The sequence below is a fragment of the Pseudomonas sp. JV241A genome, assembly GCF_900275665.1.
GTDB classification, from domain to species: Bacteria; Pseudomonadota; Gammaproteobacteria; order Pseudomonadales; family Pseudomonadaceae; genus Aquipseudomonas; species Aquipseudomonas wadenswilerensis.
The window spans coordinates 115343-169741 of sequence record NZ_OPYO01000025.1 but is presented as its reverse complement, the minus strand read 5'-3'; the positions used below and the strand labels follow the sequence as shown (position 1 = coordinate 169741).

The window sequence follows — 54399 nt, the reverse complement described above, 5'->3', positions numbered from 1 at the left end:
GGTGTTCGGCGTGCTGCGTCCGGTCCTCAACAACATCACCGGCAATGGCAAGCAAGGCGCCGGTGCCGATGGCGACATGGAACTGGGCGGCATGCTTGGTCTGGATGGCGAACTGGCCAACGACCGCGTCAGCCTGGGTGGTCCGCAAAGCATTCTGCTGCCAAGCCCGAGCGAGGGTTATGACGCACAGCTCAATGCAATCAAGAGCCTGGTGGCCGAAGACCCGGGTCGTGTGGCCCAGGTCGTGAAAGAGTGGATCAACGCCGATGAGTGATAACCGAGCCCTTACCGCCAAACTGACCCGTGTCGACAAGGCAGCGATCTTGCTGCTGTCACTGGGTGAAACCGATGCCGCGCAGGTACTGCGGCACATGGGGCCCAAGGAAGTGCAGCGGGTCGGCGTGGCCATGGCGCAGATGGGCAACGTCCATCGCGAGCAGGTCGAGCAGGTGATGAGCGAGTTCGTCGAGATCGTCGGCGACCAGACCAGCCTGGGTGTCGGCTCCGACGGCTATATCCGCAAGATGCTTACCCAGGCCCTGGGCGAGGACAAGGCCAACGGCCTGATCGACCGCATCCTGCTCGGTGGCAACACCAGCGGCCTGGACAGCCTCAAGTGGATGGAGCCGCGCGCGGTGGCCGACGTCATCCGCTACGAGCACCCGCAGATCCAGGCCATCGTCGTGGCTTACCTGGACCCGGACCAGGCCGGTGAAGTACTGGGCAACTTCGACCACAAGGTGCGCCTGGACATCATCCTGCGCGTCTCGTCGCTCAACACCGTACAACCGGCCGCACTCAAGGAACTGAACCAGATCCTCGAGAAGCAGTTCTCGGGCAACTCCAATGCCGCGCGCACCACCCTGGGTGGCATCAAGCGGGCTGCGGACATCATGAACTTCCTCGATAGCTCCGTCGAAGGCCAGCTGATGGACGCGATCCGCGACATCGACGGCGACCTCTCCGAGCAGATCGAAGACCTGATGTTCGTCTTCAACAACCTGGCCGACGTCGACGACCGCGGTATCCAGGCGCTGCTGCGCGAAGTCTCTTCCGACGTGCTGGTGGTGTCGCTCAAGGGCGCCGACGAGAAGGTCAAGGAGAAGATCTTCAAGAACATGTCCAAGCGTGCTTCCGAGCTGCTGCGCGACGACCTCGAAGCCAAGGGCCCGGTGCGCGTCAGCGACGTCGAGACGGCGCAAAAGGAAATTCTCACCATCGCCCGCCGTATGGCCGAAGCCGGGGAAATCGTCCTCGGTGGCAAGGGCGGCGAAGAGATGATCTAAGACCTTATCGCGGGGCAAGCCCGCTCCCACAGAGGTCCTGTAGGAGCGGGCTTGCCCCGCGATGCTTTATGAGTGCGTGAAATCATGTCAACCAACGAGCACCTCAGTGAGCTGATTCGCGCCAACGACGTCGATGGCTTCGATCGCTGGGCATTGCCCAGTTTCGACCCCGAGCCTGAGCCGGAACCCGAGCCCGAGCCCGAAGCGGTTCAGGACGAAATCGAAGAAGTGCCGCTGGAAGAAGTCCAGCCACTGACCCTCGAAGAACTCGAAAGCATCCGCCAGGAAGCCTACAACGAAGGTTTTGCCACCGGCGAGCGCGAGGGCTTTCACAGCACCCAGCTCAAGGTCCGCCAGGAAGCCGAAGAGGCCCTCAGCGCCAAGCTGGCCGGCCTCGAACAGCTCATGGGGCATCTGCTCGAGCCTATCGCCGAGCAGGACAGCCAGATCGAAAAAGCCGTGGTGCACCTGGTCGGGCATATCGCCCGCGAGGTTATCGGTCGCGAACTGCGCAGCGATTCCAGCCAGATCGCCCAGGTGCTGCGTGAAGCCCTGAAGCTGCTGCCAATGGGCGCCGAGAACATCCGTATCCATATCAATCCGCAGGACTTCGAGCTGGTCAAGGCCCTGCGCGAGCGTCACGAAGAGCGCTGGAAGCTGCTCGAAGACGAAGCCCTGCTGCCGGGCGGCTGTCGTATCGAAACCGATCACAGCCGTATCGACGCGAGCATGGAAACCCGTATCGAAAAGGCCATGACGCAGCTCTTCGATCAGCTCCACGACCAAGGCCTGCACCCGGCGGCGCCGGACTTGCAGGTCGATCTGGACAGCCCCGATGCGCCTTGAGCGAACCAGCTTCGGCAAGCGTCTGGGGGCTTACGCCGATGCCGTCAATTTACCCTCCCAGCCGGTGGTAGAAGGCCGCCTGCTGCGCATGGTCGGCCTGACCCTCGAAGCCGAAGGCCTGCGCGCGGCGGTCGGCAGCCGTTGCGTGGTGATCAATGACGACAGCTATCACCCGGTGCGGGTCGAGGCTGAAGTCATGGGCTTTGCTGGCGGCAAGGTGTTCCTCATGCCGGTCGGCAGCGTGGCCGGCATCGCTCCCGGTGCCCGTGTGGTGCCGCTGGCGGACAGCGGCCGCCTGCCGATGGGCATGAGCATGCTCGGACGGGTGCTCGATGGCGCCGGTCGTGCCCTGGATGGCAAAGGCGGGATGAAGGCCGAGGACTGGGTGCCGATGGACGGCCCGACCATCAACCCGCTCAACCGCGACCCGATCAGCCAGCCGCTGGATGTGGGTATTCGCAGCATCAACGGTTTGTTGACGGTCGGCCGCGGCCAGCGTCTGGGCCTGTTCGCCGGTACCGGCGTCGGCAAGAGTGTGCTGTTGGGCATGATGACCCGCTTCACCGAAGCGGACATCATTGTCGTCGGCCTGATCGGTGAGCGGGGCCGTGAGGTCAAGGAGTTCATCGAGCATATTCTTGGCGAAGAAGGGCTCAAGCGCTCGGTGGTAGTGGCATCGCCCGCTGACGATGCGCCGCTGATGCGCTTGCGCGCCGCGATGTACTGCACGCGCATTGCCGAGTACTTCCGCGACAAGGGCAAGAACGTCCTGTTGCTGATGGATTCGCTGACCCGTTTCGCCCAGGCCCAGCGGGAAATTGCCCTGGCCATCGGCGAGCCGCCAGCCACCAAGGGTTATCCGCCGTCGGTGTTCGCCAAGCTGCCCAAGCTGGTGGAGCGCGCCGGTAATGGCGAGGCCGGGGGTGGCTCGATCACCGCGTTCTATACCGTGCTGTCCGAGGGCGACGACCAACAGGACCCGATCGCCGACTCGGCGCGGGGTGTGCTGGACGGCCACATCGTGCTGTCCCGGCGCCTGGCCGAGGAGGGGCATTACCCGGCCATCGACATCGAGGCTTCCATCAGCCGGGTCATGCCGCAAGTGGTCAGCCCCGAGCAGATGACCGAAGCGCAGCAGTTCAAGCAACTGTGGTCGCGCCTGTCGCAGAGCCGCGACCTGATCAGCGTCGGCGCCTATGTGGCCGGTGGCGATGCCGAAACTGACCTGGCCATCACCCTGCAGCCGCGTCTGGTGCATTTCCTGCGCCAGGGTCTGAACGACAACGTCGGCATGCAGCAGAGTCGCGAGCACCTGGCTGGCGTGTTCGCCCCCCTGCCTGCGGCAGGCGGCTGATAGATCATGGCCCAGCCAAGCCGTGCCGCGCGTCTGGCGCCGGTGGTGGAGATGGCGGAGAACGCCGAACGCCAGGCCGCCCAGCGCCTTGGGCAGTTCCAGCAACAGGTGAGCATGGCCCAGGCCAAGCTCGGCGAGCTCGACCGCTTTCGCGCCGACTACCAGTTGCAGTGGATCAATCGTGGTGCGCAGGGCGTGTCCGGTAGCTGGCTGGTCAACTACCAGAGCTTTCTCGGCCAGCTCGAAACGGCCATGACCCAGCAGCGCCAGAGCCTGGCCTGGCACCAGAACAACCTGAAAAGCGCCCGGAGCACCTGGCAACAGGCCTACGCCCGGGTCGAAGGCTTGCGCAAGCTGGTGCAGCGTTACATCGACGAGGCGCGAATGCTTGAAGACAAGCGCGAGCAGAAGCTGCTCGACGAGTTGTCCCAGCGCCTGCCGCGCCACGACCGCTACTGATCCGTGCGTTGATCGGCAGGGCTTGCCGGTGGGGGGCGGGGCTGCTAAACCTTCTAGGTGTCTGCAATCGTCGCAATGGAAGGAATCATCGACATGGCAGTTGTATCTGAAGTATCCCCGGATGGGAAAAAGCTGACGATAAAGGTCAAAGGGCGTTTTGACTTCGGCAAGCATCAGGAATTTCGCCAAGCCTACGAGGACGAGCCGCGCAAGCCGGAGTCAGTGGTTGTCGACCTCAAGGACGCCACCTATCTGGACAGTTCGGCCCTGGGCATGTTGTTGCTGCTGCGCGATCACGTGGGGGGTGACGATTCGGAAATCCGCGTGGTCAACACCAGCTCCGATGTGCGAAAGATCCTCGCCATCTCCAACTTCGAAAAGCTGTTCGACATCAGTTGAGCCAGCCAGCCCATGATTTCGAAGCGCTCACTGTACTGATCGCCGAAGATGGCGCGGCAGACCGTTTGCTGCTCGCCACTATCGTGCGTAAACAGGGGCATCAAGTGCTCACCGCCGAAAACGGCGAGCAGGCGGTGACCCTGTTTGCCGAACAGCGCCCGCACATCGTTCTGCTCGATGCCTTGATGCCGGTGATGGACGGTTTCGAGGCGGCGCGGCAGATCAAGGCGCTGGCGGGTGAGGCGCTGGTTCCGATCATCTTTCTTACATCCTTGAGTGAAGAACAGGCACTGGTGCGCTGCCTGGAGGCGGGTGGCGACGATTTTCTGGCAAAGCCCTACAGCCCGGTGATCCTCGCCGCCAAAATCAAGGCGATGGACCGTTTGCGCCGCTTGCAGGCCACGGTGCTTGAGCAGCGCGACCAGATCGCCCGCCATCACAATCACCTGCTCAACGAGCAGCGGGTGGCCAAGGCGGTGTTCGACCAGGTGGCCCATGCCGGCTGTCTGAGTGCGCCGAACATCCGCTACCTGCAATCCCCCTACGCTTTGTTCAACGGCGACTTGCTGCTGGCGGCCTTCACCCCGGCGGGTGATATGCACGTACTGCTCGGCGACTTTACCGGGCACGGCCTGCCGGCTGCGGTAGGTGCCATGCCGTTGGCTGAAGTGTTCTACGGCATGACCGCCAAGGGCTACGGCCTGGCCGAAACCTTGCGGGAGATGAATGCCAAGCTCAAGCGCATCCTGCCGGTGGACATGTTCTGTTGTGCACTGTTACTCAACCTGAGCTTTCAGCGGCGGGTGGTAGAGGTTTGGAATGGTGGGATGCCCGACGGTTATCTGTTGCCGGCCGGTGGCGGCGAACCCATGCCACTGGTTTCGCGTCACCTGCCCTTGGGAATCCTGACGCCGGAGCGCTTCGACGACACTACCGAAGTGCTGCCCCTGGCCCTGGGCGAGCGCCTGTTTCTGCTGTCCGATGGCGTGGTCGATACCAGTGACGACAACGAGCAGTTGTTTGGCGTCGAACGCCTGCGTCAGGTTCTGGGTGCCAACCGTCGGCCGGCGCTGTTGTTCGAAGAAGTCCTGCAGGCGCTGGAGGGTTTTCGCGGGCGCTCGCGAGACGACGTCAGCCTGCTGGATATCGAGGTGGTCGAGCCGCAACTGTTGTCGCCGCCTCCCGTGATCTATTCTGACAGTGGTCAGTCGAGCCCGCTGGACTGGTCGTTGCAATTTGAATTTCGTGCCGACACGCTAAAGCGTTTCAATCCGTTACCGTACTTGCTGCAGCTGCTGCAGGAGATTCATGGTCTGCGGGCTCAGAGCGGGGCATTGCACAGTGTGCTGACCGAGCTGTATTCCAATGCCCTGGAACATGGGGTGCTGGGCCTGGACTCAGCGCTCAAGCGCGATGCGCGCAGCTTTGCAAGTTATTACCAGATGCGCAATGAGCGTCTGCAGGCCCTGAGCGAGGGGTTCATCCGCGTGCACCTGAGGGTTGAACCCGGGCCGCGGGGCGGGCGTCTGATAATTGAGGTCGAAGATAGCGGCAAGGGCTTCAATGTGAGTAAAGTGCTCGCCAGGCCTGTGTCCGAGCAAGGGTTGTGCGGGCGCGGGCTGAACCTCATACGCCGGTTGAGCCGGCGTGCCGAATGGGTCGACGAGGGGCGTCGCGCATGCGTGGAGTTCGCCTGGGAGGCTCTGGCATAATCCAACTTGATCAAGGAGTGAGCAAGTGTCCGAAATTCACATCGATCGCAAGGTGCTCAGCGACTTGCAGGAGGTCATGGAAGATGGCTACCTGCAATTGCTCGAGACCTTTCTTGCAGATTCCGAAATACGCCTCAGCCAGTTGCATGGGGCGAAGAACGCCGACGAGCTGGCGCATGCGGCGCACAGTTTCAAGGGCAGCAGCAGCAATATGGGCGCCGTGGCGCTGGCCGAGTTGTGCCGGCAGCTCGAAGATCGGGTCAACCATGGGCCGCTGCAAGGAATCGAAGATTTGATCAACCAGATCGACCGCGAGTACGCAGCGGTCCGTGGCTTGTATTACGACGAACGCCAGCGGGTGTCGATTGGTTGAGCATAAGTTCAAACCTGGCGCGAGTTTTGCGTAGTCTTCGCTAATTCACGTTTACGACTTCTGTAGCGGAGACTCCTACATGCCTGTCGCCTCCAACCCCCTGCTGCAAACCAGTGCCGTGGCGAAGCCGTCGCGCGCCGCTGCCGGTGCGCCGGATAAATCGCTGCAGGCCCCTAACGACAAGGCGTCCGGCTTTTCCGATGTGTATGCCAAGCAGTCTCGTGAGACGGCTGTAGGCGTCAAAGACACGCCTGTGCCTGAGAAAACCACCGCTGGTGCAACTGGCGGCAAGAACGCTGCCGCCGACCAGTCGAAGGTTGCCGACAGCGGCAAGAATTTGCCTGAAGACCAGGACAGCGCCGAGGTCGAACCTTCGCAGTTGTCTGACCCGACCTTGCTCGACCCCAGTCTGGTGGCTGGGCAAGTGACCGATGCGCAGCCGGGGGCGCAGTTGATCCAGGCCCAGGCTGAAGCCGTGGCGCCGGTGATCCAGGCTGCGGCTGCACAATTACAGGTGGCTTCGACGCCAGGCCAGGCGATAGCCGAAGAGCCCGAGTTCGATCCCGAGGCCGATCCGCTGGCTGACCTGCCGGCCTTGCGCCTGGCCCTGGAGCAAAGTGCCCAGGCCCAGGGCACCACCTCCGCCCATACCGCAGGCAAGGCCGGCAATGCCCAGCCTGAAGCGGCAACGGCGCAGCCTGCCGTCAATACACTGGCGGCCCTGCTGGACAAGCCGGGTGCCGATGCCGAACAGGGCGAGCCGGGCGAAAAAGCCTTCAGCGGCCTGATCGATGATGGTCTCAAGGATCTCAAGAGCGCTTCGAGCGATACCCGTGTCGACAACTTTGCCGAGCGCCTGAGCAGCCTGACCCAGGCGGCCACGGCCAAGACCGCCAATGCCGTGCCGGTGGCCGCGCCGCTCAACCAACCCTTGGCGATGAACCAGAGCGGCTGGACCGAGGGGCTGGTCAACCGGGTCATGTACCTGTCCAGCCAGAACCTGAAATCGGCGGATATCAAACTTGAGCCGGCCGAGCTCGGGCGCCTGGACATTCGCGTCAACCTGGCGCCCGAGCAGCAGGCACAGGTGACCTTCGTCAGTGGTCATGCCGGGGTGCGCGAGGCACTGGAAAACCAGGTCCACCGTCTCAAGGAGATGTTTGCCCAGCAAGGCCTCGGGCAGCCGGACGTCAACGTCGCCGACCAGTCCCGTGGCGGACAGCAGCAGGGTGCCCAGGACACGCCGAAGCTCAGCGGCGTGGCTGCGCGGCGCAATGAGTCTGGCGAATCCGCTGAAATCGCACCAGGCGCAATGCCGGTCGAGCAGCAGTCGGTTGTGGGCTCAAGCGCCGTGGATTACTACGCCTGATTGGCTGCGGTCTTTGTGGGAGCTGGCCTTGCCGGCGATGCAAGGCGCAGCCTTGCCCTTCCAGGTTGGCATAACACTTGCTCAACCCTCGCCATGTGACTGAAATCTCCGATGAATGACGGATTATTGGCATGGCGAAGAGCGAAGCAGAGAAAGACCCCGCCGCTAAAGGCAAACTCAAGCTGATCCTGCTGTTGGTGCTGGCATTGCTGCTGGCTATCGGTCTGTCGGTTGGCGCCACCTGGTTCTTCCTGCACGCGTCCGAGGGCAAGCCAGCGGTCGATCCGGCCCTGGCCAACCTCAAGCCTGCGGCGATCTATGAGCCCCTGGCGCCGGCCTTCGTGGTCAACTTCAACCAGAACGGCCGCCAGCGCTTCATGCAGGTGAGCATCACCATGCAAGGCCGTGACCAGGCAGCGCTGGACGCCCTCAAGGTGCATATGCCGGTGATTCGCAACAACCTGGTCATGCTGTTCTCGGGGCAGGGTTTCGACACCCTGGCCAGCCCGGTCGGCCAGGAAATGCTACGTCAGAAGGCCACCGCGAGTGTCCAGGAAGTGGCGCAGAAGGAAGTCGGCAAGCCGGTCGTCGACCAGTTGCTGTTCACCAATTTCGTATTGCAGTAGGAGCCCCAGATGGCCGTGCAGGACCTGCTGTCCCAGGATGAAATCGATGCCTTGCTGCATGGCGTCGACGATGGTCTGGTGCAAACCGAGAGCAATGCCGAACCCGGCAGTGTCAAAAGTTATGACCTGACCAGCCAGGACCGGATCGTCCGCGGACGCATGCCGACCCTGGAAATGATCAACGAGCGGTTCGCCCGTTATACCCGCATCAGCATGTTCAACCTGCTGCGTCGCTCCGCCGACGTCGCGGTCGGCGGCGTGCAGGTGATGAAGTTCGGTGAGTACGTGCATTCGCTGTACGTGCCTACCAGCCTGAACCTGGTGAAGATCAAGCCGCTGCGCGGTACCTCGCTGTTCATCCTCGACGCCAAGCTGGTGTTCAAGCTGGTGGACAACTTCTTTGGCGGCGACGGACGTCACGCCAAGATCGAAGGCCGCGAGTTCACCCCGACCGAGCTGCGCGTGGTGCGCATGGTACTGGACCAGGCCTTCGTCGACCTCAAGGAAGCCTGGCAGGCGATCATGCCGGTCAACTTCGAGTACATCAACTCCGAGGTCAACCCGGCCATGGCCAACATCGTCGGGCCGAGCGAGGCGGTGGTGGTCTCGACCTTCCACATCGAACTCGATGGTGGCGGCGGCGACCTGCACGTGACCATGCCGTACTCGATGATCGAGCCGGTGCGCGAAATGCTTGACGCGGGCTTCCAGTCCGACCTGGATGACCAGGACGAACGCTGGATCAAGGCCCTGCGTGAAGACGTGCTGGACGTCAGCGTACCGCTCAGTGCCACGGTCGCCCGTCGCCAGTTGAAGCTGCGCGACATCCTGCACATGCAGCCGGGCGACGTGATTCCGGTCGAGCTGCCGGAAGAGCTGATCCTGCGGGCCAACGGCGTGCCGTCGTTCAAGGCCAAGCTGGGTTCGCACAAGGGCAACCTGGCCCTGCAGATTATCGATCCGATCGAGCGCCGCTGAGGCGCTCGTGGTTCCAACTCCGAATTGATTGCCCGTCGAGGACAAAATGGCTAACGAAAACGATATCACCTCCCCGGAGGAGCAGGCCCTGGCCGATGAGTGGGCCGCGGCCCTGGAAGAAACCGGCGACGCCGGGCAGTCCGATATCGACGCCTTGCTGGCTGCCGATGCCGGCAATACATCGCCCAACCGCCTGGCCATGGAAGAGTTCGGCAGTTCGCCGCGCAGCAACGAGCCGGTCACCCTCGATGGTCCGAACCTGGATGTGATCCTGGATATTCCAGTGAGCATTTCCATGGAAGTGGGCAGCACCGAAATCAACATCCGCAACCTGCTGCAGCTCAACCAGGGCTCGGTGATCGAGCTTGACCGCCTGGCCGGTGAGCCGCTCGATGTGCTGGTCAACGGCACCCTGATCGCCCATGGCGAAGTGGTTGTGGTCAACGAAAAGTTCGGCATCCGCCTGACTGACGTGATCAGCCCAAGCGAACGTATCAAGAAGCTGCGCTGAGTGAACAGGCTCCTGCGCAACAGCCTGGCCCTGGCCTGTGGCCTGTATGTAGACGTCGCCCTGGCCACGACGCAACCGGCTGCCGCAGTCGTGGCGCCGGTTGCGGCAAGCGGCAGCGCGGCGGGGCAGTTGACCCAGCTGGTACTGGGCTTGCTGTTGGTGCTGGGGCTGATCTTTTTGCTTGCCTGGCTGCTGCGCCGGGTGCAGAACGCCGCACCGGGCAGTGCTCAGGTCATCGAGATCCTCGGCAGCCGTTCACTGGGGCCGCGAGATCGCCTGCTGCTGATACAGGTCGGCAAGGAGCAGATCCTCATCGGTCATTCGCCGGGCACCATCGAGGCCCTGCATGTCATGGCTGAACCGATTGAAGTGCCCGCCAGTGCGCGTCAGGCAACACCAGAATTCGCCCAGCGCCTGATGGAGCTGATGGGCAAGGATCAGAAGGGAAGGTCGTAATGGGCGCGTTGCGCATGATGTTGGCGCTGCTGCTGATGCTGGTGGCGCCTATGGCTTTGGCGGCCGATCCACTGTCGATCCCGGCGATCACCCTGTCCAGCGGGGCTGACGGCCAGCAGGAGTACTCGGTCAGCCTGCAGATCCTGCTGATCATGACGGCGCTGAGCTTCATCCCGGCATTTGTCGTGTTGATGACCAGCTTTACCCGCATCATCATCGTTTTTTCCATTCTGCGTCAGGCCCTGGGCCTGCAGCAGACGCCGTCGAACCAGATTCTCAACGGCATGGCGCTGTTTTTGACCCTGTTCATCATGGCGCCGGTGTTCGACCGGATCAACCAGGAAGCCGTGCAGCCGTACCTGGCTGAGAAGCTCAGCGCCCAGGACGCGATCAGCAAGGCCCAGGCGCCGCTGAAGAACTTCATGCTGGCGCAGACCCGCGAGAGCGACCTTGACCTGTTCATGCGCCTGTCCAAGCGCACGGATATCGCCAGCCCCGATCAGGCGCCACTGACCATTCTGGTGCCGGCCTTCGTCACTTCCGAGCTCAAGACCGCGTTCCAGATCGGCTTCATGATCTTCATCCCGTTCCTGATCATCGACCTGGTGGTCGCCAGTGTGCTGATGGCCATGGGTATGATGATGCTCTCGCCGCTGATCATCTCGTTGCCGTTCAAGATCATGCTGTTCGTCCTGGTCGATGGCTGGGCGCTGATCATGGGTACCCTGGCCGGCAGTTTCGGCGGCGTCTGACGCCGCGAGGAGAAGTAGTCCATGACCCCCGAAGTGGCTGTCGACCTGTTCCGTGACGCGCTCTGGCTGACCACCCTGATGGTTGCCATCCTGGTGGTGCCGAGCCTGCTGGTGGGCCTGATCGTGGCGATGTTCCAGGCTGCCACCCAGATCAACGAACAGACCCTGAGCTTCCTGCCGCGCCTGCTGGTGATGCTGGTGACCCTGATCGTGGTCGGTCCGTGGCTGGTGCAGAAATTCATGGAATACATCCTGTCGTTGTACGGCAGCATTCCGCAGCTGATTGGCTGATCCGGCGATGCTCGAGCTGACCGATGCGCAGATTGGTGCCTGGGTGGCCAGTTTCATCCTGCCGCTGTTTCGCGTCACCGCTGTGCTGATGACCATGCCGATCTTTGGTACAACCCTTGTGCCGGCGCGCATTCGCCTGTATTTCGCCCTGGCGATTACCGTGGTGATCGTCCCTGGCTTGCCGCCGATGCCGGTGGTCGAGGCGCTGGACTTCAAGGCGCTGTTGCTGGTGGCCGAGCAGATCGTCATCGGCGCCCTGTTTGGCATGGCGCTGCAGTTGTTCTTCCAGATTTTCGTCATTGCCGGGCAGATCGTCGCGATCCAGATGGGTATGGCCTTCGCCTCCATGGTCGACCCGACCAACGGCGTCAACGTCGCGGTGGTCAGCCAGTTCCTGACCATGCTGGTGACCTTGCTGTTCCTCGCTATCAACGGCCATCTGGTGGTCTTCGAGGTACTGACCGAGAGCTTTACCACCTTGCCGGTGGGTGGCGGCTTGCTGGTCAATCATTTCTGGGACCTGGCCGGGCGTCTGAGTTGGGTGCTGGGGGCGGCGCTGCTGCTGGTGCTGCCGGCGATTACCGCGCTGCTGGTGGTCAATATCGCCTTTGGCGTGATGACCCGGGCAGCGCCGCAATTGAACATCTTTTCAATCGGCTTTCCGCTGACCCTGGTGTTGGGGTTGGTGATCTTCTGGATTACCCTGGCCGATATACTTCCTCACTACCATTCACTGGCCTCCGAGGCCTTGCAATGGCTGCGTGAGCTGGCACGGGCGCGCTGAGCATGGCAGAGAGCGAAAGCGGTCAGGATAAAACAGAAGACCCTACCGAGAAGCGCAAGAAGGACGCGCGCGAGAAGGGTGAGATTGCCCGCTCCAAAGAGCTCAACACGGTGGCCGTGACCCTGGCGGGCGCGGGTGCGCTGCTGGTTTTTGGCGGTGGTCTGGTGCAAACACTGATGGAGCTGATGCGCAGTAACTTCATCTTGTCACGCGAAGTACTCATCGATGAGCGTTCGATGGGTATTTTCCTCATGGCCTCGGGCAAGATGGCCCTGTTGGCCACTCAGCCTGTGCTGCTGGTGCTGTTGCTCGCCGCGATAATCGGTCCGGTGTCGTTGGGTGGTTTTCTGTTTTCCGGCAGCTCGCTGGCGCCGAAGTTCAGTCGCATGAATCCGCTGTCGGGGATCAAGCGGATGTTCTCGGTCAACGCCTTGTCCGAGCTGCTCAAGGCGCTGGCCAAGTTCTTCATGATTCTGATCGTCGCCCTGACGGTGTTGTCGGCTGATCGCGATGACCTGCTGGCGATTGCCAACGAGCCGCTGGAGCAGGCGCTCATCCATAGCGCGCAGGTGGTCGGCTGGAGTGCGCTGTGGATGGCTGCGGGCCTGTTGATCATTGCTGCGGTGGATGTGCCGATCCAGCTCTGGCAGGCGCACAAGAAGCTGTTGATGACCAAGCAGGAAGTGCGCGACGAATACAAGGATTCCGAGGGCAAGCCCGAGGTCAAGCAGCGCATTCGCCAGTTGCAGCGCGAGGCTTCGCAGCGGCGGATGATGGCGGCGATCCCTGAGGCGGATGTGATCATCACCAACCCGACCCACTATGCCGTAGCGCTCAAGTACGACCCGGAGAAGGGCTCGGCGCCGTTGCTGCTGGCCAAGGGTGCCGATTTCATTGCCCTGAAGATTCGCGAGATCGCCAACGAGCACAAGATCCAGGTGCTCGAGTCGCCAGCGCTGGCGCGCTCGATCTACTACTCCACCGAGCTTGAGGAAGAGATTCCGGCAGGCCTGTACCTGGCAGTGGCCCAGGTGCTGGCCTATGTCTACCAGATCCGCCAGTACCGCGCTGGCAAGGGCAAGCCGCCGGAGCCGCTCAAGGACCTGCCGATCCCGCCGGATTTGCGTCGCGACTCCTGACCAAGTCTACGCAGGTTCATTGTGGGAGCTGGCCTTGCCGGCGATGGCTGCGCAGCAGCCCCGAGTCACTCAAACCACCTCGTTCAACAAAGTTGGAAAGCTTCTTGCAAAGGCAGCGCTGCGCGCCTCAAAGGCGTCAAAGTTTTGCTTGAGCTAACGAGGAATACCGGTGGATCGCTCTCAGTTAATCAACAGTGCCCGTAGCAACCTGGTCGGTCTAGGCCGGGGTAACCTGGGTGTGCCGCTGTTGCTGCTGGTGATGCTGGCAATGATGATGTTGCCGATCCCGCCGTTTTTGCTCGACGTGTTCTTCACCTTCAACATCGCCTTGTCGATCGTGGTCCTGCTGGTCTGCGTCTACGCCCTGCGCCCGCTGGATTTCGCCGCGTTTCCGACCATCCTGCTGGTGGCGACGCTATTGCGCCTGGCGCTCAACGTCGCCTCCACGCGGGTGGTGATGCTCCACGGTCACGATGGCCACGAGGCCGCCGGTAAGGTGATCCAGGCCTTCGGCGAGGTGGTGATCGGCGGTAACTACGTGGTCGGTATCGTGGTCTTCGCGATCCTGATGATCATCAACTTCGTGGTGGTGACCAAGGGCGCCGGGCGTATTTCCGAGGTGAGCGCGCGCTTCACCCTCGACGCCATGCCCGGCAAGCAGATGGCCATTGACGCCGACCTCAACGCCGGCCTGATCGACCAGGCCCAGGCCAAGGCACGCCGTGCCGAAGTGGCGGGGGAGGCCGAGTTCTACGGTTCGATGGACGGTGCCAGCAAGTTTGTTCGCGGTGACGCCATCGCCGGCCTGCTGATCCTGTTCATCAACCTGATCGGCGGCATGGCCGTCGGCATGTTCCAGCACAACATGACCTTTGCCGATGCCGGCAAGGTCTACGCCCTGTTGACCATCGGTGACGGTTTGGTGGCGCAGCTGCCATCGTTGTTGCTGTCCACGGCGGCCGCGATCATGGTCACCCGCGCCTCGGGCTCCGAGGACATGGGCAAGCAGATCAACCGGCAGATGTTCGACTCGCCCAAGGCCCTGGCGGTCTCCGCCGGCCTGATGATCGTCATGGGCCTGGTGCCGGGGATGCCGCACATTGCCTTCCTGAGTCTCGGCCTGCTGGCCGCTGGTGGTGCTTATCTGGTGTGGCGCAAGCAGAACCAGGTCAAGCTCAAGGCCCTGGAAGAGGTGCAGCGCCAGCAGGACCTGCTGCCATCGCCGCAGCGCGCCATGGAAACCAAGGAGCTGGGCTGGGATGACGTCACCCCGATCGACATGATCGGCCTTGAGGTCGGTTACCGGCTGATTCCGCTGGTGGATCGCAACCAGGGCGGCCAGTTGCTGGCGCGGATCAAGGGCGTGCGCAAGAAGCTGTCCCAGGATCTGGGCTTTCTCATGCCTACGGTGCACATTCGCGACAACCTCGACCTGGCGCCTAGTGCCTACCGCCTGACCCTGATGGGGGTGATCCTGGCTGAGGCGGAGATCTACCCGGACCGGGAGCTGGCGATCAACCCTGGGCAGGTGTTCGGTACCCTCAGCGGCATTGCCGCCCGCGACCCGGCCTTTGGCCTGGAGGCGGTGTGGGTCGACGTCAACCAGCGCAGCCAGGCACAATCGCTGGGCTACACCGTGGTGGATGCCAGTACCGTGGTTGCGACCCACCTCAACCAGATCCTGCACAAGCATTGCCACGAGCTGATCGGCCACGAAGAAGTGCAGCAACTGTTGCAGGTGCTGGCCAAGGCCTCGCCCAAGCTTGCCGAGGAGCTGGTGCCGGGCGTCATTTCCTTGTCGGGGCTGCTCAAGGTCCTGCAGGCGTTGCTCGCCGAACAGGTTCCGGTGCGTGATATTCGCAGCATTGCCGAGGCTATCGCCAACAACCCGGCCAAGAGTCAAGATACCGCCGCGCTGGTGGCGGTGGTGCGCGTCGGATTGTGTCGCGCCATCGTGCAAAGCATTGTCGGCGTTGAGTCCGAGCTGCCTGTGATCACCCTTGAGCCAAGATTGGAACAGATTTTGCTCAATAGTTTGCAAAGGGCTGGGCAAGGCCAGGAAGACGGTGTTCTTCTTGAGCCGAGCATGGCCGAAAAGCTTCAGCGTTCGTTGATCGAAGCCGCCCAGCGTCAGGAGATGCAAGGGCAGCCGGCGATCCTCCTGGTCGCAGGACCGGTACGAGCCATGCTGTCGCGCTTCGGTCGCCTGGCTGTACCGAATTTGCATGTTTTGGCGTATCAGGAAATACCTGACAACAAGCAAGTTACCATCGTCGCCACAGTGGGCCCGAACGGCTGAGGTAGTGGGTTATGCAAGTTAAGCGTTTTTTCGCCGCCGATATGCGTCAGGCCATGAAGCTGGTTCGCGATGAGCTGGGGGCCGAGGCCGCCATCATCGGTAATCGCCGGATTGCTGGTGGTGTCGAGCTGACGGCTGCGCTGGACTACAAGCTGTCCGCCCTGGCGCCGCGGGTGCCGAATGTCGAGCTCGAAGACGAGCTGCGCAAGACCCAGTCGCGCATCGTCACCGCGCAGGCCGAACTGAGCAGCCGCAGCGACAGCGAAGACGCCAACCGCCAGCTGTTTGCCGGCCTGCCGCTGACTGCCTCCGAGCCGCTGGTCGATCCGCAGGTCGAAGCGCCGGTGACGACTGCTGCGCCGGCCGCCGCACCCATTGATCCGCGCCTGTTCGACTCGATGCGCTCGGAACTGTCGGGGCTGCGTGAGCTGCTCGAAGTCCAGCTCGGCTCGCTGGCCTGGAGCCAGTTGCAGGGCAACAAGCCGCAGCAGGCCAACCTCTGGCGCCGCCTGCAGCGCATCGGCCTGTCTGGTCCGATTGCCCGTGAGCTGCTTGACCTGACCACCGAGATCGAAGAGCCACGCCATGCCTGGCGCATGCTCCTGGCGCATCTTGCGCGCATGATTCAGGTGCCGGAAATCGAACCGATTGAAGAAGGCGGTGTCATTGCCATGGTCGGTCCGGCAGGCATGGGCAAGACCACCACCCTGGCCAAGCTCGCCGCGCGCTACGTGCTCAAGTACGGCGCACAGAACCTGGCCCTGGTGAGCATGGACAGCTTCCGTATCGGCGCCCAGGAGCAGCTCAAGACCCTGGGGCGGATCCTCAACGTGTCGGTTACTCACGTTGACCCGGGCCAGTCGTTGGCCCAGGCCCTCGACCCGCTGCTGCGCAAGCGCGTGGTGCTGATCGATACCGCCGGCCTGCAGGCCAGCGACCCGGCGCTGCGCATGCAACTGGAAACCCTTGCCGGGCGCGGGATTCAGGCCAAGAATTACCTGGTGCTGGCAACCACCAGCCAGAAGCAGGTGCTCACCGCCGCCTATCACAGCTACAAACGTTGTGGTCTGGCCGGTTGCATCCTGACCAAGCTAGATGAAACCGCCAGCCTCGGCGAGGTGTTGAGCCTGGCAATCAGTCACGAACTGCCGGTGGCCTATCTTACCGATGGCCCGCGCATTCCTGACGACCTGCATCTGCCGCGCCGGCACCAGTTGGTCAGCCGCGCAGTGAGCGTGCAGGTGCAGGACGAGCCCAGCGAAGAGGCCATGGCCGACATGTTCGCTGATCTCTACCACAGCTCCGGCAAACGCGTGGGCTGAGGTGAACTTGAATACGTTGCAAAGTACCTACATCAATGGTCTGCCAGGCATTTTTCAGGTGTTGAAAGCGCAGCCCAGTCATGTGGCCTCGGTCTAAGTAAGACAAGGTAAAGAACAAACATGGGTAGCATGCATCCCGTACAGGTGATCGCCGTGACCGGCGGCAAAGGTGGCGTTGGCAAGACTAACGTGTCAGTGAACCTGTCATTGGCGCTGGCTGAGCTTGGCCGTCGGGTCATGCTGCTGGACGCCGATCTGGGCCTGGCCAACGTTGACGTGCTGCTGGGCCTGACGCCCAAGCGCACCCTCGCCGACGTCATCGAGGGCCGTTGCGAGCTGCGCGATGTGCTGCTGCAAGGCCCCGGTGGTGTGCGCATCGTGCCGGCGGCCTCGGGCACGCAAAGCATGGTGCACCTGGCCCCGGCCCAGCACGCCGGCCTGATCCAGGCTTTCAGCGAGATCGGCGACAACCTCGATGTGCTGGTGATCGACACCGCTGCGGGTATCGGTGACTCGGTAGTCAGTTTTGTCCGCGCCGCCCAGGAAGTGCTGCTGGTGGTGTGCGACGAGCCCACCTCGATCACCGACGCCTACGCGCTGATCAAGTTGCTCAACCGCGATTACGGCATGAACCGCTTCCGCGTCCTGGCGAACATGGCCCAGAGCCCTCAGGAAGGGCGCAACCTGTTCGCCAAGTTGACCAAGGTCACTGATCGCTTCCTCGATGTCGCCTTACAATACGTCGGTGCGGTGCCTTACGACGAATGTGTGCGCAAGGCGGTGCAGAAGCAGCGAGCGGTCTATGAAGCCTTTCCGCGTTCCAAGTGCGCGCTGGCATTCAAGGCCATTGCCCAGAAGGTCGATACCTGGCCGCTGCCTGCCAACCCACGGGGTCACCTGGAGTTTTTTGTCGAGCGCCTGGTGCAACCGACGAGCGCGGGTCCGGTGCTATGAACGCCAGCGGTTATCGGATGTACAGCAAAGCCTCGCGTGATGCCCAGTACGAGTTGATCGAACGTTACGCGCCGCTGGTCAAGCGCATCGCCTACCACTTGCTGGCGCGTTTGCCGGCCAGTGTGCAGGTGGAGGACCTGATCCAGGCCGGAATGATCGGCCTGCTCGAAGTCTCCAACAAGTACGACGCGAGCAAGGGTGCAAGCTTCGAGACCTATGCCGGTATCCGCATCCGCGGCGCCATGCTCGATGAAGTGCGCAAGGGCGACTGGGCGCCGCGTTCGGTACACCGCAATACCCGCATGGTCAGTGACGCGATTCGAGCAATTGAAGCAAAAACCGGCCGTGACGCTAAAGATCACGAGGTTGCTGCCGAACTTCAATTGAGTCTCGATGATTATTACGGGATTTTGAATGACACCCTGGGCAGCCGCCTGTTCAGTTTCGACGACCTGCTGCAGGACGGCGAACATGAAGGGCTGCACGAGGACGGTGCCAGTGCCCAGCTCGAGCCTTCGCGCGATCTGGAAGACGAGCGTTTTCAGGCAGCCTTGGCCGATGCCATCGCCAACCTGCCGGAACGCGAGCGTCTGGTCCTGGCGCTGTACTACGACGAAGAACTCAACCTCAAGGAGATCGGTGAGGTCCTGGGGGTGAGTGAGTCGCGTGTCAGCCAGTTGCACAGCCAGTGCGCGGCACGTTTGCGTGGTCGCCTGGGGGAATGGCGGGCGCGTTGAACACCGGTTCGATGCAGTCGTGAAATGTAATGCCGAATTGATTGAATGCGCGTTCCGCGCTGAACGCGTTAAAGACTGCTTGGAGGTCTAATTGAACAAAGACATGAAAATCCTCATCGTGGACGACTTTTCGACGATGCGGCGGATCATCAAGAACCTGTTGCGTGATCTGGGCTTTACCAACACCCAGGAAGCCGACGATGGCAACACCGCGCTGCCAATGCTTGAAAGCGGTCATTTCGACTTTTTGGTGACCGACTGGAACATGCCCGGCATGTCCGGTATCGACCTGCTGCGCAAAGTGCGTGCCGACGAGCGCCTGAAACACCTGCCGGTGCTGATGGTGACTGCCGAAGCCAAGCGCGAGCAGATCATCGAAGCTGCCCAGGCCGGGGTCAACGGCTACGTGGTCAAGCCATTTACCGCCCAGGTGCTGAAAGAAAAGATCGAAAAGATCTTCGAGCGCGTCAATAGCTGAGGTACGCCACGGGGGCGCTATGGAGCAAACACAATCATCCTTGGGCGAGTTTGAGTCGACACTCAAGAAACACGCCAAGGAACTGGTCGACAGCCTGGAACGAGGCAAGTTCGGCGATGCGGTGCAACTGATCCATCAGCTGAACCAGACCCGTGACCTAGGCCTGTACCAGGAAGTCGGCAAACTCACCCGCGAGTTGCACAGCGCGATCGTCAGCTTCCAGATCGACCCGCACATGCCGCAGGCCGAGGAAGTGTCGCAGATTACCGATGCCACCGAACGCCTGTCCTACGTGGTCAAGCTGACCGAGGGCGCGGCCAACCGCACCATGGACCTGGTCGAAGCCAGCACGCCGGTACTCAATGAATTGAGCGACGAGGCCAAGGCGTTGAGCGTCGACTGGCAGCGTTTCATGCGCCGCGAAGTGGCGGCACCGGAATTCCGTGAGCTGGCCAAGCGTGTCGACAGTTTCCTGACACGCAGCGAGGAGGGCAGCCGCAAGGTCGCCGGGCACCTCAATGACATCCTTCTGGCTCAGGACTACCAAGACCTGACCGGCCAGGTGATCAAGCGCGTCACGACGCTGGTTACCGAAGTAGAAAGCAATCTGCTCAAGCTCGTGCTGATGGCAAGCCAGGTCGACCGCTTTGCCGGTATCGAACATGACCACCAGCAGCTGCGCGCTGAAAAAGATCAAGAAAAACATCCGACTCGGGGTGAAGGTCCGCAGATTCATGCCGATAAGCGTGAAGACGTCGTGTCCGGTCAGGACGATGTCGACGATCTGCTGTCCAGTCTGGGTTTTTAGGGAGCACGTTTAATGAGCTTCGGCGCCGATGAAGAAATCCTTCAGGATTTCCTGGTAGAAGCCGGCGAAATTCTTGAGCAACTGTCCGAGCAACTGGTCGAGCTGGAAAGCCGTCCGGATGATGCCGATTTGCTCAATGCAATTTTTCGCGGTTTTCACACTGTAAAAGGGGGCGCCGGCTTCCTCCAGCTCAACGAGCTGGTGGAGTGCTGCCATATCGCCGAAAACGTGTTCGACATCCTGCGCAAGGGTGCCCGGCGCGTTGATGCCGAACTGATGGACGTGGTCCTGGAAGCCCTGGACACGGTCAACAGCATGTTCGGCCAGGTGCGCGAGCGCACCGATATCACCCCGGCCACCCCTGAGCTGCTGGCGGCGCTGTCGCGCCTGGCCGAGCCTGCCGGGGAAGACGAGGTTGCTGCACCTGAACCGGAGGTGGTTGAAGCGCCAGCGGCCGAGGCCGAAGCGGATATCACCGATACCGAATTCGAACAGCTGCTCGATTCGCTCAATGCGGTCAAGGCCGAAGCCGAGGCCCAGGTGACCGAGCCGGCCAGTGACGAAATCACCGACGCCGAGTTCGAGTCGCTGCTCGACCAGTTGCACGGCAAGGGCCAGTTCGCCGCCGACAGCCTCGGTGCCGCAGCTGAAGCGCCCGTTGCAGCCGCCGCAGGCGGTGACGCCAGTGGTGACATCACCGACGATGAGTTCGAAGCACTGCTCGATCAGTTGCACGGCAAGGGTAACTTTGCCGTCGATGCACTGCCGGGCGCTGCGAGTGCACCTGCCGAGGCCGTTGCGCCTGCTGCAGGCGGCGATCATATCTCCGAGCACGAGTTCGAAGCGCTGCTCGACGAGCTGCACGGCAAGGGCAAGTTCGTCCCGGATGCCGTTGTCACTGCAGCGCCTGCCGCCACCGCAGCGCCAGCCAAAGCTGCGGTCAAGCCTGCGCCGGCACCTGCCGCCAAGGCCGCTGCTCCTGCCGCCGCGCCCGCCCCGGCGGCAAAGGCTGCGGCTGCGGCGCCTGCGCGCCAGGCCGCACCGGCTGCCGAGAAGCACCCGGCCAGCGAAACCGAGACCACCGTACGGGTCGATACCGCACGTCTCGACGAGATCATGAACATGGTCGGCGAGCTGGTGCTGGTACGTAACCGCCTGGTGCGCCTGGGCCTGAACAGTGGCGATGAGGCCATGTCCAAGGCTGTGTCGAACCTCGACGTGGTGACGGCCGACCTGCAGACCGCGGTGATGAAAACCCGCATGCAGCCGATCAAGAAGGTCTTCGGGCGCTTCCCGCGCCTGGTTCGCGACCTGGCCCGGCAGCTGAAGAAAGAAATCAACCTGGAGCTGGTCGGTGAAGAGACCGACCTCGACAAGAACCTGGTCGAAGCCCTGGCCGACCCGCTGGTGCACTTGGTGCGCAACGCCGTCGACCATGGTGTCGAGACCCCGGAGGAGCGCGAGGCCTCGGGCAAGTCCCGTGGCGGCAAGGTGGTGCTCTCGGCCGAACAGGAAGGCGACCATATCCTGCTGTCGATCTCCGATGACGGCAAGGGCATGGACGCCGACGTGTTGCGCGCCATCGCGGTCAAGCGCGGAGTGATGGACAAGGACGCGGCCGATCGCCTGAGCGAGACCGAGTGCTACAACCTGATCTTCGCCCCGGGCTTCTCGACCAAGACCGAGATTTCCGATGTGTCCGGGCGTGGCGTGGGCATGGACGTGGTGAAAACCAAGATTTCCCAGCTCAACGGCTCGATCAATATTTACTCGACCAAGGGCCTGGGCTCGAAGATCGTCATCAAGGTGCCACTGACCCTGGCGATCATGCCGACCCTGATGGTCATGCTTGGCAACCAGGCGTTCGCCTTCCCGCTGGTCAACGTCAACGAGATTTTCCACCTCGACCTGTCGCGCACCAACGTGGTCGACGGCCAGGAAGTGGTGATCGTGCGTGACAAGGCCTTGCCGCTGTTCTACCTCAAGCGCTGGCTGGTCAGCTCCGCCGCTCATGAAGAGCAGCGCGAAGGCCATGTGGTGATCCTTTCGGTCGGTACCCAGCGGATCGGCTTCGTCGTCGATCAACTGGTAGGCCAGGAAGAAGTGGTCATCAAGCCGCTGGGCAAGATGCTCCAGGGCACCCCGGGCATGTCGGGCGCCACCATCACCGGTGACGGGCGCATTGCGCTGATCCTCGACGTACCGAGCATGCTCAAGCGTTACGCCGCCCGGCGTATTTGATTCTGGTGGCGCGGCGTTACGCCGCGCCCCCTAATGGAGTGTTTATGGCAGTCAAGGTCCTGGTGGTGGATGATTCCGGTTTCTTCCGCCGCCGTGTCTCGGAAATTCTTTCAGCGGACCCGACTATCCAGGTCGTCGGTACCGCGACCAACGGCAAGGAAGCGATCGACCAAGCGCTGTCGCTCAAGCCCGATGTCATCACCATGGACTACGAAATGCCCATGATGGATGGCATCACCGCCGTGCGTCACATCATGCAGCGTTGCCCGACCCCGGTGCTGATGTTCTCCTCGCTGACTCACGAAGGCGCGCGCGTCACCCTCGATGCCCTGGATGCCGGTGCGGTCGATTACCTGCCGAAGAACTTCGAAGACATCTCGCGCAACCCGGAGAAGGTCAAGCAGTTGCTGTGCGAAAAGGTCCATACCATTTCCCGTAGCAACCGTCGTTTCAGTGCCTACGCAAGCCCGGCGCCAACCCCGGCTCCGGCGCCGGCCGCGCAGCCAAGCGTCAGCAGCCTGGGCAGCACGCCCGCGCCGCGCGCCGCAGCCCCGGTACGTACCAGCGCAGCGGCAGCCAGCACGTCGCCTGCGCCCAAGCGCAAGCCGTACAAGCTGGTCGCCATCGGCACTTCCACCGGCGGCCCGGTTGCCCTGCAGCGGGTCCTGACCCAGTTGCCGGCCAACTTTCCGGCGCCGATCGTGCTGATCCAGCACATGCCGGCGGCGTTCACCAAGGCTTTTGCCGAGCGCCTCGACAAACTGTGCAAGATCAGCGTCAAGGAAGCCGAAGACGGCGACATGCTGCGCCCGGGCCTGGCCCTGCTGGCCCCTGGCGGCAAGCAGATGATGGTCGACGGCCGCGGCACGGTGAAGATCCTGCCGGGCGATGAGCGCCTGAACTACAAGCCGTGCGTGGACATCACTTTCGGCTCGGCGGCCAAGTCCTATGGCGACAAGGTGCTCTCGGTGGTGCTCACCGGCATGGGCGCCGACGGTCGGGAAGGCGCACGCCTGCTCAAGCAGGGCGGGAGCACGGTGTGGGCCCAGGATGAAGCCAGCTGCGTGATCTACGGCATGCCCATGGCCATCGTCAAAGCCAACCTGGCCGACGCCGTCTACGGCCTGGACGAGATCGGCAAGCACCTGGTCGAGGCCTGCGTCTGATGGATGTCTTGAGCCTTATCGGGATCATCCTGGCGTTTGTCGCCATCGTCGGCGGCAACTACCTCGAGGGCGGTCACCTGTCGGCGCTGCTCAATGGCCCGGCGGCGCTGATCGTAATTGGCGGTACCCTGGCGGCAGCTTTGCTGCAGTCGCCCATGAGCGCCTTCAAGCGCGCGCTGCAGATCGTGCGCTGGATCCTCTTCCCGCCACGGATCGACCTGGCCGGCGGTATCGACCGGGTAGTCAACTGGTCGCTGACCGCGCGCAAGGAAGGTCTGCTGGGCCTTGAAGGGGTCGCCGATGCCGAGCCGGACCCGTATGCGCGCAAAGGTCTGCAGTTGCTGGTCGACGGCGCCGAACCCGAAGCCATCCGCAGCATCCTCGAGGTGGATTTCTACACCCAGGAAAGCCGTGATGTGCAGGCCGCCAAGGTGTTCGAGAGCATGGGCGGCTATGCGCCGACCATCGGTATCATCGGTGCGGTGATGGGCTTGATCCACGTGATGGGCAACCTGGCCGATCCGTCGCAATTGGGTAGCGGCATTGCCGTGGCGTTCGTCGCCACGATCTATGGCGTGGCCAGTGCCAACCTGATCCTGCTGCCGATCGCCAACAAGCTCAAAGCCCTGGCCCTGCGTCAATCGCGCTACCGGGAAATGCTCCTGGAAGGTTTGCTGTCGATCGCCGAGGGCGAAAACCCGCGCTCGATCGAGCTGAAGCTTCAGGGCTTCATGGAGTAACACATGGCGCGCCGTCGACAACCCGAAGAGCATGAAAACCACGAACGCTGGCTGGTGTCCTACGCCGACTTCATCACCTTGCTGTTCGCCTTCTTCGTGGTCATGTATTCGATCTCCTCGATCAACGAGGGCAAGTACAAGGTCATTTCCCAGGCCCTGATCGGCGTGTTCAACGACCCCGAGCGGAGCATGAAGCCGATCCCCATCGGCGACGAGCGCCCGCTCAGCGTCAAGCCGGCCGAGCCGTTGATCAAGGACAGTGAACAGGTCGACGCAGGCCTGGCACAAACCAGCAGCGACCCGTTGAAGACCATCACCGATGACGTACGCGACGCCTTCGGCGACCTGATCAAGTCCGACCAGATGACCGTGCGCGGCAACGAGCTGTGGGTCGAGATCGAACTCAATTCCTCGCTGTTGTTCGGCAGCGGCGACGCCATGCCTAGCGATGTGGCGTTCAACATCATCGAGAAGGTGGCCAATATCCTCAGGCCGTTCGCCAACCCGGTGCATGTCGAAGGCTTTACCGATGACCTGCCGATCCGCACGGCGCAGTACCCGACCAACTGGGAGCTGTCGTCGGCGCGGGCGGCGAGCATCGTCCGCCTGTTGGCGATGGAAGGAGTGAATCCGGCGCGCATGGCCTCGGTCGGCTATGGCGAGTTTCAGCCGATCGCCGGCAATGACACCGCTGAAGGTCGCGCGCGCAACCGACGGGTGGTGCTGGTGATCTCGCGCAACCTGGAAGTACGCCGCAGCCTGACCGGTACTGGCAGCGCCAATGCCACTCCGGATGCGGCCATGAAGCGGGCTGGCACACAAACTGCACCGGCTGCGGTAGCACCGACGGTGGGCGACAAACGCGTCAATTCCCCGTCACCGACCCTATAACCGATCCCGGCAGGGCAGGCTGCCGTACCGGGAGGAAGCAACGCAATGAGAGTCTGGGCAGTAGCCAATCAAAAAGGTGGAGTCGGCAAGACCACCACGTCCATCGCCCTGGCCGGCCTGCTGGCCGAGGCGGGCAAGCGCGTGGTTGTCGTCGACCTCGACCCGCACGGGTCGATGACCAGCTATTTCGGGCATAACCCCGATGCGCTGGAGCACAGCTGCTACGACCTGTTCCTGCACAAGGGCACGGTGCCCGAAGGCTTGCCCGGGCAGTTGCTGCTGCCGACCAGCGACGAGAAGATCTCGCTGTTGCCCTCGAGTACCGCCCTGGCCGTGCTCGAGCGCCAGTCGCCGGGCCAGAGTGGCCTGGGCCTGGTGATCGCCAAGTCTCTGGCGCAGCTGTGGCAGGATTTCGACTACGCCATCATCGACAGCCCGCCGTTGCTCGGCGTGCTGATGGTCAATGCCCTGGCGGCCAGCCAGCAGCTGGTGATCCCGGTGCAGACCGAGTACCTGGCGGTCAAGGGCCTGGAGCGCATGGTCAGCACCCTGGCGATGGTCAACCGCTCGCGCAAGCAGGCCTTGCCCTATCACATCGTGCCGACCCTGTTCGACCGCCGCACCCAGGCCTCCATGGGCACCTTGCGGGTGCTGCGCGACGCTTACCCCGAACATATCTGGCAAGGCTATATCCCGGTCGACACGCGCCTGCGTGATGCCAGCCGGGCCGGGCAGACGCCCTCGCAATTCGACGGCAAGAGCCGCGGCGTGGTGGCTTACCGGGCCTTGCTCAAGCACCTGCTGACGCAGAACCTTGCCTTGCAGGTGGCCTGATGAATCGCCCTCAACAGCTTGCCAGCCGGCCACAAATGGCCCTGCAGAGCTACCTCGATGGCTTGCTGCAGGAGGCCACCGAAGAACTCGATGAGGCAGTGCCGGTATCGGTCGAGCCGGACGAGTTCCAGGCGGCGGTACGTGAAGAGCAGGCCCGTGATGCCCAGGTCGCAGCCCAGGCGGTCGTGACGCCTGCGCCACTGCCGTTTGCCGAGCCGCCACGGTCGGTGTTGCCGCTGACCTTGCCGCCGGTGGTCGAGCCCGTGGTCGAAGTGCCTGAGCCTGAGCCTGAGCCTGCGGTCGAGGTCGCCCAGGTTGCGCCGATCGAGCCACTGGTGGATGTGCACCTGCCGCCGGCACCGAATCAACCGGTACCGCCGGCCACGATCGACGGCCGTCCGGCCTGGGCCGCCGAGCCGTTCGAATGCCTGTTGTTCGACGTCGCGGGGCTGACCCTGGCGGTACCGCTGGTGTGCCTTGGCTCGATCTACTCGTTGGCGGGCCACGAATTGACACCGTTGTTCGGCCAGCCTGACTGGTTCCTCGGCATCCTGCCGAGCCAGAGCGGCAACCTCAAGGTCCTGGACACCGCCCGCTGGGTCATGCCCGATCGTTACCGGGATGATTTTCGCCAGGGCTTGCAGTACGTGATTTCGGTCCAGGGCTACGAATGGGGCCTGGCGGTGCATCAGGTCAGCCGTTCGCTGCGCCTGGACCCCAACGAAATCAAATGGCGCAGCCAGCGTGGCCAGCGGCCTTGGCTGGCTGGCACCGTTATCGAACACATGTGCGCGTTGCTCGACGTCGCCGAACTGGCCGAGTTGATCGCCAGCGGTGCGGTCAAGCAGCTGCACAGCACTCATAAATAATCGGCCGCATCTGCCGCGACCGCACTGAGCACTCCGCCGATGGCGGATTTTGAGGGATAGGGGAATGAAAAAATCGTCTGCACAAGGTTCCGAAGATCCGATCCTGCAGTGGGTGACCTTCAAGCTGGACAACGAGTCCTACGGCATCAACGTGATGCAGGTGCAGGAAGTCCTGCGCTACACCGAGATCGCCCCGGTCCCGGGTGCCCCTAGCTACGTGCTGGGCATCATCAACCTGCGCGGTAACGTGGTCACCGTGATCGACACCCGCCAGCGCTTCGGCCTGCTGTCGAGCGAGATCACCGACAATACCCGTATTGTCATCATCGAGGCCGACAAGCAAGTGGTCGGCATCCTGGTCGACAGCGTCGCTGAAGTGGTTTACCTGCGTCAGTCGGAAATCGAGACCGCGCCGAATGTCGGCAACGAGGAATCGGCCAAGTTCATCCAGGGCGTGTGCAACAAGAACAACGAACTGCTGATCCTGGTCGAGCTGGACAAGATGATGACCGAGGAAGAGTGGTCCGAGCTGGAGAACATCTGAGTTGATCCTCGAGGTTGCAGTCATATTTCTGGCGCTGCTGTGGGCGGTCAGCCTGTGGTTCTTCCTGAACTACAGCAAGCGCCAGCGTGAGCTGGCCGCGCAACAGGCCCAGGGCGATGCTGTGCGTGACCAGCGCATCAAGGACCTGGGCAAACGCCTGGACGACTACCAGAACGGCAGCGTGCGCATGGGTGAAGCCCTGCACGAGCTGCGGGCGGTGGTTGCGCCCTTGCCGGACAAGCTCCTGCAACTGGAACAGCGTGACCCCAACAGCCTGTCGTTCGCGCAAGCGGCGCGGCTGGTGGGCATGGGTGCCAGCGTTGATGAACTGACCCAGTCCTGCGGTTTGACCCAGGCTGAGGCGGAGTTGATGAGCAAGTTGCACCGCAGCTGAAATCAATCGCGGCCTGTGGGAGCCGGCCTTGCCGGCGATCGACCGCGCAGCGGTCGTGATCCAGTCACTGCCTGGTGTGCTGGCTATACCGGCCTCATCGCTGGCAAGCCAGCTCCCACAGGTTTTGCACAATCCCTTCAAGTCTTCCCATACAAGCGGGCTTGCCCCGCGATGCTTTCAGGTACCCGGCAATCTCAGATCGGTGGGGGTGATATCGCGCTCCTGCGGCCCTTCATCGACAAACCCCACCGGCACCTTGCCCTTGAGCTGCCAGGCAAAGGCGATGATTTCGGCGATGGTCAGGTACAGGGCCTCGGGAATCTGATCGCCCAGTTCCATGCGCGCCAGCAGGCGCACCAGTTCGGCATTTTCATAGATCGGCACTTCGCGCTCGCGGGCAATCGCCAGGATTGCCTCGGCCAGCTCGTCGTCGCCCTTGGCGCTAAGGGTCGGGGCCTGCTGGCCGTCGTAGGTCAGGGCAATGGCCTGGCGTGGAGTCTTATCAATCATGCCTGTTCATCCACCCATCTTTGTTCCAGGTGCGTGCGCGGCCCCTGGGGCGGTGTGCCGTGATGGCAGTGCAGTTCGGTGACGTTCAGGCCCCGCGCCAGCAGGCGTTCGCGCAGGTGGCCGAGATGGCTTTCGATCAATTGTGCGGTGCTCGGCAGTTCGGCCCAGAGCTGGCTGGACAGGCTGCCCTGGCTGATCTGCGCCTGTACCTGCAGCGGCCCCAGCGGATGCAGGTCGAAGGACAGCTCGATGCGCCAGAGCATTTCCAGCGGGTCGCGGCGTTCGCGCTCCGGGTCGCCTTGCTGCTCGGGGGTTTCTTCGCGCTGCAGTTTCATCTGTAGCGGCATGAAGTCCTGGCCGGTGCGCAGCGGGATCTCCAGTTGCCAGGTGGTCTGCAGGTTGCCATCGGCGGTGGTGCCGGTCTGTTCCAGGCTTGCCAGCTGATGGCTTTGCAGGCGCGATATGGCCGCCGCGGCCAGGCGCAGCAAATGCTCAAGGTCGCCTTCGCCGTCCTGGCTCTGCAACAAGCGCGAGGGCAGGGGAAAGCCACCGGGATGTGGCCGCGGGCTGACCTGGCCGAGCATGCCCAGGGCATTGCGGACCATGCCGGGCATGACCTGGGCCAGGGTGCTGGCGGCGGCAGCCGGGTTGAATGTGGCGTTGCCGGGGAGCCCCGGCAGCAGTTGCGCCACCAGGCGCACCACTTGGGCTTTAAGGTCGGGTGCAAGCGCAGCGGGCAGCCCGGCCAGCAGCTTGGCCTCAAGAAACACGCCGCTGTTGCTCAAGGCCTGTGCCAGGCCCTTGGGGTCGCTGAGCTGGCGGATGTCCGGCAGGCTGGCCAGCAGCTTGTCTACCGTGGCGCGCACTTCGCCCGTTTGGCTATTGTCGTTGCGCAATTGTTGCAGGGTCGCGAGCAAGCCTTGCAGGGACGCCTGGCGGCTCTGCTGGGTGCTTAGCTGCTGGGTAATCGCCAGTTGCTCCTGGCGCCCGCTGAGCGGTACGAAGCTCAGCGATTGATCACTTTGCACCCGAGCGCTGAGCAGGCTGCCCACCGGCAGCGGGCGCGGGCTGTCGATGGCCAGGGTGGCGCCGGCCTGAGGGCCGCCGAGCAAGGTCACCAGCGAGCGGAACTGGGCCAGTTGACCAGGGTTCTGAGGGAGCGCCTGGCTGGTCACGACCTTGCCTTGCAGCAGGGTGCCAACAGGCAGTTCGCGGGTGTCGATGCGGGTCAGGGTGGCCACGCTGCTGGCGATGGCCTGCTGCACGGTGATGGTCAGGTTGGCACTGCTGCTCTGGCTCACCGCCAGTTGGCTGCCCTGGGCCAGGGGCAGGGTGCTGCTGGCCTGGATGTTGGTCTGCTTGCCGTTGTCCTGGGTCAGCTTGAGCAGCATCTGGAAGTCCTGGCCGACCTGGCGCAGGGCCAACACCTCGGCCTTGGCGGTTTCGCCCGGAGCCAGCAAGGCCTGTTGCGGTTGCAGCAGGCGCAGCAGCTCACCGGTCATCGCCGAGCGCAGCTGCGGGTTGGCCGGAATCTGTGCAGCAAGGTTGTTGATTTCGCCTGTCATCCGCTCGCAACCTGTTGAAATAGCCCTCTTTGCAGTAGGACATCACATGTATAATGCCGCCCGATCTTTGGCGATCAGCGCGGCCGGGCCACATCGTCGTTGCCAGTATAACGGCAAGGCCGGGACCGACTTGAGACAGGCATCCCAAGCATAAGGCGAAACCGTGACCCCTCATCTCCAAGCCGTGGGCCTGGCCTGCGAGCGCGACTGGCGAATGCTCTTCGAAAACCTCGAATTGCACCTGGGCGCAGGCGACATGCTGCAGATCAGCGGCCCCAACGGCAGCGGCAAAACCAGCCTGCTGCGCTTGATGGCCGGCCTCATGAGCCCGACCGCCGGGCAGATTCTCCTCAGCGGCAAGCCTTTGGCTGAACAACGCAACGAACTGGCGCGCATCCTCTTGTGGATCGGCCACGCGGCCGGCATCAAGGATGTCCTCAGCCCCGAAGAGAACCTCGCCTGGCTCTGCGCCCTGCATCGCCCGGCCGCGCCGGCGGCAATCCGCACGGCCCTGGAAGCGGTCGGCCTACGCGGTTTCGAAGACGTCCCCTGCCATACCCTGTCGGCCGGCCAGCAACGCCGCGTGGCCCTGGCCCGACTGTACCTGGACAGCCCGCCGCTGTGGATTCTCGACGAACCCTTCACTGCCCTCGACAAGCAGGGCGTGGCCCAGCTCGAAGCGCACCTGGCCGCCCATTGCGAGCAGGGCGGCATGGTTGTGCTGACCACCCACCACACGCTGGAACGCAAGCCGTCCGGTTACCGTGAACTGAACCTGGGGCAGTGGGCCGCATGAGTGTGTTTGTACTGTTGTTGCGTCGTGAAGCGCGTCTGCTGTGCCGACGTCCGGCCGAGCTTGCCAATCCGTTGGTGTTCTTCGCCATCGTCGTCGCCCTGTTCCCGTTGGCGGTCGGTCCGGAGACTCAATTGTTGCAAACCTTGTCTCCGGGACTGGTCTGGGTCGCCGCGCTTTTATCGGTTCTGCTCTCGCTGGACGGGCTTTTCCGCAGTGATTTCGAGGACGGGTCGCTGGAGCAGTGGGTCCTTTCGTCGCACCCCCTGCCTCTTCTGGTGCTGGCGAAAGTACTGGCACACTGGGCCTTTTCCGGCCTGGCACTGGTATTGTTGGCACCCTTGCTGGCACTGATGCTAGGTTTGCCTGCGGCGTGCCTGCCGGTACTGCTGGCATCGCTTTTGCTCGGTACCCCGGTACTGAGCCTGTTGGGCGCTGTGGGTGCAGCCCTGACAGTCGGCTTGAAACGTGGCGGCCTGCTGCTGGCGCTACTTATTTTGCCGTTATATATCCCGGTATTGATCCTGGGCAGTGGCGCCTTGCAGGCGGCATTGCAAGCTATGCCGGCGACCGGTTATCTGCTCTGGCTTGGCAGCCTGACCGCCCTGGCAGTAACTCTGGCACCCTTTGCAATAGCGGCTGGCCTGAAGATCAGCGTCGGCGAATAATGAGGTCTGGGCCCTGCCCAGCAAAGACCCTGGATGTACCGTGATGAAAAGCAGCGCAATCAGCTGGACGTGGTTTCACAAACTGGGTTCACCCAAATGGTTCTATTCCATCAGCGGGCGGATGCTGCCGTGGCTGGCGATTGCCGCCATCCTGCTGATCGGCATCGGCGTGGTCTGGGGCCTGGCCTTCGCGCCCCAGGACTACCAGCAAGGTAACAGCTTCAGGATCATCTACATCCACGTGCCGGCGGCGATGCTCGCCCAGTCCTGCTATGTGATGCTGGCGGTCGCCGGAGTGGTGGGCCTGGTGTGGAAGATGAAGATCGCCGACGTCGCCCTGCAGTGCGCGGCGCCCATCGGTGCCTGGATGACCGCCGTGGCGCTGGTCACCGGCGCCATCTGGGGCAAGCCGACCTGGGGCAGCTGGTGGGTCTGGGATGCACGACTGACGTCGATGCTGATCCTGCTTTTTCTGTACTTCGGTCTCATTGCCCTGAGCCATGCAATCAGCAATCGTGAGAGCGCGGCCAAGGCCTGCGCGGTGCTGGCCATCGTCGGGGTGATCAACATCCCGATCATCAAGTATTCGGTGGAGTGGTGGAACACCCTGCACCAGGGCGCCACCTTCACCCTCACCGAAAAACCGGCGATGCCTGCCGAGATGTGGCTGCCGCTGCTGCTGACGGTACTGGGCTTCTACTGCTTCTTCGGCGCCGTGCTGTTGCTGCGCATGCGCCTTGAAGTGCTCAAGCGCGAGGCGCGCGCCAGCTGGGTCAAGGAGGAGGTATTGAACAGCCTGGGTCGGGAGATGGCACGATGAGCTTTACCTCCTTCAGTGATTTTCTCGCCATGGGCCATCACGGCCTGTACGTCTGGTCGGCCTACGGCATCTGCCTGCTGGTGCTGGCCTTCAACGTCGCCGCGCCCGTGCGCGCCAAGCGCCGTTACCTGCAAGAACAGGCGCGCCGTCTGCGCCGGGAGAACAAACCGTGAATCCGCAGCGTAAAAAGCGTCTGTTCATCATCCTCGGCCTGCTGGCCGGGATTGGCATCGCCGTGGGCCTGGCCCTGAGCGCCCTGCAGCAGAACATCAACCTGTTCTATACCCCGACCCAGATCGCCAATGGCGAAGCGCCGCTGGACACCCGCATCCGCGCTGGCGGCATGGTCGAGAAAGGCTCGCTGCAACGCTCCGGTGACTCGCTGGACGTGCGCTTTGTGGTCACCGACTTCAGCAAGTCGGTGCCTATCACCTACCGCGGCATCCTCCCGGACCTGTTCCGCGAAGGGCAGGGTATCGTCGCCCTGGGCAAGCTCAATGCCGAAGGCGTGGTGGTGGCCGATGAAGTGCTGGCCAAGCACGACGAGAAATACATGCCGCCGGAAGTCACCAAAGCCCTCAAGGAAAGCGGCCAGGCCGCCACCGATGCTGGAGCCAAGCCATGAATGCGGCACTGATCATTCCTGAACTGGGCCAGCTGGCGATGATCCTGGCGATCTGTTTCGCTTGCGTCCAGGCCACCATCCCGCTGCTCGGCGCCTGGCGCGGCGACAGCCTGTGGATGAGCCTGGCGCGCCCGGCAGCCTGGGGCCAGTTCGCCTTTTTGGCGTTCGCCTTCGCCTGCCTGACCCACGCCTTCATGACCGACAACTTCTCGGTCGCCTATGTCGCCAACAACTCCAACAGTGCCTTGCCCTGGTACTTCAAGTTCAGCGCCGTGTGGGGCGCCCACGAAGGCTCGCTGCTGCTCTGGGCGATGATCCTCGGCGGCTGGACCTTTGCCGTGTCGATCTTCTCCCGGCAATTGCCGCAGGTGATGCTGGCGCGGGTGCTGGCAGTGATGGGCATGATCAGCGTCGGCTTCCTGTCGTTCCTGATCATCACCTCCAACCCGTTCAAACGCCTGCTGCCGCAGGTGCCAAGCGACGGCGCCGACCTCAACCCGCTGCTCCAGGACATTGGCCTGATCGTCCATCCGCCGATGCTGTACATGGGCTACGTGGGCTTTTCGGTAGCCTTTGCCTTCGCCATTGCCGCCTTGCTCGGCGGCCGCCTGGACGCCGCCTGGGCCCGCTGGTCGCGGCCGTGGACCATCGTCGCCTGGGCCTTCCTGGGTATCGGTATCACCCTCGGTTCCTGGTGGGCTTACTACGAGTTGGGCTGGGGTGGTTGGTGGTTCTGGGACCCGGTCGAAAACGCCTCGTTCATGCCCTGGCTGGTGGGCACCGCGCTGATTCACTCGCTGGCGGTCACCGAGAAACGCGGCGTGTTCAAAAGCTGGACGGTATTGCTGGCGATCGCCGCGTTCTCCCTGAGCCTGCTGGGGACCTTCCTGGTCCGTTCCGGGGTACTGACCTCGGTGCATGCCTTCGCCTCCGACCCCGAGCGCGGCATCTTCATCCTGATTTTCCTGTTGTTCGTGGTCGGTGGTTCGCTGACCCTGTTTGCCCTGCGTGCACCGGTGGTCAAGAGCCAGGTCGGCTTTGCCCTGTGGTCGCGGGAAACCCTGCTGCTGGCCAACAACCTGGTGCTGGTGGTGGCGGCTTCGATGATCCTCCTGGGCACCCTGTACCCGTTGATCCTCGACGCCCTGACCGGTGCCAAGCTGTCGGTCGGCCCGCCGTACTTCGATGCACTGTTCATTCCGTTGATGGCAGTGCTGATGGTGGTGATGGCGGTGGGCGTGATCGTGCGCTGGAAAGACACCCCGAGCCAATGGCTGCTGGGCATGCTCACCCCGGTGCTGATCGCCAGCGCCGTGCTGGCGCCGATCGGCGGCTTTCTGGTCGACGATTTCGACTGGCAGGTGCTGACCACCTTCGCCCTGGCCGCGTGGGTCATCCTCGCCGGTGCCCGCGACATCCTCGACAAGACCCGCCACAAAGGCCTGTTCAAGGGCCTGCGCGGCCTGAGCCGCAGCTACTGGGGCATGCAGGTGGCGCACCTGGGCCTGGCGGTGTGCGCCCTGGGCGTGGTGCTGTCGAGCAACAACAGCGCCGAACGCGACCTGCGCCTGGCACCGGGCGAGTCGGTGGAACTGGCCGGCTACCAGTTCATCTTCGAAGGCGCCAAGCACTTCGAAGGGCCGAACTTCACTTCCGACAAGGGCACCGTGCGAGTGGTCGAGAATGGCCGCGAGATCAGCGTCCTGCACCCGGAAAAACGCCTGTACACCGTGCAGCAGTCGATGATGACAGAAGCCGGTATCGATGCCGGTTTCACCCGTGACCTCTATGTTGCCCTCGGTGAGCCACTGGATAACGGCGCCTGGGCGGTGCGGGTGCACGTCAAGCCGTTCGTGCGCTGGATCTGGCTGGGTGGTTTGCTGACCGGCCTGGGCGGCTTGCTGGCAGCACTGGATGGTCGTTATCGCGTCAAGGTGAAAACCCGCGTGCGTGAGGCACTGGGCATGTCTGGAGCAACTGCATGAAGCGTTGGATCATGGTGCTGCCGCTGGCGGTGTTTCTGCTGGTGGCGGTGTTTCTCTATCGCGGCCTGTTCCTCGACCCGAGCGAACTGCCCTCGGCGATGATCGGCAAGCCGTTCCCGGCCTTTGCCCTGGCGTCGGTAGACGGCAAACCGCTGACCGAGGCCGACCTGCTCGGCAAGCCGGCGCTGGTCAACGTCTGGGCCACCTGGTGCCCGTCGTGCAAGATCGAGCATCCGTACCTGAACAAGCTGGCCGAGCAGGGCGTGGTGATCCACGGGGTCAACTACAAGGACGACAACGCCGCCGCACTGAAATGGCTGGCCGAGTTCCACAACCCGTACCAGCTGGATATCCGTGACGAGCAGGGTAGCCTGGGCCTGGACCTGGGGGTGTACGGCGCGCCGGAAACCTTCCTGATCGACGCCAAGGGCATCATCCGCTACAAGCACGTAGGCGTGGTCGACGCCACCGTCTGGCGCGAGCAACTGGCGCCGCAGTACCAGAGCCTGGTCGATGAGGCCAAGCCATGAAGCGCTGGCTGGCAGCCGCCGTACTCGGCCTGAGCCTGGCCGGGGTGACCCAGGCGGCAATCGACACCTACCAGTTTGCCGATGAGGCGGAACGCGAGCGTTATCACGAGTTGACCAAGGAACTGCGCTGCCCCAAGTGCCAGAACCAGGACATCGCCGACTCCAATGCGCCGATCGCCGCCGACCTGCGTCGGGAGATCTTCCGCATGCTCGGCGAAGGCAAGAGCAACCAGCAGATCGTCGATTTCATGGTTGATCGCTACGGTGACTTCGTCCGCTACAAGCCCGCCCTGAGTGCTCGTACCTGGCTGCTGTGGTTCGGCCCGGGCGTGTTGCTGCTGGGCGGCTTTACCGTGCTTGCGCTGATTGTGCGCAAGCGCCGTGGCCAGGCAGCTGCAGGCAGCGCCGACCTTTCCCCCGAGGAGCGTGAGCGCCTCGCCAAATTGCTGGACAAAGAACAGACCCATGACTGATTTCTGGCTTGCTGCAGGCCTGCTGTTGCTGGTGGCCCTGAGCTTTTTGCTGATCCCGGTGTTGCGCAGCCGTCGTGCGCAACAGGAAGAAGACCGCACCGCCCTCAACGTTGCCCTGTACCAGGAACGCGTTGCCGAGCTGGCTGCCCAGCAGGCCGCCGGGGTGCTCGATGCCGAGCAGTTCGGCAAAGGCCGCGATGAGGCCGCGCGCGAGCTGCTGGCCGATACCGAGGGCGTCGAACCGCAGCGCCTGGGTCGCCTGGGCAAACCCTTGCCGCTGCTGGCGGCGGTGCTGGTGCCGTTGATGGGCCTGGGCCTGTACCTGCATTTCGGTGCCAGCGAGCAGGTCGAGCTGACCCAGCAATTTGCCAAGGCGCCGCAGTCCATGGAAGAAATGACCCGCCGCCTGGAGCTGGCGGTGCAGGCCCAGCCGGACTCGGCCGAAGGCCTGTACTTCCTCGGTCGTGCCTACATGGCCCAGGAGCGTCCTGCCGATGCCGCCAAGGTCTTCGAGCGCGCCGTGGCGGTTGCCGGGCGTGAACCGGAGCTGCTCGGACAGTGGGCCCAGGCGTTGTACTTTGCCAACAACAAGCAGTGGAACGCCCAGACCCAGGCCCTGACCGACGAAGCGCTCAAGGCCGACTCGAACGAAGTCACCAGCCTCGGCCTGCTCGGCATCGCTGCGTTTGAGTCCGAGCACTACCAGCAAGCCATCGACTACTGGAACCGCCTGCTGGTACAACTGCCTGAAGGCGACGCCTCGCGGGCAGCGTTGCAGGGCGGTATCGAACGCGCCAGCGAAAAGCTCAAGGCTGGCGAGGGCAAGGCCGCACCGGCAGTTGCCGAGCAGGGCACGGCACGCCTGAAGGTACGGGTGGAACTGGCAGCGGCGCTCAAGGACAAGGTCAAGCCTGACGACACCGTGTTCATCTTCGCCCGTGCAAGTTCCGGCCCGCCGATGCCGCTGGCGGCCAAGCGGGTTACCGTGGCGCAGTTGCCGATCGAAGTGGAGTTGAGCGACAGCGATGCGATGATGCCGAACATGAAACTGTCGAGCTTCCCTGAAGTCCAACTGGTTGCGCGCATCTCTCGCGCTGGCCAGCCGACCCAGGGCGAATGGGTTGGCAAGGGTGCTCCGCTGGCCAGCAGCACTACCGCCGCGCAACACCTGACCATCGACAGCCCGGACCAGTAAGAGACCGACTATGAACAGCATCGCACGCCTGACCCTTCTCTCCCTGGTTGTGGGCTTGAGTGCATGTACCGTTCATCAGCCCTCCGAACCCACCGCGCCGCCGATCGAGACCCTGCCGCCTGGTCCGAGCACCAAGCCTGCGCCCAAGCCGGGCGCGGTGCCGAGCAAACCGGCCGTCACCCCGGTGCCCAAGCCGGTACAGCGCACCTCACCGAGCTTTGCACCACCGCCCGGTGGTGCCAGCCACTGGGACCCGCGCCTGGGTGTGTACGTGCTCGACGGCAAGCCCAACACCTTCTACCGCCAGCGCACCTATTACCGCTGGAACAACGGCTGGAGCTGGTCGACCAACCTCAACGGTCCCTGGCAGGAAACCGACAGCAGTGGCGTGCCGGGCGGTCTGGGTCGGGCTTTCGCCCAGTAGCCTGAAGTCCGCATAATGCCCCCTCGCGAATAGCCCGGGAGCTTGGCATGACACAGACGGTACTGGTGCTGGTAGAAACGGTCGACGCCTACCTGCCCCTGTTGGAGAGCAACGGTTTTCGCCTGATCCGCGCGCAGACCCCGGCTTTGCGTGCCGAGGCCATTGCCCGTCATGGCAGCGAGATCGATGCGGTACTGACCCGCGGTCCGCTGGGCCTGTACGCCGATGAAATTGCTGCCTTGCCCGCCTTGAAAATCATCTGCGTGATCGGCGCCGGTTACGAGCAGGTCGATCTGGCGGCCGCCGCCGCGCAGGGTATCACCGTGACCAACGGCGCTGGCGCCAATGCCACGGCGGTGGCTGACCATGCCATGGCCTTGCTGTTGGCGGTTGTGCGCGATATTCCCCGTGCCGATGCCTCGACCCGCCGTGGCGAGTGGAACCGGGTGATCAGCCCGTCGGTCAGCGGCAAGCGCCTGGGTATTCTCGGCCTTGGCGCGGTCGGCCTGGCGATTGCCAAGCGTGCGGCGCAGGGCTTCGACATGCAGGTGAGCTATCACAACCGCAACCCGCGTACCGATGTGGTCTATCACTACTGCGACAGCCCCTTGGCATTAGCCCGTGAATCGGATTTTCTGATCGTTGCTACCCCGGGTGGTACCAATACCCGCCAGCTGATCGACAGGCCGGTGCTTGAAGCCCTGGGCGCAGAGGGTTTTCTGGTCAACATCGCCCGGGCCAGCGTGGTTAGCACCACTGATCTGGTCGAGGCCCTGGCAAACGGGGTGATAGCCGGTGCGGCGCTGGATGTGTTCGATGAAGAACCGGCAGTGCCCGTCACCCTGAAGGCCTTGCCCAATGTGGTGCTGACGCCGCATGTCGCCGGTCAGTCGCCGGAGGCCGCGCGCGACACGGTGCAACTGGTGCTGAAGAACCTGCAGGCATTCTTTGCCGGCGAGCCGGTGCTGACGCCGGTCACCGGCTGACAGCTGCTAGACTTGCCGCCTACCTCTCCCAGCAAGGAGCCTTGACCATGTCCCTGGAAAAACACGGCAGTTGCCTGTGCGGCGCCGTCAAACTCAGCGTCAGCCTGGAGAAAGCCAGCGTCAACGCCTGCCATTGCAGCATGTGCCGGCAGTGGGGCGGCGGGCCGTTCCTGTCGGTGCATTGCGCTGAGCCGGTGCAGTTCACCCGCGGCCAGCCGGTGTTCCATGACTCATCCGACTGGGCCCAGCGCGGTTTCTGTGGCACCTGTGGCACGCACCTGTTGTACCGGCTGAAATCCGGCAATTTCGATGCGGTGTCGGTCGGCGTGCTGGAGGGCGATACCGACTGGATCTTCGATCTGCAGGTGTATGTCGACAAGAAACCGGGCTACTACTGCTTTGCCAACCGGACCGAGGAAATGACCGCCGCGCAGGTCGAAGCGCTGTTCAACTGAGGGTCAGCAGCCAATCCTCGAACACCTGCGCCGCCGGCGAGCGCAGGGCCTGTTTGTCGTGCACCAGGTAGTCGGCCTGGCCGGTGTGCACGACAAACGCCGACACCTGGCGGATCAAGCCGTTGTCGATCCGCTCGCGGGCCATGAACTCCCAGCCCAGCCCCACGCCCATCCCCTGCATCACCGCATCGAACACCAGGTTGACCTGGTTGAAGGTCACCGCATTGGCCGGCGCCTGGTAGCGCAAGCCCTGGTGGCCGAACCAGTCCTGCCAGTCCAGGCAGTTCCAGGCCGAGGCGTCCAGTTGGATCAACGGCAATGCCTGCAGCTCGCTCAGTGAATGCACTGCGGGCAGGGCACGTTTGACGCTGGCAATCGGGTAGATGGCCTCATCGAACAACTTGCTGGCCTTGAGTGAACTCCAGTGGCCATGGCCATAGAGGATGCCGAAGTCGTAGTTGCCGATATCGCTCTCGCTGATTTCGTTGCTGGCGTGAATGTTCACCGTCAGCTCCGGGTGCTGCTCGTTGAAGCGCAGCAGGCGCGGGAACAACCAGTACTGGGCCACCGCATGGGTGCAGATGACGCTGACATTACGGCTGCCGTGGCCGCTTTTCAGGCGCAGCACATTGTTCAACAGGCTTTCCAGCATGGGTTCGACAATGGCGTTGAAGCCTTCACCGGCTGTCGTCAGGGCGATACCCCGGGCGCGGCGCTCGAACAGGATCGCGCCGAGGTGCTCTTCCAGCACCTTGATCTGTTTGCTCACTGCGCTCTGGGTCAGGTACAGCTCGCTGGCGGCGCGGGTGAAGCTGCCGGTGCGGACCACCGCTTCGAAGGCAATCAGGGTGTCCAGCGGCGGCAAGTGACGGCTGAAGCGGCTCATGCTTAGGGTCCAGTCTGGGGAATGCCTCAATCATAAGGTCGATGCTTTCGGCATGAAAGGTATTCCCTGTGGGAATGTCTGCATGCCAAATCATCTTTTGTCGGAACGGCGCCCTGGCGTTAGCCTGCGCACTTCTTTGAACAGGAGCAGGCAAGTGAAACGGGGTGTGGCTTACGCCGGTGTAGCCGGTGCGATGTGGGGGCTGGTGCTGATGGTGCCGCAGCTGTTGCCGGAGTTCAGCCCGGTGCTGCTCAGTTGTGCGCGCTTTGTCCTGTTCGGCCTGGTGACCCTGGTACTGGCGATTCCCATGCGCACGGCCCTGGGCCGCTTGACCCTGAGCGACCTGTGGATGATCGGGCGCCTGGCCCTGATCGGCAATCTGCTGTATTTCATCTGCCTGGTGGCGGCAATCCAGCGCCTGGGCGTGGCGCCGGCGTCGTTGATCGTCGGCGTGCTGCCGTTGACCATCACCCTGTACGGTCGTCACGACAGTGGCGGGGTGACGCTGCGGCAATTACTCCTGCCGCTGGGCCTGATTCTCGCCGGCATGCTGTGCATCAACCTGCAGACTTTTGCGGTCGAACCCGGTGCACTGGCCGACAAGCTTGCCGGTGTGCTCTATGCCCTCGGCGCGCTGGCCTGCTGGACCTGGTACGCGGTGCACAACAGCCGCTACCTCAAGCAGTGTGGGCATTTCGACAGCCACCAGTGGTCGGTGCTCAGCGGGGTGATGACCGGGGTGTTGAGCCTGGTACTGGTGCTGGTGCTTGCCTTGTGGCAGCCAACCCAGTTGCAGGTCGAGGCGGCGCCTGAGCGCTGGACGCTGTTCTGGCTGTACAGCCTGGGTTGCGCGGTGTTCGGCTCGTGGCTGGCGGCGTTGTTGTGGAATGCCGCGTCCAAGCGCATGCCGTTGACCCTGAGCGGCCAGTTGATTGTCTTCGAGACCCTGTTTGCCTTGCTCTATGCCTTCATCTGGCGCCAGAGCGGCCCGAGCCTGCTGGAAGGTCTGGCGATTGTCCTGGTGATCGGCGGTGTGTGCTGGTCGATGCGCCAGCATGAGCCGGGCAGGGCGCCAGCGACAGCCTGAGGCATGTGTGGGGGCGGGCTTGCCCTGCGATACCATGATGGTCATGGGCCTTGCAAAACCCTGCCAACCCTGCGAAAACGCTGCCCACTAAAGGCATATCCCGCTTCAACGAGGTCAAGCATGAGCAGCGAACTGCAAATCATCGATATCCAGCCAGGCGATGGCAAGGCCGTGGTCAAGGGCGCGCTGATCACTACCCATTACACCGGCTGGCTCGCCGACGGCAGCGAATTCGATTCTTCCCACAGCCGCGGCAAACCGTTCCAGTGCGTGATCGGCACCGGCCGGGTGATCAAGGGCTGGGACCAGGGCCTGATGGGCATGCAGGTCGGCGGCAAGCGCAAGCTGCTGGTGCCGGCGCATCTGGCTTACGGCGAACGCAGCATGGGCAAGATCCCGCCCAATGCCGACCTGACCTTCGAGATCGAACTGCTCGAAGTCCTTACCCGCGACGATTGAGCGCCGTCCGTCTTAATTCAGCAACATCACCACGCTACAGTGGCTCTGGCTCAGGGCCGAGCGCTCAGGGATCGAACCAAAAGGCATTCTTGTACTCTGAAGCATGCCCGATTCCACGGATGGAACATCAGACAGGGATTCCCCCGCGGCTTCGGCCGCGGGGGCACAGGCGGGTCAGCCTCAACCCTTTTTGCTGTGAAGAGCCCTATGAAGTTGCCGTCCCTGTTCAAGCGTCACCGTCACGCTGCGTTGTCCCTTGCCCTGCTTGCCGGAGTCGGCCTGCTGGCCGTCGAGGCGGTGGAAAGCCGCGCCGAACCGATGGACGGTGTACAGACCCTGGTGTTCCTGCGCCACGCCGAAAAGCCCGGTGAAGGCCTTGGGCAACTCAATTGCCAGGGACTCAACCGGGCGCTGGACCTGGCCACGCTGCTGCCAGAGAAATTCGGCAAGGCCGATTATGTGTTTGCCGCCAACCCCTCCCGGCACGTCGAAGAGGGCAGCAAGGACGACGCCTACAGCTATATCCGCCCGTTGATGACCATCAGTCCCAGCGCCATCAAGCTTGGCCTGCCGGTGAACATCGACTTCGGCGCCAATGACACCGGCGAGCTGGCCGACGAGCTGCTGCAGGATAAATACCGCAACGCCACCGTCTATACCGCCTGGTCCCACGGCTACCTGCCGGAACTGATCAACACCGTGGCCGGCAAGGCCCTGGGTGAAAAACGGGTGATCACCGACGATTGGGATGGCGAGGATTTCGACTCGATGTATGTGCTGACCCTCACCTGGCACGATGGCAAGGCCAGCCTGCTCAGCCGCAATTACAAGCAGGGCCTGAACAACGGCGAGCACACCTGCCCGAGCTGATGCTCAGTTCAATGCTTCGAACTGCCCCTTGGCCTCGCGCCATTCAAACACCTTGCCCAGGCAATAGCTGTTGGTTTCCAGCAGCACCTGGGTACTGCCGCCTTCGAGACGTACCTTGACGCTGTCGATACCCTGGCTGTAGCAACCGGGCAGGCCTACGTCGAGGGTTTGCACGCGTTTGCCGCTGGCCTTGTCCATGACCTCGATGGTCTTCACCCGGTCGTGGTCGTCGGCCAGCGGAATCTGGAAATAGAAGCGCTCGGTAGATGCCGCCTGGGGTAACGACGGGGTGCCCGCCGGCCAGACCTGCTGATGACCGAAGTCAGCCACCAGGCGCAACTCCAGGGGTAGCTGCCTGGCATTGGCGTAGGCCGTCCAAGTGCCGAGCATGGGCTTCGAGGCGCCGTTGTCGTCGGGGTTGTAGAACCTCAGGCGAGCCGTGGGCAGACCGCTGCTGTCCAGTTCATCCATGGATAACTGGCGGCCATTGTTGACCGAGCGCTTGAGGCGGATCGGCGTGCGGTAGCGATCATAGAAGTAGAACCCATGCTTGTAGTCATTGGTTTTCTCGATCACCAGGGTGATCGCCTGCTTGCCCAGGGAGCCCTGATAAACAGACTGGTAGGCCTGAGTGCCGAGGCTCAGGCCAAGCAACCCGGCGGCCAGCAGGCATTTGCCCAAGGTGTTCATCGGTTGCGCTCCCTGGCTTGCTGCTCGGTCTTGAGCTCGTAGCGATTGCTCGCCGGTTGGTAGACGTAGTACTGCGGGTCTTGTCCGGCAGCACCGCCGCTGGCCAACTGCCCGACCGGGGTGGCTTTGAAATCGATCACCCCATCACCGTTGAAGTCGGCAAAGCTCAGGCTGGCGCTGCCCTGGAAGAACAGCGCCAGGTTGTCGATGACCTGCACCGGCTGGCCGCTGGTGCGATCGAGGATAGTGATGCGGTCGACGGTTCCGACATACTCGCCTGCGGCCTTGTGCGCGTGCACGCGAAACAGCCTGCGCCCGTCCAGCGGAAGTTGCAGCAGTTCGCCCTGCCAGGAGGCGTCCCGGCGGTCACTGAAACGCGTAACGCGCTTGAGCTCCAGCGCTTGTCGCTCGCGGTTGCGCAGGTTCACCCGGGTTCCGCGCAGTTCGCGGTCGTGGCTAAAGGCGAAAGGCTGAATCAGCAGCGCGGCGGATGGCAGGTCCGGGTTATCCAGGAGATTGATCAGCAGCGGCAAGCGATGGTCGTAGGGCGTGCGTTCAAGCGGGATCAGCCACTGGCGCTGCGCCTCCAGCCAGTACCCCTCGACGGTCTGGTGCTGGGCGTCGTAGGTCAGGGCGACTTCCACGGCGGTATCGCCCTGGGTGCCTTGGTAGACACTGACGGGAAGGGCCGCTTCAACAGTGGCGCAGGGCAACAGGGTTGCCAGGCTGAGCGAGAGCAGCAGCCTTGGGAGGGGGATCATTTGAGCTGGGCGTCCATGCGAAAAAACAGCGCAAGGCTAGCAAACCTGAGGGGCGGCGGCGACTGGATATGCGTCAACAGGTCGACTCCATTTGAGATCGGTTCTCTTTAACGTCTTTCCGTTGGATCATGTGCAAAATGAGCTGGTAAAATAATACTGTTCAAATATACAGTAGTTTTGTCGCCCACGAAGGGTGACCAACCAACGACCGGGGTTCAAAAACCATGTCTTGATTGAAAACGTCCAAGCAGTAAAAGGATAGAAACATGCCAGGAAGCCTTGTATTACCCCCTATCATCATCACCGGTAGGGAACAGATTTACGGTCCGGGTGGGGGCGGTGGCTACGATCCCAACGCGGACTTGAGCTACAACCTCGCCATTCTTCAGCAGCCGGATGCGCTGCAGTCGCTGACCAAACAGCACTTACGGGGTCGGGTGTATTCCTCGCTGCGTGCGATCGAGAGCAAACTCAAAGCCTTCTTTTCGGCCAAGTTGGCAACAGTTTCGACTGATACCGAAAGCGAGTTGCAGGCAGCCGGTGTGCGCAACGAGGCCACTTACCAGACCTCGGTCGAAACCGAAAACGCCAAGCGCACGGTAGATGGCCTGATTCAAACAAAAAATGCCCTGCTCGGTGCCTATCAGGCCTTGGCGCTGGTTTATTCCGGCAGCGATCCACTGACGCTTACGGATGCCCAAAAGTTGCAGATCGTAGCTCGGGAAATGGGCTGGAACCTGGGCCAGTACCCGGCGCTGGGCAAAGCTCAGCAAGACAGCTTCGGCGACTCTTACAGTGCCGCCTATCAGGCCAGGATCCTTGCCGAGGCCATCGCCATTCTCAACCGCAAGTCTGCTGCGCTGGCGGCGCGGCTGGCTCAGGTTCAGGCTGCTGAAGCCGAGGCGCGGCGGGTTGCGGCCGAACAGGAGGCGCGTCGTCTGGCCGAAATCAAGCGACAGGCTGAAGAGCAAGCGCGCCTGGCTGAAGCCAAGCGTCAGGCTGAAGAGCAAGCGCGTCTGGCCGAAGCCAAGCGTAAAGCCGAGGAACAGGCACGTCTGGCGGCCGAGGAGGCGATTCGCGCGGCCAACACCTTCCGGGTGCCGGTTGCCGGAAACAAGGCCCAACTCAGTGCCGTGGCAGGTTCCATTGGCCTCGCCACGGGTTCGAAGTTCACCCTCGATGCCGCCATCCAGGGTGCTATAAAACTGTTGCAAGCTGCAGCCGGTGTTGTGCTCGATCGCGCCACCGGCGTGGGCATCGGTTTGCTGGTTTACTCACCCTCGCTAGGCAACAGTGACCGATTTCCGTCGACCTCGCTGACCGTTCCGGCCAGCAGCCTGGCGCCGAATCTGCCGCAGAACCTGGCGGCGATCGCCGCTGCTGGCGGTACGGTCGACCTGCCGTATCGGGTGGTTGGCAGCCGTACGCAGTACTCGGTGGTCAAGACCGGTTCGGCAGGTGGCCTGTCGCCGAAGGTCAAGGTCAGGATGCTGACGCTCAATCCTGCGCGCAGTGCCTACACGTTCACCAGCGCCGATACGCCGCCAATCACCCTGAGCTTTCCGATCGCATCGCCCGGCAACAGCTCCACGGGTACCCCGGCAAAACCTGTAGACGTTCCAGTTTACAACGGGGTTACCCTGACGCCGGTCCAGGTTGAGGGTGAGGTCTTTCCAGCGCTTAACCCGTTGGATATCCATGACGGCATTTACGTCTTTCCGGCCGACTCGGGATTGGCGCCACTGTATGGTGTGTTCAGCTCGCCTTATGATGGTGCTACCACTGTCGGCGTGCATAGCGGACGAAAGTACAACCCTGCCAAGGCGGGCGGCCCCGTCCGGGAGCTGGATTGGAAGAGCGCATCGGTCACTCAGGCGGGGCTCGCGCAGGTCAAGCTTCACACCGGGCGTTTCGCACCCTCTGATGCCAACAATGTCATGATTGATCGCTTGGAAAAGATCCTGCGCGGCGAGATTCCGGTCACTGATACGGACAAACGCTTTTACACGCATGAAGTCAGGGAACTGGAGCGTTATCGAGCGCTAGGCGTCAAGGACGGTCACGAAGATCGTTCGGTATGGAACGATGCCCATACGGCAACGCTTGAAGATTACAGCATCAATGAACGGACTAATCCGCTGTATACCCAGGAAGCCAAAGAGGCGGGTGACCGGCAGGAATACAGGGAAGCAATGAGGAATTTGAAATGAGCACTATCAAAGACATTATCTTGAATGAGTCGGTAGCGGATGTACTGACGGCATTGATTCCGGGATCTTCGTATCCGCGCATTGACCGGATGTACGTGGATTACAAGTTCGAGGTCATCAAGAGTGGCGAGCTGCAACGGACATTCGAGAAGCTGTTTGCCGATGGCGTATTTGCCACGGATAACAATGGCCACCCTATCAAAGGTCCAAAGTGGGTAGCGCCTGGCTTCGTGACGTCGAAAAAATACGGTCCGGCTTCATGATCTGATGCGCTATCAGAAGCACCCTCGGGGTGCTTCTTTACTGGTGCAAGGCCCCGCTCAGGCGGGGCCTTTTTCATGCCGGCTCAAACGCCTCTGGTGACCCGCGCAATCTGCTCCCGCGCACGCTCGGCAAAATGCTCCAGCAACTCATCCAGTGTGTGCGGGTGGCTCTCGTTGGCGCGGGTCAGGGCGTAAAGGGTAATAGGCAGGGCAGGATTCAACGGCCGAACCAGCGTTCGCGCCGAATCCTGGGCGGTAAAAGGATCGATCAACGCCAACCCTGCACCGGACTCGACCATGGCCCGGGCCAGGGAATAGGTCTGCACGCGGATGCTGATCCGCGGCGCCGGCTCCAGGTTCTTCAGGTAGTGGCCGACCTGGGCGGCCAGCGGGTCACTGCTGCTCAGGCCGATCAACGGCGCATCGGCCAGGGACTCGACTGCCAGCGGCACGCCCTGGCGGTCTTCGCTCCAATAGCCTCTGGGCGCCAGTACCACCAGCATTCCATGGGCCAGAGGCTGCACATTCAGGCCGGGGTGTTCGGGATGGCGCAAGGTCAGGGCGACATCGATCTCGCGCATCAACAACTGCTGCACCAGCTCGCGGCTGTGCAAGCTCGACAGTTCGCACTCGGATTGTGGATGGCGCTCGGCCCACTGGCTGATCACCGGGGGGAACAGCGACAGCGCCAACGCCGGCGTTGCCCCCATGCGCAGGGTCATGCCCGGTTGCCGGCGCAGGCTGGCAGCCAGGCGCCGAACCCCCTCTACGCTGTCGCTGACCTTGTCGACTTCGCGCTCCAGCGCCAGGGCCTCGGGGGTGATCTGCAACTTGCCGCGCACCCGCAGGAACAGCGGGAAGCCCAGCTGTGCTTCGGCATGCTGGAGTATCTTCGACACCGCTGGCTGAGTCACGTGCAGCAGTTGCGCGGCGCCGCTGATGGAGCCGGTCTGGCGGATGGCCTGGAACACTTCGATATGACGCAAGCGCATGGGATCGCCCATAACCTTTGTTTATGCTTTACCCATTTTTATTCATTATCGCCAGGCTGTCACCGGGCCTAGTCTGAAGGCCTTCAGATTGGCGGATGAAAAGCACATGGCACAGCGGGTAACGGTCATCGGCGGCGGCGTTATTGGTCTGGCAACGGCGTATGCCCTGGTGCGCGAAGGCTTTGCCGTCGACCTGATCGAGGCGCGGGACAACCTTGCGGGCGGCACCAGCTTTGCCAATGGCGGGCAGCTGTCCTATCGCTATGTCGCGCCGCTGGCCGATGCCGGGGTGCCGCTGCAAGCGCTGGGCTGGCTGCTGCGCAGCGAATCGCCGCTGAAACTGCGCCCCCGCCTGGACCTGGCGCAGTGGCGCTGGATGGGCGCGTTCATGGCCGCCTGCCGCAGTTCGGTCAATCGCGCCAATGCCGCACACCTGCTGCGCCTGGCGCTGCACAGCCAGAGCACCTTGGCGCAATGGCGCGAGGAAGATGGCCTGGACGGCTTTGCCTGGCGGCGCAACGGCAAGCTGGTGACCTTTCGCAACCGCGCAAGCTTCGAGCATGCCCGCCTGCATATGCTCGACCCGCATGGTCAGCAGGTATTGGATGCGCAGGAGATCAGCGCATTGGAGCCGGCATTGACCCATGCGCCGTTCATTGGCGGGGTGTTCACCGCCGACGAGGAGGTCGCTGATTGTCACCGCTTCTGCCTGGCCCTGGTCGAGCGCCTTCAGGCTTCGGGGCAATGCCGCTTGATGCTCGGCCAGGCGGTGACGCGCATCCACCACAGTGGCGGGGTGGTGCAGGCGCTGGAACTGGGTGAGCAGGTCTTGCCGGTGGAGCGTCTGGTGCTGTGTGCCGGGCACCGCAGTGCCAGCCTCGGCCTGCCCGGGCTGCACCTGCCAATCTATCCCCTCAAGGGCTACAGCCTGACTGCGTCGATCCAGGCCGGGCACCGGGCGCCTGAGGTGAGCATTACCGACTACGACCGCAAGATCGTCTATGCCCGCCTCGAAAACCAGCTACGCATTGCCGCCATGGTCGATATTGTCGGCTTTGATGAATCGCTGGATCCGCCGCGGCTGGCCAGCATGCGTCAGTTGGCTGAGGCGACCTTGCCCGGTGCCGCCGATTATCAGCATGCCCGCGAATGGGCCGGCATGCGCCCGGCAACCCCCAGGGGCGTGCCGTTGCTCGGTGCTACGGCGTATCGCAACCTCTGGCTCAACCTTGGCCACGGTGCTCTGGGCTTCACTCTGGCCTGCGCCAGTGGCCGACTGTTGGCCGAACTGATAGGCGGCCGCGCGCCGTCGATCGACCTGCACGGCCTGACCCCACGGGCGGCCTGACCTGAACAAGAACAACAAACGCAAGGAGTGTCCCGATGTCGATTACCCGTTTGCACCGTCCTGCTCTACTTGCCCTGTCATTGTGTTTTGCACAGCCGATTCTGGCTGAAACGCCGCCGCTCACCGGCAGCCTGAAGAAAATCGCCGAGTCCGGCAGCATCACCCTCGGCTATCGCGACTCGTCCATTCCTTTTTCTTATGTGGGCGATCACAGCGGCAAGCCCATGGGCTACTCGGTCGACCTGGCGGCTGAAATCGTCAAGCACCTGCAGGCTAAGCTGGCAGTGCCACCGCTTAAGGTGCGCTACAACCTGGTGACCTCACAGACGCGTATCCCGCTGGTGCAGAACGGTACGGTCGATCTGGAGTGCGGAACCACCGGGGTTACTGCCGAGCGGCAGAAGCAGGTGGATTTCTCCTATGGCTTTATTTTCGTCAAAGGCCAGCTGCTGACCAAAAAGGACAGCGGCATCCAGGGCCTGGATGACCTCAAGGGCAAGAATGTGGTGAGCACGGCGGGCACCACCAATGAGAAGTACCTGAAGAACTACAACCTGGAGCACCAGTTGGGGGCTTCGGTGATCAGTGCCAAGGACCACGGCGAGGCGTTCATGATGCTGCAGTCCGGGCGCGCTGCGGCGTTCTACATGGACGATGCACTGCTGTACGGCGAGCGGGCCAAGGCGCGCAACCCGCACGACTGGGTGGTGGTGGGCAAGGCGCAATCGAAGGAGATCTACAGCTGCATGGTGCGCAAGGGTGATGACGGCTTGCTGGCGCTGGTCAACGAGGCGCTGGCGGATGTCTATCGCAGCGGGCGCATCGAGGCAATCTACAACCGCTGGTTCCAGCAGCCGATCCCGCCCAATGGCCTGAACCTGGAGTTTCCGATGACCAGTGAACTGAAGGGCCTGATTGCCAGGCCCTCGAGTGAGCCGGTGCAGTAACGCCCCAGCTCTTGCAGGGGACACACAGCGCCACTGTGGGAGCCGGCCTTGCCGGCGATGAGGCCAGTGCGGTCAGCACCCCATCTGCGGCCTCACTTGCGACCGCTGCGCGCTCGATCGCTGGCAAAGCCAGCTCCCACAGTGGCCGCGGATCGTTCAGGCCATCGGTGGCAAGCGCCGTTTCACCGGGGTTTTCTTGACGATTGCGGTGTTGGTCTCGGCATGGCTGTTGAGCTTGTCCAGCACGGTGTCGAGCTCTTCCATCGAGCGTACGTGCAAGCGTGCGATAAAGCAGTCATCGCCGGTGACCTTGTCGCACTCGGTGAACTCGGGGATGGCCATGATCTGCCGTTCAACCTCTTGCAACTGCCCCGGCAACGGCCGCACCCGCACAATGGCCTGCAGCTGGTAACCGAAGCAGCGCGGGTCGATCTCCACCGTGTAGCCCTTGAGCACGCCGCGCTCCTCCAGCCGGCGCAGGCGTTCACTGACACTGGGCGAAGACAAACCGCTGAGCTGCGCCAGGGCCTTGAGCGAGCGCCGCGAGTCTTCCATCAGTGCCTTGATCAACAGCTGGTCAATGTCGTCGGTCATACGGGCCTCGTTAGGCAAAAATCGAAAACTGCCTTGATAGTAAAGGTAGAGAGTCAGTCTAGCCTGTTTTATCAACTGGAACGGGCCCCGGCACCCTTGCCATAATTTGCCCATCGTCAAGGAGGTGAGTGATGGACAGTTCAATACGCCGTGGGTCGTTCGAAATGGTCGCCGCGATGTTGATTTCCGGGACCATTGGCTGGTTTGTGCTGGTGTCCGGGCAACCGGTGCTGGATGTGGTGTTCTGGCGCTGCGTGTTCGGTGCCGGGACCTTGTTGCTGATCTGCCTGGCCATGGGCTTTCTCAAGCCCAGCCTCCTGACCCTGACCACCTTCGCCTTGGCGGTGCTCAGCGGCGTGGCCATCGTCGGCAATTGGGTGTTGCTGTTCGCGTCTTATTCCCGCGCCTCGATTGCCATCGGTACCGCGGTGTACAACGTCCAACCGTTCATGCTGGTCGGCCTGGCGGCGCTGTTTCTCGGTGAGAAGATCACCGTGCCCAAGCTGTTCTGGCTGGCGGTTTCCTTTGCCGGGATGCTGGCGATCGTCAGCGCCCATGGCAGCCAGGGCGGTAGTGGCAACGATTACCTGCTGGGCATCGCCCTGGCCTTGGGCGCGGCGCTTCTCTATGCAGTGGCGGCGTTGATCATCAAGCGCCTGAGCGGCACCCCGCCGCACCTGATCGCCCTGATCCAGGTGTGCACCGGCATTCTCCTGCTGGCGCCCTGGGCCAACACCAGCGGCCTGCCAGGCGATGTCGGCGCGCTCGCCAGCCTGGTGACCCTGGGCATCGTTCACACCGGGGTGATGTACGTGCTGCTGTATGGCGCGATCCAGAAACTGCCGACCGCCTTGACCGGGGCGCTGTCGTTCATCTACCCGATCGCGGCGATCTTCGTCGACTGGTTCGCCTTCGGCCATCGGCTTGAACCACTGCAATGGCTGGGCGTGGCCGCGATCCTGCTGGCCGCGGCCGGCATGCAGCAAGGCTGGTGGTTCAAACCCGCGCTGAAGGTCCCGGCGGTCAAGCCAGACTGACCGCCGCACGGTCGATCAGGGCTGCCACTTCGGCGGCCCTGGAGGCCAGTGAGGCGTGGCTGGCGTCCAGCTTGAGCAGCTCCTTGGGTTGCATGCGTTGAGCCATGAGTTGCTGGTTGTCCGGGTGGATCATCCGGTCGTGGGTCGAGAGCTGGTACCAGGTGGGTTTGTGTTTCCACGCAGGGTCGCCGATGGTGTCGCCGAAGGTGCTGGCCAGCGGCGCTTTCTGGGTCACGCTCATGACCAGCCCTTCATCCTTGCCCAGGTCCTGGCAAAAACTCTCATGCATCTTGTCGGGTTTGATCCACAGGTAGCCATCGCCGTCCGGTTGCAGGTTGGCGGCCGCTTCCGGCGGGTGCTGGGCGGTGATGCCGCCGGGGCTCTCGCCGTTATCAGGGGCAAAGGCGGCAATGTAGACCAGGCCCGCGACATTTTTCTGGTTGCCCATCTGGGTAATCACCGCGCCGCCATAGGAATGACCGACCAACAACACCTTGCCGGGTATTGAGGCGACCATCTTGCGCGTGCGTTCGGCGTCGTCGGCAAGCGAGGTCAGGGGCATTTCCACCGCATGCAGGTTGCGGTGGCCCAGGCGTGACAGCTCAAGGATGACCCGGCTCCAGTGGGCGGCGCCGCCCCAGAAACCATGAACCAGGACAATGGATGGGGTGTCGCTCATGGCCGTTCTCCAGCTAAGGGTGGGAAAGCCAGTGTAGACGCTCCTGCCTGATTGCGAGGAGTCCTGCCGCGGGCCACGGCGCCGCGACAGGCCCAGGTCAGTTCAGCCAGGGCAGGGCTGGGCCCTGGGGGACGATACGGGTCGGGTTGATGTGGTCGTGGGAGTAGTAGTAATGCAGCTTGATATGGGCCATGTCGATGGTGCGGTAGATCTCCGGAATCCGTACCAGGCGGCACAGGTACTCATACAGCGCCGGGTATTCGCTCAAGGTCTTGAAGTTGGCCTTGAAGTGCACGTAGTACACCGCTTCATAGCGGATCAGCGTCGGCAGCAGGAACAGGTCGCTCAGGCTCAGCGTGCCACCGACCAGGTAAGGCTGCTTGCGCAGCCGGTTTTCCAGGCTGTCCATGGCCGCGAAGAACTGCGCGTAGGCCTTGTCGTAGCTGTGCTGGTCGGGGGCAAAGCCCATGTGGTAGACCATGCGGTTGATGTTGGTGTGCAGCCAGCTGTTGAGCTCGACGATGTCGCAGCTGGAGCGCTCCGGCACCAGGTCCAGCGGGGTGCGCGCCAGGGGCAGCAGGCGGGTGGCCATCTGCAGGGCCAGCTCGGCCGAATCGTTGTGGGCGATGCAGTCCTTGCGTCGGTCCCAGAGCACCGGCACCGACTGGTTGCCGCTGAAGTCCGGGTGCGAGCGTTGGTACAGGGTCGACAGCAGCGTTACGTCCTTGTGCAGTGGATCCTGGTCGCGTTCATCGAACTCCCAGCCCTTGTCGTAGCGACGCGCCGCCACCGAGGTGACATCCAGCGCATCGCCCAGGCCCAGCAGGCTCTGCACCAGGTGCACGCGGTGCGAGAATGGGCAGGCGTGGGAGATGTACAGGTGATAGCGGTTGGGTTCGGCCACCAGTTCGCTGAGGATCAGCGCTTCACCCAGGGTGTTGTCGTTCGCTTTGGACATGTTACCTCCCTTGCGCGGCAGCCAGGCTCAGGCGCGGGCGTGCGCCCATGGATTCAATGCTGTGCTGGATCTGCCGACGGGCAGCGGCCAGGCCGTTGGCCAGGCTTTCCTCGCCCATGCCCAGGCCTTCGGCGTAGATGAATTCGACGTGCTGCAGGCCGATGAAGCCCAGGGTCTGCGAGAGCCAGCCGGCCAGGCTGTCGCTGCCCTGGCTGTAGACGCCACCGCTGGTGTTGAGCACATGCACCGGTTTGTCGTTGATCAACCCGACCGGGGCGCCATCGACGTAGTTGAAGGTGACGCCGGCGCGTACCAGATAGTCGACCCAGGCATGCAGGATCGACGGTGCGCCGAAGTTGTAGCGGGGCAGGCCGATGACCACGCGGTCGGCTTCCTGCAGTTCTTCGATCAGTTCGTTGGACAGTTTCAGCGCGGCGCTGGCTTCGGCGCTGCTGGCATCGCCACCGTACAGGGCATCCATGGTCACCGCGTTGAGGTGCGGGATCGGCTGGGCGTGCAGGTCGCGCACGACAATCGAGGCTTCTGGAATCACCTCCTTGAGTTCTGCAAGGAAGTTGTCGACCAGTTGCCCGGAAAAACCGCCGTCGGTTTTGATCGAAGAACGAATGACCAATACTTTGTGATTCATGGCTTGAACTCTTGTGATGAGGGAGTCACTAGAGTTTTTAACAATTGGCCGGACAAAAATAGCGCATATATTCAGGTTCAAACTTCAAGGGTCTTCATGTATTTCCCGGCCCCCAACGCAAACAGCCCGGTGGCGCAGGCGAGTGCGCTACCGGGCTGTTTGCCGGGGCTGCGGGAGCAGCCCTTACCACTGGTGTTTGAGGCGAAACTTGGTCAGTTGCGCGCTGGCCACCTGGGTGCGGCTGCCATCGGCATTGAGCCGCCAGGCGTCGGCCTGGGTGAAGATCAGATTGCGCCCGTCACGGATCACCCGGGCCTTGAACTCCAGCTCGCTGTGCAAGGGGCTGGCCGACATCAGCATGGTATTGAAACTGCTGGTCAGGGCATATTCCTCGGGGCCGAGAATCGGCAGCGTGGCAAGCATGCTGACCACATCGAGCATCGAATAGATCACCCCGCCGTGCAGGGTGTGGCTGAGGTTGTCGATGGCTTCGGTGACCCGCAGGCGGCAGGTGCAGGCGCCAGGCGATTGCTCCAGCAGTTCGAGCCCGCAGTAGCGCTGGTAGGCGTGTTCGAGCAGCGCACTGGAGTGGGCGGCGGCGTGTTCACTGATCTGACTCATGGCTGTGTTCCTTCACAGTTGCCGGGCAATGATTTCCAGCATGATTTCGTGGGTACCGCCGCCGATCGCCAGCAGGCGGGCATCGCGGTGAATGCGTTCGACGCCGTTGGGCGCCATGCAACCGTGGGCGCCCTGCAATTGCACGGCATCGCGGGCGATGGTTTCCAGGGTCTGTACCGCGCTGTTCTTGGCGATTGCCACCTGGTGCGGGCTCAACTGGCCGGCGGCCTGCAAGGTCACGCAGGCCTGCACGTAATGACGGCTGACGCTCAGTTGCGCGTAGTGCTCGCTCAGGCGATGGCGAATCACCGATTTGTCGATCAGGGCCTTGCCGCCGACCTTGCGCTGCCTGCACCAGGCAATGGCTTGCTGCAGGGCGATATCGGCAGAGGTGCTGGCCATTACCGCCAGGTTCAGACGCTCCTGCTGCAGGCTACCCTGCAGCAGACGGCCGACACCGCCGCCCTGGGTCAGGCGTACCACCGGGGTGTTGTCGAAGCTCAGGTCGGCCAGCGGCAGGCAGCGCCAGCCCAGGCATTGGCGCGGCGTATGGCTGATACCGGCGGCCTTGCCGTCGACCAGGAACAAGGCCAGGCCGTCTTCACAGTGGCCGACCAGCAACAGCCAGTCGGCCCGCGCGCCGTTGCAGATGAACGCCTTGTGGCCGCTTAACCGGTAGCCGTCGGCGTGGCGTTCGGCGCGGCAGG

The 54399-nt window shown here is 62.9% G+C and carries 63 protein-coding genes (2 of these 63 only partly in view); 51 read left to right on the top strand and 12 right to left on the bottom strand.

The window, feature by feature from the left end; all coding sequences use genetic code 11:
• The 31 genes from fliF to JV241A_RS16695 form a co-directional block, all read left to right on the top strand.
• Positions 1-274, top strand: the 3' portion of a protein-coding gene (fliF, locus tag JV241A_RS16845) for a flagellar basal-body MS-ring/collar protein FliF (protein WP_134063592.1). The gene continues 1508 nt to the left of window position 1, outside the view; 274 of the gene's 1782 nt are visible here — the last part of the coding sequence; its start codon lies beyond the left edge, outside the window; it ends in the stop codon at positions 272-274.
• Complete coding sequence (fliG, locus tag JV241A_RS16840; protein ID WP_045189054.1) at positions 267-1286, top strand: flagellar motor switch protein FliG; 1020 nt, start codon at positions 267-269, stop codon at positions 1284-1286. Before fliF ends, fliG begins: the two co-directional genes overlap by 8 nt.
• Positions 1287-1370: 84 nt before the next feature.
• Complete coding sequence (gene fliH, locus JV241A_RS16835; protein WP_115088502.1) at positions 1371-2132, top strand: flagellar assembly protein FliH; 762 nt, start codon at positions 1371-1373, stop codon at positions 2130-2132.
• On the top strand, positions 2122-3486 hold the full coding sequence (fliI, locus tag JV241A_RS16830) for a flagellar protein export ATPase FliI (protein WP_093385605.1): 1365 nt from the start codon (positions 2122-2124) through the stop codon (positions 3484-3486). Before fliH ends, fliI begins: the two co-directional genes overlap by 11 nt.
• A gap of 6 nt (positions 3487-3492) precedes the next feature.
• Positions 3493-3945 carry a flagellar export protein FliJ gene (fliJ, locus tag JV241A_RS16825; RefSeq protein WP_134063590.1) on the top strand — a complete coding sequence of 151 codons (453 nt, stop codon included), beginning with the start codon at positions 3493-3495 and terminating at the stop codon, positions 3943-3945.
• Positions 3946-4038: 93 nt separating this feature from the next.
• Entirely contained in the window at positions 4039-4344 is a 306-nt protein-coding gene (locus JV241A_RS16820) for an STAS domain-containing protein (protein ID WP_134063685.1), read from the top strand.
• A complete protein-coding gene (locus tag JV241A_RS16815; protein WP_115088076.1) occupies positions 4341-6056 on the top strand; it encodes a fused response regulator/phosphatase in 1716 nt (571 codons plus the stop codon). The genes JV241A_RS16820 and JV241A_RS16815 overlap by 4 nt, the downstream gene beginning before the upstream one ends.
• 25 nt (positions 6057-6081) lie before the next feature.
• Complete coding sequence (locus JV241A_RS16810) at positions 6082-6429, top strand: Hpt domain-containing protein (RefSeq protein WP_134063588.1); 348 nt, start codon at positions 6082-6084, stop codon at positions 6427-6429.
• 79 nt (positions 6430-6508) lie between these two features.
• On the top strand, positions 6509-7798 hold the full coding sequence (locus JV241A_RS16805) for a flagellar hook-length control protein FliK (RefSeq protein WP_134063586.1): 1290 nt from the start codon (positions 6509-6511) through the stop codon (positions 7796-7798).
• Between the two features lie 131 nt (positions 7799-7929).
• Positions 7930-8424, top strand: coding sequence for a flagellar basal body-associated protein FliL (gene fliL, locus JV241A_RS16800; RefSeq protein WP_115088073.1), 495 nt, complete (start codon positions 7930-7932; stop codon positions 8422-8424).
• A 9-nt stretch (positions 8425-8433) separates the two neighbouring features.
• The gene (fliM, locus tag JV241A_RS16795) at positions 8434-9402 is read left to right on the top strand and encodes a flagellar motor switch protein FliM (RefSeq protein WP_010225006.1); all 969 of its coding nucleotides are present in this window, start codon (positions 8434-8436) and stop codon (positions 9400-9402) included.
• A 46-nt stretch (positions 9403-9448) separates the two neighbouring features.
• Positions 9449-9913, top strand: a complete 465-nt coding sequence (fliN, locus tag JV241A_RS16790; RefSeq protein WP_010225007.1) for a flagellar motor switch protein FliN — start codon at positions 9449-9451, stop codon at positions 9911-9913.
• Positions 9914-9973: 60 nt separating this feature from the next.
• Positions 9974-10369 carry a flagellar biosynthetic protein FliO gene (gene fliO, locus JV241A_RS16785; protein WP_233673996.1) on the top strand — a complete coding sequence of 132 codons (396 nt, stop codon included), beginning with the start codon at positions 9974-9976 and terminating at the stop codon, positions 10367-10369.
• On the top strand, positions 10369-11121 hold the full coding sequence (gene fliP, locus JV241A_RS16780) for a flagellar type III secretion system pore protein FliP (RefSeq protein ID WP_115088071.1): 753 nt from the start codon (positions 10369-10371) through the stop codon (positions 11119-11121). The genes fliO and fliP overlap by 1 nt, the downstream gene beginning before the upstream one ends.
• 21 nt (positions 11122-11142) lie before the next feature.
• Complete coding sequence (fliQ, locus tag JV241A_RS16775; protein ID WP_038996371.1) at positions 11143-11412, top strand: flagellar biosynthesis protein FliQ; 270 nt, start codon at positions 11143-11145, stop codon at positions 11410-11412.
• A gap of 7 nt (positions 11413-11419) precedes the next feature.
• Positions 11420-12196 carry a flagellar biosynthetic protein FliR gene (gene fliR / locus JV241A_RS16770; RefSeq protein ID WP_134063584.1) on the top strand — a complete coding sequence of 259 codons (777 nt, stop codon included), beginning with the start codon at positions 11420-11422 and terminating at the stop codon, positions 12194-12196.
• 2 nt (positions 12197-12198) lie between these two features.
• Positions 12199-13335 carry a flagellar biosynthesis protein FlhB gene (gene flhB / locus JV241A_RS16765; RefSeq protein WP_134063582.1) on the top strand — a complete coding sequence of 379 codons (1137 nt, stop codon included), beginning with the start codon at positions 12199-12201 and terminating at the stop codon, positions 13333-13335.
• Positions 13336-13504: 169 nt separating this feature from the next.
• The gene (flhA, locus tag JV241A_RS16760) at positions 13505-15634 is read left to right on the top strand and encodes a flagellar biosynthesis protein FlhA (protein ID WP_115088068.1); all 2130 of its coding nucleotides are present in this window, start codon (positions 13505-13507) and stop codon (positions 15632-15634) included.
• An 11-nt stretch (positions 15635-15645) separates the two neighbouring features.
• Positions 15646-16956, top strand: coding sequence for a flagellar biosynthesis protein FlhF (gene flhF, locus JV241A_RS16755; RefSeq protein ID WP_134063580.1), 1311 nt, complete (start codon positions 15646-15648; stop codon positions 16954-16956).
• A gap of 120 nt (positions 16957-17076) precedes the next feature.
• Entirely contained in the window at positions 17077-17910 is an 834-nt protein-coding gene (gene fleN, locus JV241A_RS16750) for a flagellar synthesis regulator FleN (protein ID WP_038613333.1), read from the top strand.
• Positions 17907-18647, top strand: a complete 741-nt coding sequence (fliA, locus tag JV241A_RS16745; protein WP_115088066.1) for an RNA polymerase sigma factor FliA — start codon at positions 17907-17909, stop codon at positions 18645-18647. The genes fleN and fliA overlap by 4 nt, the downstream gene beginning before the upstream one ends.
• A gap of 103 nt (positions 18648-18750) precedes the next feature.
• On the top strand, positions 18751-19125 hold the full coding sequence (locus tag JV241A_RS16740) for a chemotaxis response regulator CheY (protein ID WP_036990294.1): 375 nt from the start codon (positions 18751-18753) through the stop codon (positions 19123-19125).
• Between the two features lie 19 nt (positions 19126-19144).
• Positions 19145-19933, top strand: a complete 789-nt coding sequence (locus JV241A_RS16735) for a protein phosphatase CheZ (protein ID WP_010225027.1) — start codon at positions 19145-19147, stop codon at positions 19931-19933.
• 12 nt (positions 19934-19945) lie between these two features.
• On the top strand, positions 19946-22174 hold the full coding sequence (locus JV241A_RS16730; protein ID WP_134063578.1) for a chemotaxis protein CheA: 2229 nt from the start codon (positions 19946-19948) through the stop codon (positions 22172-22174).
• A gap of 44 nt (positions 22175-22218) precedes the next feature.
• Positions 22219-23340, top strand: coding sequence for a chemotaxis response regulator protein-glutamate methylesterase (locus JV241A_RS16725; RefSeq protein WP_115088064.1), 1122 nt, complete (start codon positions 22219-22221; stop codon positions 23338-23340).
• Positions 23340-24080: a flagellar motor protein gene (locus tag JV241A_RS16720; protein ID WP_115088063.1), complete on the top strand. Its 741-nt coding sequence runs from the start codon at positions 23340-23342 to the stop codon at positions 24078-24080. The genes JV241A_RS16725 and JV241A_RS16720 overlap by 1 nt, the downstream gene beginning before the upstream one ends.
• A gap of 3 nt (positions 24081-24083) precedes the next feature.
• Positions 24084-24971: a flagellar motor protein MotD gene (gene motD / locus JV241A_RS16715; RefSeq protein WP_115088062.1), complete on the top strand. Its 888-nt coding sequence runs from the start codon at positions 24084-24086 to the stop codon at positions 24969-24971.
• A 45-nt stretch (positions 24972-25016) separates the two neighbouring features.
• The gene (locus JV241A_RS16710; protein WP_010225035.1) at positions 25017-25805 is read left to right on the top strand and encodes a ParA family protein; all 789 of its coding nucleotides are present in this window, start codon (positions 25017-25019) and stop codon (positions 25803-25805) included.
• Positions 25805-26674 (top strand): CheW domain-containing protein, encoded by an 870-nt coding sequence (locus JV241A_RS16705; RefSeq protein WP_115088061.1) that lies wholly within the window; start codon positions 25805-25807, stop codon positions 26672-26674. Before JV241A_RS16710 ends, JV241A_RS16705 begins: the two co-directional genes overlap by 1 nt.
• A gap of 64 nt (positions 26675-26738) precedes the next feature.
• Entirely contained in the window at positions 26739-27218 is a 480-nt protein-coding gene (locus JV241A_RS16700; protein ID WP_010225041.1) for a chemotaxis protein CheW, read from the top strand.
• 1 nt (position 27219) lies between these two features.
• Positions 27220-27612 carry a DUF2802 domain-containing protein gene (locus JV241A_RS16695; protein WP_010225042.1) on the top strand — a complete coding sequence of 131 codons (393 nt, stop codon included), beginning with the start codon at positions 27220-27222 and terminating at the stop codon, positions 27610-27612.
• A 177-nt stretch (positions 27613-27789) separates the two neighbouring features.
• Here the strand turns inward: JV241A_RS16695 and JV241A_RS16690 are convergent, their stop codons facing one another.
• Entirely contained in the window at positions 27790-28122 is a 333-nt protein-coding gene (locus JV241A_RS16690) for an EscU/YscU/HrcU family type III secretion system export apparatus switch protein (protein ID WP_134063576.1), read from the bottom strand.
• Entirely contained in the window at positions 28119-29687 is a 1569-nt protein-coding gene (locus JV241A_RS16685; RefSeq protein WP_134063574.1) for a flagellar hook-length control protein FliK, read from the bottom strand. The genes JV241A_RS16690 and JV241A_RS16685 overlap by 4 nt, the downstream gene beginning before the upstream one ends.
• Before the next feature lie 163 nt (positions 29688-29850).
• On the opposite strand from JV241A_RS16685, the gene ccmA reads away from it, so the two are divergent.
• From ccmA to JV241A_RS16625, 12 genes are read left to right on the top strand one after another with little or no spacing between them, the layout of a single operon-like run.
• Positions 29851-30483 (top strand): cytochrome c biogenesis heme-transporting ATPase CcmA, encoded by a 633-nt coding sequence (gene ccmA / locus JV241A_RS16680; protein WP_115088058.1) that lies wholly within the window; start codon positions 29851-29853, stop codon positions 30481-30483.
• Positions 30480-31148, top strand: a complete 669-nt coding sequence (gene ccmB / locus JV241A_RS16675) for a heme exporter protein CcmB (RefSeq protein WP_026001415.1) — start codon at positions 30480-30482, stop codon at positions 31146-31148. Before ccmA ends, ccmB begins: the two co-directional genes overlap by 4 nt.
• 43 nt (positions 31149-31191) lie before the next feature.
• The gene (locus JV241A_RS16670) at positions 31192-31968 is read left to right on the top strand and encodes a heme ABC transporter permease (RefSeq protein ID WP_038996353.1); all 777 of its coding nucleotides are present in this window, start codon (positions 31192-31194) and stop codon (positions 31966-31968) included.
• Positions 31965-32141: a heme exporter protein CcmD gene (gene ccmD / locus JV241A_RS16665; protein ID WP_115088057.1), complete on the top strand. Its 177-nt coding sequence runs from the start codon at positions 31965-31967 to the stop codon at positions 32139-32141. Before JV241A_RS16670 ends, ccmD begins: the two co-directional genes overlap by 4 nt.
• Positions 32138-32593: a cytochrome c maturation protein CcmE gene (gene ccmE, locus JV241A_RS16660; protein WP_115088056.1), complete on the top strand. Its 456-nt coding sequence runs from the start codon at positions 32138-32140 to the stop codon at positions 32591-32593. The genes ccmD and ccmE overlap by 4 nt, the downstream gene beginning before the upstream one ends.
• Positions 32594-32604: 11 nt before the next feature.
• The gene (locus tag JV241A_RS16655; RefSeq protein ID WP_177414889.1) at positions 32605-34578 is read left to right on the top strand and encodes a heme lyase CcmF/NrfE family subunit; all 1974 of its coding nucleotides are present in this window, start codon (positions 32605-32607) and stop codon (positions 34576-34578) included.
• Positions 34575-35108, top strand: coding sequence for a DsbE family thiol:disulfide interchange protein (locus tag JV241A_RS16650; protein ID WP_115088054.1), 534 nt, complete (start codon positions 34575-34577; stop codon positions 35106-35108). The genes JV241A_RS16655 and JV241A_RS16650 overlap by 4 nt, the downstream gene beginning before the upstream one ends.
• Positions 35105-35581, top strand: a complete 477-nt coding sequence (locus JV241A_RS16645; RefSeq protein WP_115088053.1) for a cytochrome c-type biogenesis protein — start codon at positions 35105-35107, stop codon at positions 35579-35581. Before JV241A_RS16650 ends, JV241A_RS16645 begins: the two co-directional genes overlap by 4 nt.
• Complete coding sequence (ccmI, locus tag JV241A_RS16640; RefSeq protein ID WP_134063572.1) at positions 35574-36776, top strand: c-type cytochrome biogenesis protein CcmI; 1203 nt, start codon at positions 35574-35576, stop codon at positions 36774-36776. The genes JV241A_RS16645 and ccmI overlap by 8 nt, the downstream gene beginning before the upstream one ends.
• Positions 36777-36786: 10 nt before the next feature.
• Positions 36787-37200: a hypothetical protein gene (locus JV241A_RS16635; protein ID WP_010225056.1), complete on the top strand. Its 414-nt coding sequence runs from the start codon at positions 36787-36789 to the stop codon at positions 37198-37200.
• A 47-nt stretch (positions 37201-37247) separates the two neighbouring features.
• Complete coding sequence (locus tag JV241A_RS16630; RefSeq protein WP_134063570.1) at positions 37248-38186, top strand: 2-hydroxyacid dehydrogenase; 939 nt, start codon at positions 37248-37250, stop codon at positions 38184-38186.
• Positions 38187-38233: 47 nt separating this feature from the next.
• Complete coding sequence (locus tag JV241A_RS16625; protein ID WP_134063567.1) at positions 38234-38641, top strand: GFA family protein; 408 nt, start codon at positions 38234-38236, stop codon at positions 38639-38641.
• Here the strand turns inward: JV241A_RS16625 and JV241A_RS16620 are convergent.
• The gene (locus JV241A_RS16620; RefSeq protein ID WP_134063565.1) at positions 38634-39527 is read right to left on the bottom strand and encodes a LysR substrate-binding domain-containing protein; all 894 of its coding nucleotides are present in this window, start codon (positions 39525-39527) and stop codon (positions 38634-38636) included. The two genes, JV241A_RS16625 and JV241A_RS16620, sit on opposite strands and share 8 nt — an antisense overlap.
• Positions 39528-39681: 154 nt before the next feature.
• On the opposite strand from JV241A_RS16620, the gene JV241A_RS16615 reads away from it, so the two are divergent.
• The 3 genes from JV241A_RS16615 to JV241A_RS16605 all read left to right on the top strand — a co-directional run bounded on the left by JV241A_RS16615 (position 39682) and on the right by JV241A_RS16605 (position 41943).
• A complete protein-coding gene (locus tag JV241A_RS16615; RefSeq protein WP_115088048.1) occupies positions 39682-40614 on the top strand; it encodes a DMT family transporter in 933 nt (310 codons plus the stop codon).
• A gap of 120 nt (positions 40615-40734) precedes the next feature.
• Positions 40735-41073 (top strand): FKBP-type peptidyl-prolyl cis-trans isomerase, encoded by a 339-nt coding sequence (locus tag JV241A_RS16610; protein WP_115088047.1) that lies wholly within the window; start codon positions 40735-40737, stop codon positions 41071-41073.
• Between the two features lie 207 nt (positions 41074-41280).
• Complete coding sequence (locus tag JV241A_RS16605; protein WP_115088046.1) at positions 41281-41943, top strand: histidine phosphatase family protein; 663 nt, start codon at positions 41281-41283, stop codon at positions 41941-41943.
• A gap of 3 nt (positions 41944-41946) precedes the next feature.
• Here the strand turns inward: JV241A_RS16605 and JV241A_RS16600 are convergent, their stop codons facing one another.
• Positions 41947-42633: a hypothetical protein gene (locus JV241A_RS16600; RefSeq protein ID WP_115088045.1), complete on the bottom strand. Its 687-nt coding sequence runs from the start codon at positions 42631-42633 to the stop codon at positions 41947-41949.
• Positions 42630-43394, bottom strand: a complete 765-nt coding sequence (locus tag JV241A_RS16595) for a hypothetical protein (RefSeq protein ID WP_134063563.1) — start codon at positions 43392-43394, stop codon at positions 42630-42632. Before JV241A_RS16595 ends, JV241A_RS16600 begins: the two co-directional genes overlap by 4 nt.
• A gap of 266 nt (positions 43395-43660) precedes the next feature.
• On the opposite strand from JV241A_RS16595, the gene JV241A_RS16590 reads away from it, so the two are divergent.
• The gene (locus tag JV241A_RS16590; protein ID WP_134063561.1) at positions 43661-45604 is read left to right on the top strand and encodes an S-type pyocin domain-containing protein; all 1944 of its coding nucleotides are present in this window, start codon (positions 43661-43663) and stop codon (positions 45602-45604) included.
• Positions 45601-45867, top strand: coding sequence for an immunity protein (locus JV241A_RS16585; RefSeq protein WP_115088042.1), 267 nt, complete (start codon positions 45601-45603; stop codon positions 45865-45867). The genes JV241A_RS16590 and JV241A_RS16585 overlap by 4 nt, the downstream gene beginning before the upstream one ends.
• A gap of 83 nt (positions 45868-45950) precedes the next feature.
• Here JV241A_RS16585 and JV241A_RS16580 read toward each other — a convergent pair whose 3' ends face one another.
• Positions 45951-46859, bottom strand: a complete 909-nt coding sequence (locus tag JV241A_RS16580; RefSeq protein ID WP_115088501.1) for a LysR family transcriptional regulator — start codon at positions 46857-46859, stop codon at positions 45951-45953.
• 106 nt (positions 46860-46965) lie between these two features.
• Here JV241A_RS16580 and JV241A_RS16575 point away from each other — a divergent pair, with 106 nt between their 5' ends.
• Together JV241A_RS16575 and JV241A_RS16570 are read left to right on the top strand one after the other, a co-directional pair.
• Entirely contained in the window at positions 46966-48207 is a 1242-nt protein-coding gene (locus JV241A_RS16575; RefSeq protein ID WP_134063559.1) for a D-amino acid dehydrogenase, read from the top strand.
• 35 nt (positions 48208-48242) lie between these two features.
• Positions 48243-49154, top strand: coding sequence for a transporter substrate-binding domain-containing protein (locus JV241A_RS16570; protein ID WP_115088040.1), 912 nt, complete (start codon positions 48243-48245; stop codon positions 49152-49154).
• A gap of 156 nt (positions 49155-49310) precedes the next feature.
• Here the strand turns inward: JV241A_RS16570 and JV241A_RS16565 are convergent, their stop codons facing one another.
• Positions 49311-49748 (bottom strand): Lrp/AsnC family transcriptional regulator, encoded by a 438-nt coding sequence (locus tag JV241A_RS16565; RefSeq protein WP_115088039.1) that lies wholly within the window; start codon positions 49746-49748, stop codon positions 49311-49313.
• Between the two features lie 131 nt (positions 49749-49879).
• Between JV241A_RS16565 and JV241A_RS16560 the strand changes: the two genes are divergently transcribed.
• Entirely contained in the window at positions 49880-50785 is a 906-nt protein-coding gene (locus tag JV241A_RS16560) for a DMT family transporter (protein WP_115088038.1), read from the top strand.
• Here JV241A_RS16560 and JV241A_RS16555 read toward each other — a convergent pair.
• The 5 genes from JV241A_RS16555 to JV241A_RS16535 all read right to left on the bottom strand — a co-directional run.
• Complete coding sequence (locus tag JV241A_RS16555; protein ID WP_115088037.1) at positions 50772-51464, bottom strand: alpha/beta hydrolase; 693 nt, start codon at positions 51462-51464, stop codon at positions 50772-50774. The two genes, JV241A_RS16560 and JV241A_RS16555, sit on opposite strands and share 14 nt — an antisense overlap.
• A 97-nt stretch (positions 51465-51561) precedes the next feature.
• Complete coding sequence (locus JV241A_RS16550; protein WP_115088036.1) at positions 51562-52422, bottom strand: glutathione S-transferase C-terminal domain-containing protein; 861 nt, start codon at positions 52420-52422, stop codon at positions 51562-51564.
• 1 nt (position 52423) lies between these two features.
• Positions 52424-53071, bottom strand: a complete 648-nt coding sequence (locus tag JV241A_RS16545) for an NAD(P)H-dependent oxidoreductase (protein WP_115088035.1) — start codon at positions 53069-53071, stop codon at positions 52424-52426.
• A gap of 183 nt (positions 53072-53254) precedes the next feature.
• Complete coding sequence (locus tag JV241A_RS16540; RefSeq protein WP_134063557.1) at positions 53255-53692, bottom strand: PaaI family thioesterase; 438 nt, start codon at positions 53690-53692, stop codon at positions 53255-53257.
• 12 nt (positions 53693-53704) lie between these two features.
• On the bottom strand, positions 53705-54399 hold the 3' portion of the coding sequence (locus tag JV241A_RS16535; protein ID WP_115088033.1) for an acyl-CoA dehydrogenase family protein. It continues 382 nt past the right edge of the window; 695 of the gene's 1077 nt are visible here — the last part of the coding sequence; its start codon lies beyond the right edge, outside the window — the gene reads right to left on this strand; its stop codon occupies positions 53705-53707.

What these genes read in the sequence shown, in the direction of transcription:
- fliG (WP_045189054.1), top strand. Translation starts at nt 267, where the DNA reads ATGAGTGATAACCGAGCCCTTACCGCCAAACTGACCCGTGTCGACAAG.
- fliH (WP_115088502.1), top strand. Translation starts at nt 1,371, where the DNA reads ATGTCAACCAACGAGCACCTCAGTGAGCTGATTCGCGCCAACGACGTC.
- fliI (WP_093385605.1), top strand. Translation starts at nt 2,122, where the DNA reads ATGCGCCTTGAGCGAACCAGCTTCGGCAAGCGTCTGGGGGCTTACGCC.
- fliJ (WP_134063590.1), top strand. Translation starts at nt 3,493, where the DNA reads ATGGCCCAGCCAAGCCGTGCCGCGCGTCTGGCGCCGGTGGTGGAGATG.
- JV241A_RS16820 (WP_134063685.1), top strand. Translation starts at nt 4,039, where the DNA reads ATGGCAGTTGTATCTGAAGTATCCCCGGATGGGAAAAAGCTGACGATA.
- JV241A_RS16805 (WP_134063586.1), top strand. Translation starts at nt 6,509, where the DNA reads ATGCCTGTCGCCTCCAACCCCCTGCTGCAAACCAGTGCCGTGGCGAAG.
- fliL (WP_115088073.1), top strand. Translation starts at nt 7,930, where the DNA reads ATGGCGAAGAGCGAAGCAGAGAAAGACCCCGCCGCTAAAGGCAAACTC.
- fliM (WP_010225006.1), top strand. Translation starts at nt 8,434, where the DNA reads ATGGCCGTGCAGGACCTGCTGTCCCAGGATGAAATCGATGCCTTGCTG.
- fliN (WP_010225007.1), top strand. Translation starts at nt 9,449, where the DNA reads ATGGCTAACGAAAACGATATCACCTCCCCGGAGGAGCAGGCCCTGGCC.
- fliP (WP_115088071.1), top strand. Translation starts at nt 10,369, where the DNA reads ATGGGCGCGTTGCGCATGATGTTGGCGCTGCTGCTGATGCTGGTGGCG.
- fliQ (WP_038996371.1), top strand. Translation starts at nt 11,143, where the DNA reads ATGACCCCCGAAGTGGCTGTCGACCTGTTCCGTGACGCGCTCTGGCTG.
- fliR (WP_134063584.1), top strand. Translation starts at nt 11,420, where the DNA reads ATGCTCGAGCTGACCGATGCGCAGATTGGTGCCTGGGTGGCCAGTTTC.
- flhB (WP_134063582.1), top strand. Translation starts at nt 12,199, where the DNA reads ATGGCAGAGAGCGAAAGCGGTCAGGATAAAACAGAAGACCCTACCGAG.
- flhF (WP_134063580.1), top strand. Translation starts at nt 15,646, where the DNA reads ATGCAAGTTAAGCGTTTTTTCGCCGCCGATATGCGTCAGGCCATGAAG.
- fleN (WP_038613333.1), top strand. Translation starts at nt 17,077, where the DNA reads ATGGGTAGCATGCATCCCGTACAGGTGATCGCCGTGACCGGCGGCAAA.
- fliA (WP_115088066.1), top strand. Translation starts at nt 17,907, where the DNA reads ATGAACGCCAGCGGTTATCGGATGTACAGCAAAGCCTCGCGTGATGCC.
- JV241A_RS16740 (WP_036990294.1), top strand. Translation starts at nt 18,751, where the DNA reads ATGAAAATCCTCATCGTGGACGACTTTTCGACGATGCGGCGGATCATC.
- JV241A_RS16735 (WP_010225027.1), top strand. Translation starts at nt 19,145, where the DNA reads ATGGAGCAAACACAATCATCCTTGGGCGAGTTTGAGTCGACACTCAAG.
- JV241A_RS16730 (WP_134063578.1), top strand. Translation starts at nt 19,946, where the DNA reads ATGAGCTTCGGCGCCGATGAAGAAATCCTTCAGGATTTCCTGGTAGAA.
- JV241A_RS16725 (WP_115088064.1), top strand. Translation starts at nt 22,219, where the DNA reads ATGGCAGTCAAGGTCCTGGTGGTGGATGATTCCGGTTTCTTCCGCCGC.
- JV241A_RS16720 (WP_115088063.1), top strand. Translation starts at nt 23,340, where the DNA reads ATGGATGTCTTGAGCCTTATCGGGATCATCCTGGCGTTTGTCGCCATC.
- motD (WP_115088062.1), top strand. Translation starts at nt 24,084, where the DNA reads ATGGCGCGCCGTCGACAACCCGAAGAGCATGAAAACCACGAACGCTGG.
- JV241A_RS16710 (WP_010225035.1), top strand. Translation starts at nt 25,017, where the DNA reads ATGAGAGTCTGGGCAGTAGCCAATCAAAAAGGTGGAGTCGGCAAGACC.
- JV241A_RS16705 (WP_115088061.1), top strand. Translation starts at nt 25,805, where the DNA reads ATGAATCGCCCTCAACAGCTTGCCAGCCGGCCACAAATGGCCCTGCAG.
- JV241A_RS16700 (WP_010225041.1), top strand. Translation starts at nt 26,739, where the DNA reads ATGAAAAAATCGTCTGCACAAGGTTCCGAAGATCCGATCCTGCAGTGG.
- JV241A_RS16690 (WP_134063576.1), bottom strand. Translation starts at nt 28,122, where the DNA reads ATGATTGATAAGACTCCACGCCAGGCCATTGCCCTGACCTACGACGGC.
- JV241A_RS16685 (WP_134063574.1), bottom strand. Translation starts at nt 29,687, where the DNA reads ATGACAGGCGAAATCAACAACCTTGCTGCACAGATTCCGGCCAACCCG.
- ccmB (WP_026001415.1), top strand. Translation starts at nt 30,480, where the DNA reads ATGAGTGTGTTTGTACTGTTGTTGCGTCGTGAAGCGCGTCTGCTGTGC.
- JV241A_RS16670 (WP_038996353.1), top strand. Translation starts at nt 31,192, where the DNA reads ATGAAAAGCAGCGCAATCAGCTGGACGTGGTTTCACAAACTGGGTTCA.
- ccmD (WP_115088057.1), top strand. Translation starts at nt 31,965, where the DNA reads ATGAGCTTTACCTCCTTCAGTGATTTTCTCGCCATGGGCCATCACGGC.
- JV241A_RS16650 (WP_115088054.1), top strand. Translation starts at nt 34,575, where the DNA reads ATGAAGCGTTGGATCATGGTGCTGCCGCTGGCGGTGTTTCTGCTGGTG.
- JV241A_RS16645 (WP_115088053.1), top strand. Translation starts at nt 35,105, where the DNA reads ATGAAGCGCTGGCTGGCAGCCGCCGTACTCGGCCTGAGCCTGGCCGGG.
- ccmI (WP_134063572.1), top strand. Translation starts at nt 35,574, where the DNA reads ATGACTGATTTCTGGCTTGCTGCAGGCCTGCTGTTGCTGGTGGCCCTG.
- JV241A_RS16635 (WP_010225056.1), top strand. Translation starts at nt 36,787, where the DNA reads ATGAACAGCATCGCACGCCTGACCCTTCTCTCCCTGGTTGTGGGCTTG.
- JV241A_RS16630 (WP_134063570.1), top strand. Translation starts at nt 37,248, where the DNA reads ATGACACAGACGGTACTGGTGCTGGTAGAAACGGTCGACGCCTACCTG.
- JV241A_RS16625 (WP_134063567.1), top strand. Translation starts at nt 38,234, where the DNA reads ATGTCCCTGGAAAAACACGGCAGTTGCCTGTGCGGCGCCGTCAAACTC.
- JV241A_RS16620 (WP_134063565.1), bottom strand. Translation starts at nt 39,527, where the DNA reads ATGAGCCGCTTCAGCCGTCACTTGCCGCCGCTGGACACCCTGATTGCC.
- JV241A_RS16610 (WP_115088047.1), top strand. Translation starts at nt 40,735, where the DNA reads ATGAGCAGCGAACTGCAAATCATCGATATCCAGCCAGGCGATGGCAAG.
- JV241A_RS16605 (WP_115088046.1), top strand. Translation starts at nt 41,281, where the DNA reads ATGAAGTTGCCGTCCCTGTTCAAGCGTCACCGTCACGCTGCGTTGTCC.
- JV241A_RS16600 (WP_115088045.1), bottom strand. Translation starts at nt 42,633, where the DNA reads ATGAACACCTTGGGCAAATGCCTGCTGGCCGCCGGGTTGCTTGGCCTG.
- JV241A_RS16595 (WP_134063563.1), bottom strand. Translation starts at nt 43,394, where the DNA reads ATGATCCCCCTCCCAAGGCTGCTGCTCTCGCTCAGCCTGGCAACCCTG.
- JV241A_RS16590 (WP_134063561.1), top strand. Translation starts at nt 43,661, where the DNA reads ATGCCAGGAAGCCTTGTATTACCCCCTATCATCATCACCGGTAGGGAA.
- JV241A_RS16585 (WP_115088042.1), top strand. Translation starts at nt 45,601, where the DNA reads ATGAGCACTATCAAAGACATTATCTTGAATGAGTCGGTAGCGGATGTA.
- JV241A_RS16580 (WP_115088501.1), bottom strand. Translation starts at nt 46,859, where the DNA reads ATGCGCTTGCGTCATATCGAAGTGTTCCAGGCCATCCGCCAGACCGGC.
- JV241A_RS16575 (WP_134063559.1), top strand. Translation starts at nt 46,966, where the DNA reads ATGGCACAGCGGGTAACGGTCATCGGCGGCGGCGTTATTGGTCTGGCA.
- JV241A_RS16570 (WP_115088040.1), top strand. Translation starts at nt 48,243, where the DNA reads ATGTCGATTACCCGTTTGCACCGTCCTGCTCTACTTGCCCTGTCATTG.
- JV241A_RS16565 (WP_115088039.1), bottom strand. Translation starts at nt 49,748, where the DNA reads ATGACCGACGACATTGACCAGCTGTTGATCAAGGCACTGATGGAAGAC.
- JV241A_RS16560 (WP_115088038.1), top strand. Translation starts at nt 49,880, where the DNA reads ATGGACAGTTCAATACGCCGTGGGTCGTTCGAAATGGTCGCCGCGATG.
- JV241A_RS16555 (WP_115088037.1), bottom strand. Translation starts at nt 51,464, where the DNA reads ATGAGCGACACCCCATCCATTGTCCTGGTTCATGGTTTCTGGGGCGGC.
- JV241A_RS16550 (WP_115088036.1), bottom strand. Translation starts at nt 52,422, where the DNA reads ATGTCCAAAGCGAACGACAACACCCTGGGTGAAGCGCTGATCCTCAGC.
- JV241A_RS16545 (WP_115088035.1), bottom strand. Translation starts at nt 53,071, where the DNA reads ATGAATCACAAAGTATTGGTCATTCGTTCTTCGATCAAAACCGACGGC.
- JV241A_RS16540 (WP_134063557.1), bottom strand. Translation starts at nt 53,692, where the DNA reads ATGAGTCAGATCAGTGAACACGCCGCCGCCCACTCCAGTGCGCTGCTC.